This window comes from Pedobacter borealis DSM 19626 (assembly GCF_000708285.2).
Lineage (GTDB): Bacteria > Bacteroidota > Bacteroidia > Sphingobacteriales > Sphingobacteriaceae > Pedobacter > Pedobacter borealis.
The window spans coordinates 1-49488 of sequence record NZ_JAUG01000026.1 but is presented as its reverse complement, the minus strand read 5'-3'; the positions used below and the strand labels follow the sequence as shown (position 1 = coordinate 49488).

At 37.7% G+C, this 49488-nt stretch carries 37 protein-coding genes, 1 tRNA gene, 1 other RNA gene and 1 pseudogene; 28 read left to right on the top strand and 12 right to left on the bottom strand.

What is annotated here, in order from left to right; genetic code table 11:
- Positions 1-265: 265 nt before the first annotated feature.
- From AW17_RS09755 to AW17_RS24130, 25 genes and pseudogenes are all read left to right on the top strand, one after another.
- Entirely contained in the window at positions 266-532 is a 267-nt protein-coding gene (locus tag AW17_RS09755) for a hypothetical protein (RefSeq protein WP_029275948.1), read from the top strand.
- 503 nt (positions 533-1035) lie between these two features.
- Positions 1036-1107: transfer RNA gene (locus tag AW17_RS09750), tRNA-Arg, on the top strand.
- Between the two features lie 464 nt (positions 1108-1571).
- Positions 1572-2081, top strand: a complete 510-nt coding sequence (locus AW17_RS09745) for a hypothetical protein (protein ID WP_157280254.1) — start codon at positions 1572-1574, stop codon at positions 2079-2081.
- Positions 2081-2719: a hypothetical protein gene (locus tag AW17_RS24435; RefSeq protein WP_029275946.1), complete on the top strand. Its 639-nt coding sequence runs from the start codon at positions 2081-2083 to the stop codon at positions 2717-2719. The genes AW17_RS09745 and AW17_RS24435 overlap by 1 nt, the downstream gene beginning before the upstream one ends.
- Positions 2716-3489, top strand: coding sequence for a sensor histidine kinase (locus tag AW17_RS09735; RefSeq protein WP_029275945.1), 774 nt, complete (start codon positions 2716-2718; stop codon positions 3487-3489). The genes AW17_RS24435 and AW17_RS09735 overlap by 4 nt, the downstream gene beginning before the upstream one ends.
- On the top strand, positions 3489-4169 hold the full coding sequence (locus tag AW17_RS09730) for a response regulator transcription factor (protein ID WP_051691739.1): 681 nt from the start codon (positions 3489-3491) through the stop codon (positions 4167-4169). The genes AW17_RS09735 and AW17_RS09730 overlap by 1 nt, the downstream gene beginning before the upstream one ends.
- Positions 4170-4366: 197 nt before the next feature.
- A complete protein-coding gene (locus AW17_RS09725; protein WP_029275943.1) occupies positions 4367-4609 on the top strand; it encodes a hypothetical protein in 243 nt (80 codons plus the stop codon).
- 63 nt (positions 4610-4672) lie between these two features.
- Positions 4673-6070, top strand: coding sequence for a thiol-activated cytolysin family protein (locus tag AW17_RS09720; RefSeq protein ID WP_029275942.1), 1398 nt, complete (start codon positions 4673-4675; stop codon positions 6068-6070).
- Positions 6071-6206: 136 nt separating this feature from the next.
- Complete coding sequence (locus AW17_RS09715; RefSeq protein WP_029275941.1) at positions 6207-6695, top strand: putative adhesin; 489 nt, start codon at positions 6207-6209, stop codon at positions 6693-6695.
- Positions 6696-8282: 1587 nt separating this feature from the next.
- The gene (locus AW17_RS09710) at positions 8283-8873 is read left to right on the top strand and encodes an RNA polymerase sigma factor (RefSeq protein ID WP_029275940.1); all 591 of its coding nucleotides are present in this window, start codon (positions 8283-8285) and stop codon (positions 8871-8873) included.
- A 594-nt stretch (positions 8874-9467) separates the two neighbouring features.
- The gene (locus AW17_RS09705) at positions 9468-10706 is read left to right on the top strand and encodes a FecR family protein (protein WP_083488673.1); all 1239 of its coding nucleotides are present in this window, start codon (positions 9468-9470) and stop codon (positions 10704-10706) included.
- Positions 10707-11042: 336 nt separating this feature from the next.
- A complete protein-coding gene (locus AW17_RS09700) occupies positions 11043-14483 on the top strand; it encodes a TonB-dependent receptor (RefSeq protein WP_167343662.1) in 3441 nt (1146 codons plus the stop codon).
- A 28-nt stretch (positions 14484-14511) separates the two neighbouring features.
- Positions 14512-16188, top strand: coding sequence for a RagB/SusD family nutrient uptake outer membrane protein (locus AW17_RS09695; RefSeq protein WP_051691737.1), 1677 nt, complete (start codon positions 14512-14514; stop codon positions 16186-16188).
- 40 nt (positions 16189-16228) lie between these two features.
- Positions 16229-17515: a TlpA family protein disulfide reductase gene (locus AW17_RS09690; RefSeq protein ID WP_051691736.1), complete on the top strand. Its 1287-nt coding sequence runs from the start codon at positions 16229-16231 to the stop codon at positions 17513-17515.
- 71 nt (positions 17516-17586) lie between these two features.
- Entirely contained in the window at positions 17587-19650 is a 2064-nt protein-coding gene (locus AW17_RS09685) for a carboxy terminal-processing peptidase (RefSeq protein ID WP_029275935.1), read from the top strand.
- A gap of 17 nt (positions 19651-19667) precedes the next feature.
- Positions 19668-20630 (top strand): TraB/GumN family protein, encoded by a 963-nt coding sequence (locus AW17_RS09680; protein ID WP_167343661.1) that lies wholly within the window; start codon positions 19668-19670, stop codon positions 20628-20630.
- A 6-nt stretch (positions 20631-20636) separates the two neighbouring features.
- The gene (locus tag AW17_RS09675; RefSeq protein ID WP_029275933.1) at positions 20637-21791 is read left to right on the top strand and encodes a TlpA disulfide reductase family protein; all 1155 of its coding nucleotides are present in this window, start codon (positions 20637-20639) and stop codon (positions 21789-21791) included.
- A 58-nt stretch (positions 21792-21849) separates the two neighbouring features.
- Complete coding sequence (locus AW17_RS09670) at positions 21850-23007, top strand: TlpA disulfide reductase family protein (protein WP_167343660.1); 1158 nt, start codon at positions 21850-21852, stop codon at positions 23005-23007.
- Between the two features lie 114 nt (positions 23008-23121).
- Positions 23122-24009, top strand: coding sequence for a hypothetical protein (locus tag AW17_RS09665; RefSeq protein ID WP_029275931.1), 888 nt, complete (start codon positions 23122-23124; stop codon positions 24007-24009).
- A 74-nt stretch (positions 24010-24083) separates the two neighbouring features.
- Positions 24084-25955 carry a M61 family metallopeptidase gene (locus AW17_RS09660; protein WP_029275930.1) on the top strand — a complete coding sequence of 624 codons (1872 nt, stop codon included), beginning with the start codon at positions 24084-24086 and terminating at the stop codon, positions 25953-25955.
- Between the two features lie 17 nt (positions 25956-25972).
- On the top strand, positions 25973-28933 hold the full coding sequence (locus tag AW17_RS09655; RefSeq protein WP_029275929.1) for a M16 family metallopeptidase: 2961 nt from the start codon (positions 25973-25975) through the stop codon (positions 28931-28933).
- A gap of 64 nt (positions 28934-28997) precedes the next feature.
- Positions 28998-29396, top strand: coding sequence for a S8 family serine peptidase (locus AW17_RS24615; RefSeq protein ID WP_051691735.1), 399 nt, complete (start codon positions 28998-29000; stop codon positions 29394-29396).
- A gap of 90 nt (positions 29397-29486) precedes the next feature.
- Complete coding sequence (locus AW17_RS09645) at positions 29487-30461, top strand: S8 family serine peptidase (RefSeq protein WP_055726090.1); 975 nt, start codon at positions 29487-29489, stop codon at positions 30459-30461.
- 16 nt (positions 30462-30477) lie between these two features.
- A pseudogene (locus tag AW17_RS09640) lies at positions 30478-30926 on the top strand (protein-disulfide reductase DsbD N-terminal domain-containing protein).
- Positions 30927-30930: 4 nt separating this feature from the next.
- On the top strand, positions 30931-31677 hold the full coding sequence (locus tag AW17_RS24130) for a hypothetical protein (RefSeq protein WP_029275928.1): 747 nt from the start codon (positions 30931-30933) through the stop codon (positions 31675-31677).
- Here the strand turns inward: AW17_RS24130 and ssrA are convergent.
- The 3 genes from ssrA to AW17_RS09625 form a co-directional block, all read right to left on the bottom strand.
- Positions 31638-32003, bottom strand: a transfer-messenger RNA (tmRNA) gene (gene ssrA / locus AW17_RS23585). The genes AW17_RS24130 and ssrA overlap by 40 nt on opposite strands.
- 185 nt (positions 32004-32188) lie before the next feature.
- Positions 32189-33388 (bottom strand): pyridoxal phosphate-dependent aminotransferase, encoded by a 1200-nt coding sequence (locus AW17_RS09630; protein WP_029275927.1) that lies wholly within the window; start codon positions 33386-33388, stop codon positions 32189-32191.
- A 62-nt stretch (positions 33389-33450) separates the two neighbouring features.
- Positions 33451-33843: a DUF1573 domain-containing protein gene (locus tag AW17_RS09625; protein WP_029275926.1), complete on the bottom strand. Its 393-nt coding sequence runs from the start codon at positions 33841-33843 to the stop codon at positions 33451-33453.
- Positions 33844-34012: 169 nt separating this feature from the next.
- On the opposite strand from AW17_RS09625, the gene AW17_RS09620 reads away from it, so the two are divergent.
- Both AW17_RS09620 and AW17_RS09615 read left to right on the top strand, forming a co-directional pair.
- On the top strand, positions 34013-36433 hold the full coding sequence (locus AW17_RS09620; protein WP_029275925.1) for an alpha-ketoacid dehydrogenase subunit alpha/beta: 2421 nt from the start codon (positions 34013-34015) through the stop codon (positions 36431-36433).
- Positions 36434-36709: 276 nt separating this feature from the next.
- Positions 36710-39025 carry a tetratricopeptide repeat-containing sensor histidine kinase gene (locus tag AW17_RS09615; RefSeq protein ID WP_029275924.1) on the top strand — a complete coding sequence of 772 codons (2316 nt, stop codon included), beginning with the start codon at positions 36710-36712 and terminating at the stop codon, positions 39023-39025.
- Between the two features lies 1 nt (position 39026).
- On the opposite strand, the gene AW17_RS09610 is transcribed toward AW17_RS09615, so the two are convergent.
- The 9 genes from AW17_RS09610 to AW17_RS09570 all read right to left on the bottom strand — a co-directional run bounded on the left by AW17_RS09610 (position 39027) and on the right by AW17_RS09570 (position 48089).
- Positions 39027-39782, bottom strand: coding sequence for a LytR/AlgR family response regulator transcription factor (locus AW17_RS09610; RefSeq protein WP_029275923.1), 756 nt, complete (start codon positions 39780-39782; stop codon positions 39027-39029).
- Between the two features lie 124 nt (positions 39783-39906).
- The gene (locus AW17_RS09605) at positions 39907-40515 is read right to left on the bottom strand and encodes a DUF1684 domain-containing protein (RefSeq protein WP_029275922.1); all 609 of its coding nucleotides are present in this window, start codon (positions 40513-40515) and stop codon (positions 39907-39909) included.
- Positions 40516-40524: 9 nt separating this feature from the next.
- Entirely contained in the window at positions 40525-41622 is a 1098-nt protein-coding gene (gene aroC, locus AW17_RS09600; protein ID WP_029275921.1) for a chorismate synthase, read from the bottom strand.
- Positions 41623-41710: 88 nt separating this feature from the next.
- Positions 41711-43000, bottom strand: a complete 1290-nt coding sequence (aroA, locus tag AW17_RS09595; protein WP_029275920.1) for a 3-phosphoshikimate 1-carboxyvinyltransferase — start codon at positions 42998-43000, stop codon at positions 41711-41713.
- Positions 43001-43233: 233 nt separating this feature from the next.
- Positions 43234-44373 (bottom strand): chorismate mutase, encoded by a 1140-nt coding sequence (locus AW17_RS09590; protein ID WP_029275919.1) that lies wholly within the window; start codon positions 44371-44373, stop codon positions 43234-43236.
- A 111-nt stretch (positions 44374-44484) separates the two neighbouring features.
- The gene (locus tag AW17_RS09585) at positions 44485-45318 is read right to left on the bottom strand and encodes a prephenate dehydratase (RefSeq protein ID WP_029275918.1); all 834 of its coding nucleotides are present in this window, start codon (positions 45316-45318) and stop codon (positions 44485-44487) included.
- A gap of 542 nt (positions 45319-45860) precedes the next feature.
- Positions 45861-46823 carry a sterol desaturase family protein gene (locus tag AW17_RS09580; protein ID WP_029275917.1) on the bottom strand — a complete coding sequence of 321 codons (963 nt, stop codon included), beginning with the start codon at positions 46821-46823 and terminating at the stop codon, positions 45861-45863.
- A 1-nt stretch (position 46824) separates the two neighbouring features.
- A complete protein-coding gene (gene aroB / locus AW17_RS09575) occupies positions 46825-47883 on the bottom strand; it encodes a 3-dehydroquinate synthase (protein WP_029275916.1) in 1059 nt (352 codons plus the stop codon).
- Positions 47883-48089, bottom strand: coding sequence for an RNA-binding S4 domain-containing protein (locus AW17_RS09570; protein ID WP_029275915.1), 207 nt, complete (start codon positions 48087-48089; stop codon positions 47883-47885). The genes aroB and AW17_RS09570 overlap by 1 nt, the downstream gene beginning before the upstream one ends.
- A gap of 93 nt (positions 48090-48182) precedes the next feature.
- Between AW17_RS09570 and AW17_RS09565 the strand changes: the two genes are divergently transcribed.
- A complete protein-coding gene (locus tag AW17_RS09565; RefSeq protein ID WP_029275914.1) occupies positions 48183-49367 on the top strand; it encodes a proline dehydrogenase family protein in 1185 nt (394 codons plus the stop codon).
- Positions 49368-49488 lie beyond the last annotated feature (121 nt).

The following is a 49488-nucleotide window of genomic DNA, read 5'->3' as shown; positions in this document are numbered from 1 at the left end:
AGAGCCTGTTTAAATTTGATACAATTATTTTACTTATCTAACATTTTTGTCACACTGAGCGGAGTCGATTGCTTTTAATATATCGAAAAACGGGTCTTCGACTACGCTCTCCACAGGAATCCTTTGGACAGACTGACATACCAATAATTTATAATAAAATTTAAACAGGCTCTAAGAATAATGAACTTGAACAAAAAGTTGCAACCAGTGTTTTGATTCTCTGCTTTTTCTGCTCAGTTCCAGGCAGGTCTGGAATACGGGAGGGATGGGTGCCTATGCGGCAAGCCAGGGCGTTGAAGGGCCTTTGTTGCCGCTTACCACAGGCGATCAGATCGAAAAGCTCAATGATTTGCTCATTGGGCACGAAAACAACATTAAGGATATATTCAGTCTGCATCAGGATCCGGTGGCCATGGGCTTCCTGGAACATGAGCTTGCACACATTACTAATGTGCTGCAGGATTTTGTGGGCTTTTTAAATGATATTGAAATTATTCCGTCTCATCAAGGTATTGACGGCGCGCTCAGCTAAGACACTGCAGGATGTAGCAATATGTCCTGTAGGTTTTTTTGGAGGTAGGGAATGCAGTGGTTTAGGGATGATGGGATAGACTGACAGTTTTTTGTGTTCCTTTTTGGCTGTCCCTTGCATTGAAAGATAATGTTTTGTCTTTGGTTGGCTAATCTTTGGACCTTTTCAATCTAATAAAAGTTATTAGACTACAAATGTCCTCGTTTTAAAATAAAAAGCCTATCCTTTTATATTTTATCAGGTTGCATTGTAGCTACATGTCAACTATGTTAATAGCAATTGCTTAACCGTGTTATTTAAAATTTGATGAATTGAGATCAATCAATGAAGGTGAGATACTAAAAAATCAGTAAGAAATTTGGTTTTAAAACATTTTTAAATTTGCCCGCTTTAGGTAAGAAGTTTTATTATATTTGCGCCATTAAAATAATGTTAGGCACATTTAATGCTGATTATTTTGATAATTAATTGCCAGATTGCCTTATGGCAATCTAAATAATATTGGTCCCGTAGTTCAACGGATAGAATAGAAGTTTCCTAAACTTTAGATATGAGTTCGATTCTCGTCGGGACCACCCCTTTTGCCAGTAGTTACGTATAACTGCTGGCTTTTTTGTTTGATGGGGCTTCCTCGTTTCGAAAATTAGATTGTCGTTTAACTGACTTTTTCTTGCCTTAGTTTGTCGCTAATGGCTCGGGCCAGGGTAAGCTTCAAGTTTAAAATTATCGTTGCGCTTGGACAATAATTTTGCTTTGAACCTTATTTTTCGGGTATCTAAAATAATATTTCAGTTTATTAACAACTGATTTGTAGGATTCTATTCTATAGCAACTAAATTTAGATTGAAGGTGGTTACAGATTCGGAAAAGTATTGGCCTGATTTTGAGACGATTTGAATCCTCAAATGTCAGGACACATCAAACTCTTATTATTGAAATTAAATCAAGCCGATATTGTCCATCAATACATATAGTGCTATTAAATTTAGATTTTAGCTATATTAGCAATACCCTTATAATGCAAAAAAACAACAACCATATGAACAAAGAAAAATACCCTCCCATTCAACTCAAAGAAGCTGAGCAACTCGCAAAAAACTGGAGAGAATATTACGCTAAGCTGTTGAACGCACATTTAAATGAAAACAAACAAAAAACAATTGTTGTGAATGTAGATTCGAACGGTTCAGATATTTTTCGTGGTTTTAAAATCCCGCTAAAAGACTTGAAAAACATTCTTAAGGTGGCAAAAAAATACAATAAGCAAAAGAAAAAAGCAGAAAAAATAAATGCAGTAAGAGCTTATTTAGCCATGGGAGAACCAGAAGGTGGCGAAAACAATGGAATTGTACACGTACTGCTGTTACCTGTGGCAGGCAACAAGGATAAAACTGTTCCTCCTGGTACTCACAGCCCAAAAGGAAGCGATCTTTTTACAAATGAAGAAGGCGACTCTGTAATCTATGATTTTACAACTCCATGCCCTAATATTTGCGATACAGACAGTCCATTATATAAGAAGATAGAACCAGAAGAAGAACATAAATAATGCGTGCGTCAACATTATACATGGGAGTGATTGTACCTGCCGTTATTTTATTGCCTATGTCGGTGGCCATTTATAAACGCAAGCTTTGGAACCTTACCGAAAAAATATTTTTTTACTATTTATTAATTGCCGCCCTATTCAATGCTATAGCTATCGTAACAGGTGCTAATGGAATTAACAATCTCCCTTTTCTGCACCTCTATACGGTAATTGAATTTTGCATACTTTGTGCCGTTTTTAGAAGTTTTTTTTCTGGTCAACCCGTACGTAAATTGTTGGCCGCACTAATGATTCTCTTTCCCTTAATGGCTATAAACTATATCGGATATACCAATTCTCTCTTTTTTTTCAATGTATTGCCTCGTTTCTTAAGCAGTCTTATATTGCTCTTGTTTTGTGTGTATTTTTTGATTTTTAATCTGAGCACAACGGAATCCAGCTCTTCTATATTTAATCTTACCATAGTTATTGCATTGTTACTTTATTTCTCTAGTTCATCTATTTTCTTTGCCTTAATAGAATATGTTCAGAAGAATAAAGAGCTTAATAGGCTGTTATGGATCATACATGCAACACTCGTTTTATTGATGTACCTTATTTTTACAAAAGCTTATCTAACCATAAAAAAATCGAAATGAACATGTATACCTATGTTATTGCAGGTATGGCTGCCTCATTTATTTTAGCTGTAAGCATGCTCTTTTTTTATTTGAGGTATAAAAAAAATCTTCTGCAACAACAGTACCTGTTGAAGGAGGCCGAGGTACAACATCAAACAGCCTTGTTACATACGATTATTTCCTCGCAAGAGAAAGAACGTAGGCGCATTGGCATGGATTTACATGACGAGGTCGGCTCTACTTTGGCATCTTTAAGGCTGACCATCGAAAATTTCACAGAGAACCATGCCCACGTTACAACTATAACTCAATTTAATGTGCAATGCAGGGCCATAATTGACAAGGTCATTACCAATACCCGAGACATTTCCCATAATTTATCGCCTATGCTAAAAGGAGCCCATGGTTTCTACGATATGGTGCATGATTATTGCGATAATTTGAACAGTTCGGGCAAAATACAAATTGACGTAATCTTTCAGGACAACAATGTCTTCGCAGGTTTTAGCAACAATGTAACCTTAGCTATTTATAGGGTAATTACCGAGCTCATTAACAATACCCTTAAACATGCTTCGGCCAAAAACATTTTAATTGTTTTCGCTGTAATCGACAATCTATTTATGATCAACTATAAGGATGATGGTATAGGGATTACAACCGAGGCCAAAAACAAAGGAATGGGCCTGCAGAATATAGAGAGTAGATTAGGAATGATTGGTGCAACTTATGAAATCAATTATGGTAACGACAAAGGCTTTCAAACTTCTATTACCTTAATTGTTTAATGTTTAAAACTGCCATGGATTATATTCGCATTGCACTTGTAGACGACCAACAACTTTTCCGTCAGGGAATAGCCTCTATTGTGCACCAAGATTCTGAGCTTGAATTATGTTTAGAAGCCGACAATGGCCACACCTTCATCCTTGAGCTTGAACAAACAGCAACATTACCCCATATCGCTTTGATAGATATGGAAATGCCTTTGATGGACGGCATGGAACTTAATGCACAGCTGCAACAACACTATCCGCAAATAAAAGTCATTATTTTATCTATTCATGCTAAAGAAAGACTGATTGCCCGCATGATCCAAAATGGGGCAAGTGGCTATTTAATAAAGAATTGCGATAAGGCAGAACTCATCAATGCGATAAAAACAACCTACAAAAGTGGCTTTTATATTAATGCACAAGTATTAAAGGCGATACAAAATGCTTCAGGGCAACCTCAGGAAATTAGAAATGAAATTGGCATTCCCATTGAAATCTCATCACGCGAAAAAGAAGTATTAACACTTATTTGCAAGGAGCACACCAATAATGAAATTGCCGAAAAACTATTTATTAGTCCGCGTACGGTAGACGCGCACCGCAATAACCTCTTGGCCAAAACAGGTTGCCGCAACACCGCTGGCCTTGTGCTGTTTGCTGTTAAGCATCATCTTTTTGAAGTCATCTCTTAAAAACCCTTCTTTGTTTTTCATTAAACATCCTTGCCAATAGGTCTTTTCCCCTATTTGCCAAACTAGGCTTTTCCCCTCTAAAAAGCGACCAAATCCTGCGGTTACTTTGCTTATGTCAAACACAGAAGCTTCAAAGAAACTGACAACGGGAAAGCCGAAAACCGTACAGAGTAGGCCTCATTCTAACAATAGAAATCATGCCAATAGTTACAGTTAGCAGTCAAAATTCGCCTAAAAAACATGATCCATCACCAATTGCCTGCAAAGCGGCATGCGGTGAACTGGACGAACGTCTTCAATTAGCAGGCGGCACCGCAACCTATGCTTATATCAACGACGGATATGCTGCCAGATTTACCATTAATAATCAGCAGGTAGCCGCTGATCAGATGACCACAGTTCTAAGATCCCAATTCCAGAACGCGTACACGGTAATTTGATTAAATGGGGAAGCCGAAAACCGTAAAAAGAGTAGGCGCTTACCAATAATAAACACTAAAACAATGGAAAAGCAACAAATCAATGAATATATCCGCGGTTTAAAATATGATCATCGCGAATTATTAAGCACAGTAGACAGTGCGCACCCAGAAACACTCCCGGGCAGAAGCCAAAGTACTTCGAACAGCGTAATTATTTGTACCAACACACCAAAAAAGTTGACCAAGGAAATTAGCGATATTTCTATCCTTTCTCCTTCTAATGGAGTTATTTATCCAGGCGCCCTTATTCTTGCCAACAGAAATCTCGCCGAAGGCAAGCCACAGGCAATTACCTTACAAAAATCGCCATTAACCTTAAGAGTAGACCTACCCGGGCTCGACAAGAATGGGATTAAAACTATTGAACAGCCAAAAAATGTAACTGTAGAAACCGAAATCAATAATATCGCGAGCTATTGGCAAGAAAACGTGCTCTCCAAAGGACAAGACCACGTAGCCCGTATGACTTATTCTGTGACTAAGGCTTATTCAGACAGCCAACTTTCCATAGATCTTGGCTTTAGTACTAAATGGGCCGATAACGAAATCAAAAACAAATTCCATTTTGAAAAAAAGACCAACAGTTCTACTACTGTTGCCATGTTTAAACAGATCTATTATACAGCGACTATTGATCTTCCTGAAACTCCAGCAACTGTATTTGGTGATAATGTAAGCTTAGAAGACGTTAAAGCGATCATGTCAAGCGAAAATCCACCAGCCTATGTAAAATCAGTAGATTACGGCCGTATTATCATGGTGCGCATGGACACCAATTCAAGCGAAACAAAATCAGATATGGAAAACACTATGAAAATGTTAACCGCTGGAGGAACAAGTATCGAAGCAAGCGCCAAAAACAAGTATGAGGCTATTGCAAGGAACTCCACATTTACAGTACTTGTTTTAGGTGGGGGCGCCAAAATCAGCAGCGATCTTTTTGGAGGCGAAAGCTTTAGTAAAATTCAGAACATCATTAAGGGCGGAATTCAATTAAACAAAGAAAACCCCGCCTACCCTATTTCTTATACGGTTAACTTTTTAAAAGACCATCAATTTGCTGTAATGCCTATGTCTACCGACTATGTAGAAACAGAATGTGTTGAATACCCTTCTGGTTATGTAAGAATAGTTCAAGAAGGCGGTTATGTTGGCAAATGGGAAGTAACCTGGAACGAAAAAGATGGTAATGGAAATAATGTTGGGCATCGATTTGACTCTGGCAACGTAACCTCACCATACCAAAGAACAGTAGATTTACCAGGTGATGCCAACAACGTTAGGATAAAAGCTTGGGCCAAAACAGGACTAGTATGGGATCCGTGGAGAGAAGCCATTAGTGTTGCCGAAAATGGACCTACTAACAAAACCTATAAGATCTGGGGCACCACCCTATCGCCTAAACACGGCATCTCATAGGACAATCATCCATTTGAAAACAATACCCATGATGGGTATACCAACAAAATCAAATAAACAATTACATCAGGGGGTAGTTTGAGCTCAAATTACCCCTACGTAAAAACAATAGATTATTTAACTCAAAAATGAAATTATGAGCATACAAACTACGGATAGAGACTTAGTCCTTCTCGGACATGGAAGCTACTCAGGAGGCGCTGTCAACATAAAACTTCCTGAAAATATTGACCTGTATATTTTACAGCCAATTGGATATACTTTGACGACCAATGTAGCCTCTTCATTAATAAAGCAGGTGAAAATTGATAAACTAACACTACATCATGACAACAATAGTGGGAATTCCACTATTTATCCTCCAACAATAGTATTTAAAGGAGGAGAAAATGCCCCCAACTTAAAATTATATGACCTTGGAAGTTTATCAGATTGGGGTAATCAAACTATTGGACAAAGAATGAATGTTGTTACCGTTAATAAAGAAACTTCACTTTCCGAATTAATTGAAACTAATGTAAGAATCAAAAAGGCAATAGAGCAACTATCCAAAAATGAGAAATTAAATTTATACTGGTCAGCCTGTGCTAGCCAGATTAGTGGAAATAGATGTGACCTTTATTAATAATGGGCAAGGCTGATTAAGTCACACAAAAGGTCTTAGGATTGAACCCAAGACCTTTCTCTATAATTCAATATCAGGCCTATTTGATAAGCACAACGATAAAAGAGAGCCTACTATCGTTCCAGTGCCACAAATGACACATACATAGGTGCGATAAGGTTTCCATTTCTCGGCAAGCTCATTGATCGTTGCTTTTAGCTTTTTGCGATCTGTTTTGTCAAGGTCAAACAAGGAGGCCACGGCATTCTGGAGAGGGAGAACCACTTTTGCTGAAACTTTAAAGGATCCATAAAAGGGAAAGCAGTTTGATTAATAATGCGTTCGTCTGAACACAATTGATTCACTTTAAATATGTTCTAGGGCTGAATTTTTTATCGTCGGGATCACTAAGTAAAAACATAAACCCTTGTTAGCTTGTTGCTTGCAAGGGTTTTGTGTTTGGATGCTTACAGTTTTACTTACACTTTTTTACCGAAATGCCCACACTGTCTTTTACCCTGTTTCTTCTAGCGTCCCAATTTTCAGGTAGGCAACTTGTCAAGACTTCTTTTTGACCTTACGCTCGTGGATATATGGAAGGATAATTAGATGTGACCCATCAGAATATTTCTTATGGGTATAATAGATTAGCTTTAAGCTGATTTGCATGGTGTAAATAGTAAATAACTCTGGTGTAAAAATGGTGTAAACAAAACGCCATAGAAAATAGAATTTTTACACAGAAAACTGTCCCAAAAAGTATTTTAAATAATTTAAACGATTGATAATGTGTTTGTTGCGATTAAGGATTGAAAGAAGGTTCAAATCCTTTATTTAAAATTAAAGCGTTTATTATCAGCGCTTTAATTGTTAAGTGGAGCCGAAGGGGGTTACAGTCGCACAACTATTGCCAATTTTAACCTACTTTGAAAGCTTGAAAGTTAATATTTAAATCATTTGTGTTGAGTCGTTTATGTTTTTTTGTCTTACTTCTGTATAAATATGGGTTACTTAATTCTGTCTTTTCACTTTAACGAATTCTGTGTCAGAATTTCATTGTTAAGCGAAATAAGGCTAAATTCCTAATGTTTTGAAGGTCACTTGTCGAACACTCAAATGTTAGAGAGTGAGATAAATTTTAAATAACATTAACTTTTAGAAATTTCTTAATTTCCAATACGTAGGAAAGATGGATTGCAATAGTATTAAGTTTAAGAAAATAGGATAATTTAGCACGGTGTCTACCATCTGAGGAACATATTTCATTGTTATGATTCGTATCTGTACCGTAAAGTAGATATTTGATATTTTAATAAGATACTCTTTGTCACCGCACTCCTTTCTTTTAAGAATGGATGATACTTTATTACATCATCATATGACACTTAAAGGGATTATAGACGTATCGTCGGCCTCTTCGATTTTGACGAAGTTCAAAGAATGTATGTGTTTTTTTTAATTGTGCGCTATGTATTAAAATATAATTTCGCTAGACTTGCATTATCACAACTAATCTCATCCTTTTTTTTGTTTTATGGGTAAGTTATTCGGGGTATTAACTATCTTTCCTATAATTTAAAGCGTTTGGCAGGGTGAAAAAATAACGTAATGAAGAAAGATACTGAAGATAGTATAATTTGGGATAATATTATTGGCGGCGATCAAAAGTCTTATCAAAAGATTTACAATAAATTTTTTGATATGCTGTATGAATATGGAATGCGTATCAACTATGATGAAGAATTGGTCAAAGAATGTATTCAAAATCTGTTTATAAAGCTTTGGGTAAACAGGCATACCATTCATTCAATCAGTAATTTTAAACCTTATCTGCTGGTATCATTACGGAGTGCAATTTACAACAGTATCCGCGATCAAAAAAGAGACCGAATAATTTCGTTAACAGGCGAATATACTTTCCAGCTGGAGTTTTCTGCCGAATCCGCCTATATAAAAAAAGAGATCGACAAAGAACAGGCTGCCAAGATTTTAAATGCGCTTAATAAGTTAAGCACCCGTCAAAAAGAGATCATCTTTCTTCGTTATTTTGAGGAACTGGATTATAAGGAAATCTCACAAATAATGAATATCTCCATAAAAGGGGGATATAAGCTTACTGCCCGGGCTTTGGATGCACTCAGAGATATCCTTCATGTTTCACTGCCAACTTTGATTTACTACCTGAAGTTAATGTCCTAAATTCATTACGGCAATCTAACAATTTAGCCATTTAGTTTAGTGTTTTTGGGAAGCTTATACTGTATTAAACATTCTTAACAGTACAATTGGACATGGTAAATAGCGTGAGTTCGGGATAAGAAACCTCATAACCTGAACCGAGGCTTTGGCGAGTTCATGAAAATAATTAAAAACATAACACTTTTGAATAAAAACCTGCGTCCGTGCCTGATGCACCTGACGTTTGTGTTGTGGCTAATTATTGCATCCCGCATCAGTCAGGCCGACTTAAGCAGAACGGGGAGGTATTACCCTGGCTTGAGATGGCCTAAATAGTATGGTGTTTATCCCGAGCTCATTAGATTTTATATCTGATTTTCCCTATGTTTTAAAATAATATAAAAATATTTATCCTTTTTGGGGTGTTTTTATTTTTTGTTGTGTCCTGTGTTAAAATAAAGTTAAGGACTTGAGCCATTTAATAGGCTTACATAGTTTGTAAATTAGATGGAGTTAAATGTAATTAATGGGTTTTAATATTTTTTAATCTTTGATAGCTTATACAGTAAGCCCGGAGATTACGCAAGTTCAATTGACAATTAAAAAATAATTCAAATGAGTTCAAAGCATAACCAATACACAAAGGAGGATTTCATGTCCGACAAATTCTTTTTGGAATACGTTAAGTACGCAAGTCCTGAGTCAGTGGCGTATTGGGAAAGCTGGGTGGCATCAGCTCCTGAGAATTTGGCAGAGATGCAGGCAGCTAAGATGGAGGTAAGATTTTTATTGTCAGCAAAAAGGATAGAAATTCCATCTGCCATTCGTGAAGAAGTTTGGGCTGCAATTAAAAACAAATGCGATGAAGCGCACAACTCGGTTCCGGATGTTGCTAATCAACCAAAAATAAGAACACTTTGGCAATCAATTGGCCGCATAGCTGTCGCTGCAGCCATCCTGGTTGGCATCGGGAGTAGTATTTATCTTTATCAACATCATACAGAATCAATAGCCAACAATAATCAAGTGGCTGCAGATGTTGCTCCTGGCGGTAACAAGGCAATGTTAACTTTGGCTGATGGCAAAAAGGTAATACTTGATCATGCTAAAAATGGCCTCTTGGCAGAACAAGGTAGTATTATGGTTAATAAAACTGCTGATGGACAATTAACCTATCAAGGTGACAATGGTAAAAATGGTGCAAAGGTGATGATGAATAAACTCGAAGTGCCAAGAGCAGGGCAATATGAGTTAACCTTGCCTGATGGTACTAAGGTGTGGTTAAATGCCGCGTCCACATTAATCTATCCGGCTGTATTCACAGGTAATGAACGTAAAGTAACGTTGATTGGAGAGGCATACTTTGAAGTTGCAAAAAATAAGGCCCTGCCTTTCCGCGTAATCAGCCATAACCAAGTGGTAGAGGTATTGGGTACACATTTCAACATTAAAGCCTATACTGATGACGCAGTTACTAAAACAACGCTGTTAGAAGGTGCTGTTAAAGTTTCGCAGCTTAGAACGCATAATTCAAAACTTTTACAACCCGGACAGCAATCACTTCTTCAATCATCAACCTATTCGCTTAGCGTTCAGCAAGCTGACGTAGAACAAGCCATGGGCTGGAAAAACGGTGATTTTATTTTCAAGAAAGAGTCGTTAACCGAAATTATGAAAGCATTAAACAGGTGGTATGATATTGAAGTTGAATATCAGAGCAATGTTAAAACCGACCAAACTTATAGCGGTTCAATATCACGATCAATGAATTTATCGGCCGTTTTAGAGAGGCTTGAGTCAACCGGTCAGATTAAATTTAAGATTACCGGTAAAAAAATCACCGTATTGGAGTAAAATCTGATATATATAAATTACAATAACTAAATATCATTAACTAACCGAATAAACTAACCAAATGCAAGAAAAATACTCACAAGATCCCTGAATACGGGTGGTTAGGCTAAAAAATAGCCGGAAATGTTGCAACATTCCCGGCCGTAAGTTTTGGTCTATTCATTAATCCCGAGGTTAATCGGGTTGCTTTTACACATTATTAATGAACCCTTGTAAAGTGTTGCCGAACCATTAAATCAGGCTCACTTGACGAACTTAAACTCAACCAAAAGTATGAAATTTTACATTAAAAATGTATGCAGGCCACCGTTATGCATGATTAAAATTATAAATGTTATGAAACTGATAATTGTGTTGTTAACAACAACTATTCTCCAGGTGAATGCTAGTGTTTACGGGCAGCAGATTTCTATCAAACAAAATGATGCTACCCTTGTACAGGTATTTAAGGAAATTAGGAAGCAAACAGGATATGATTTCTTTTATAGCGATCAGTTAATTGAGCAGGCTCATAAGGTAAATCTTAACCTTAAAAATGTTACCATCGAGGAGGCACTCAAAGCCTGTTTTATTAACCAACCATTAACCTATTCGATTAAAAATAAGATCGTAACCATTAAAGCAAAGGAAAAACTTTTTTCAGGTATAATTGGTGCTGATATACTGGTTAGCGGTAGTGTAAAAGATGAAAAAGGTAATCCGCTTGAAGGAGTAACAATTGCCTTAAAGGGTACGACTAAAGGTGTAATTAGTGATAAACAGGGGAGCTATTCTTTTAAAGTGCCAGAAAAAGGTATCCTTATCTTTTCTTTAGTTGGTTACGTTTCTAAGGAAATTGCAATAAACGGACAAGTCTTGTTGAACGTTCAACTGTATCAGGATATAAAAGCAATGGATGAGCTGGTGGTAACGGGTTATACCGCACAGAAAAGAAAATCAATTACAGGTTCGGTGTCAACGATTACAGAAGAAGACCTGAAAAATGTGCCGGTTACTAGCATATATGAAGCACTTCAAGGAATGATACCTGGGCTTGCTATTCAAAATTCTAATTATCAACCGGGCAAGAACAATTTCAATGTGGAAATACGGGGCAAAACTACAGGACTAGAGATGGGCTCAAGCCCCATGGGATTAACCTCGCAACCTTCTATGAATAATTTTAGCCTTGGTAATAGCAGCCCTTTAGTAATAATCGATGGTATAGAAGGTAATATGGATTTGATCAACACAAATGACGTGGAATCTATTACCGTATTAAAAGATGCATCGGCTGCCATCTACGGCATTAAGGCTGCCAATGGCGTCATATTGGTTACCACTAAAAAGGGAACAACCAATGGATTAAATATAAGTTACAGTAATTTTTTTGGAGTAAAAGAAATGAAAAGGCAGATTAAATTTTTACCCTCTTGGCAGCAAGCCGTGCTTATTAATGAAGCATTGAAGAATGAACCCGGCAGTAGTGGAAGCGGTGGAGTAGGCGGTGGCGCTATTGGTAATGGCGGCGTTGGAATTGGCTTTGGCGACCAACTTGCGCCTATTTCTCAAGATTCTATTGATAAATACAAAGCAGGCGCTAAAGGTTTTTATAATACCAATTGGGAAGACCTGCTTTATTTACCTGTAGCATACCGACAAAAACATGCACTGGGCATTTCTGGTGGCGATGCCAAGACGACCTTTAGAGTATCGTTAGGGTATGCGCAAGACAATGGTAATGTAAAAAAAGTATCCAGTAAAGAATATACGGCAATGTTAAATTTTAAAAGCCGGTTTAGCAATAAGTTTTATGTATCCGGAGGGGTAGACTTCGCATATAACCCTGTAATGGAACCAAGTGGCAGTAGCATGTCAGGCGTGGGCCAATTATTGGGTGACATATCCTTCTTATCTCCTATGATACCGTTTGTATTTGAAAACGGGGCACCAGGCCATAACCAGGGTGCCATTAATCCTCTTGCTTGGTTAAATTCTCCTTCATTTATGCAAACGACTATACGTAACGGCAAGGGAAATTTAAATCTAAATTGGACGCCCATAAAAGGGTTAACGCTTAATGGGACAGTTGCGATTGGCTACAGCAACACGAGTAGGGAAACATTCAGAAGCGAATTATATGCTTATACCGGCGGGCCAGAGGGTACGCCACTTAATGTTATACCGTATCTTTCTTCGTATATAAATAAATTAGATAAATTAGAAAGTCAGGGGACGAGTTTGCAAAACTCGGTAACAGCCACTTACAATAAATATTTTGGCAACCATCAAATTACGCTTTTGGCTGGATACCAAGCCAATAGTACAAGCCAAAATAGCATGGGGGGCTTTAAGCAAGGCTTGCTTAACGATAAGATATTGAATTTTAGTCTCGCTCCTAACGAGGGCCAGCAATTATTTGGCAGTAGATTAGAAACGGGGCAAAAATCGATATTCGGTAAATTATCTTATAATTACAACGATATTTTTTTTACAGACTATACATTGCGCAGCGATGCCACATCGGCCTTTTCGCCAGAGCATTATTGGGGCTTGTTTCCATCTGTTGGTGCTGCTTTGGTAGTTTCCAATCTTTCTTGGTGGGCCGAAAACCAGAAATTAAAAGATGCCATAAATTACTTGAAATTACGAGGTACATGGGGTTCTTTGGGTAATGCATCTGTTGGTTATTTTTCATATTTAAGAACGTTTCAGCAATATAATTATTCATTTAACCAGCAAAATGTTCCTGCGGTTTACCCCACTAATGGCTATGACCCGAATATTACATGGGAAAAAACGAAAATAACCAATATTGGGCTTGATATAGGCTTTCTGAAAGATAAAATGAATTTTTCTTTCGAATGGTATCATAAAAACACGGTTGATATTTTAATGGGCCTGGGCGCCCCCCTTAGTTATGGCCTTGGCTCAGTGCCCTTTGAAAACGTGGGATCAATGGTAAATAAAGGGCTTGAAATGCAATTGGGTACAAGGGGGCGTAAAGGTAATTTTTCTTGGGCACTAACCGGCTTTTTTACATACAACCAAAATAAGATTACAAAATATAAGATTATAAATCGAACCACGTCATTAAGCTCAGGGTCGGAAATGGTAGTGGGCAATGAGTCTAACGCTATTTACGGGTTAGTGGCGGATGGGATTATGCAAACCCAAGAAGAAGTAGACGCGGCACCTAAAATAGCGGGCATAAACCCGGCGAATTATGGCCCGGGCGATATTAAGTATATAGATCAAAACGGGGATGGTGTTATTGATTATAAAGACCGAGTGAAATTGGGTGTTAACGTCGCTCCTGCTAGATATGGGTTGACGATGCAGGGCTCTTGGAAGAGGCTTAGCGTTTCGCTAGTATTTCAAGGCTCAACAGGCAATAAAGCCTATATTGGTGATGCTTTGGGTGCCATTGGAAACGATAAACTGAAAGCATCGGTTTATTTTTGGGATAGGTGGACACCCGAAAATAAAACAAACACCATGCCTAGGGCATATAACACGTATTGGCAAAACAACCCCAACCAAGTGTTTTCTTCTTTTTGGCTAAGAGACGTTTCTTATGTGCGTTTAAGAACATTAACGGTTACCTACGATTTACCCTTAAACATATGTGAAAAAATAAGCGCAAAACACTTGAAGGTTTTTTATAGCGGCGAAAATTTGGCTACTATCAGTAATTTTTATAAAGGCCTTGATCCAGAAACTTCGACACCATATGTATCCAGACTTAGTTTCTCTGCACCGGTAGTACATTCACTTGGGATAAACGTACAATTTTAAATAGAATTAAAGGCAAAAAGTTAAACACATGAAAAAACTACGTTATAGTATAAACATAAGTATAGCCATAATGTTATTAACAATTGGCTGCAAGAAAAACATATTGGATGTGGCTCCGCAAGATGCTTATTCCGATAAAACCTTTTGGACTACCAAAAAAGATGTAATAGCCGCCATAAACGGTTGTTATGCCAATTGGGAAAGTGCAAATAATCTATTACGGAACGACTGTTTTACAGATAATGAGTATTACAATGGATACAGTGGGTTGTATGAATTGTTTGCTTCGGGCAGAGTTACGGCTGCGATAAGTTTTAGCCCTGTTTTTTATGAATATGGTACTATTTATACCTGCAATTGGTTTTTGGAAAATGTAGATAAGGTAAATAGCTCTATTGTGGATGGCAGTTTAAGGGAAAGAGTAAAAGCCGAAGCCCGTTTTATACGAGCCTACCGTTACTTTATTTTAACCCAGTATTACCGGGATGTACCTTTAATAACGGCCACACAAACGGTGGCAGAGGCAAGGGTCAATAAACAAACATCTAAAGTGGCAATTACCGATTTTATGTTAAATGAACTGGCGGCTATTGCCCCTAACTTGCCTGTAGAATATACTGATTTGACCGATGTCGGCCGTATAACAAGAGGAGCAGCGCTGGCATTAAAAGCAAGGATAGAATTATTTAACAAAAAATATACCGATTGTATTGCCACCTGCACACAATTAATGACCGCCCCATTCAATTACAGTATATATACTTCATCCAATCCTAACGCTAACGCGTACGAAGAACTATTCAGACCAGCGAATGTAAATGCAATGTTGAATAAGGAGGATATTTTAGATATACAATATAAAATAAACCAAAATGAAAAAACTGTTTTAGCTGAGATTGGTATTTTTCCTGTTGGAACTAGCGCATTAGGTATAACACAAAGTTTGGTGGATGAATACGAAACAATTAATGGTTTAACTATTGCCAACGACATTAGCTATGATCCTTCACAACCTTATAAGAACCGCGACAAACGATTGGATGCTAGTATTATTAGGCCTGGATTATGGTATAATGGCATTTATTTTGATCCTATTACTCCTTCCGATCCCTCTGCAATGCCGGTGCCTAATTCTTATCTTTTTTTAAGTAACGATAAAGCGGGTTTCTCTAATTCACCTACAGGATATAACCTCAAAAAATACCTAAGTATTATAAAAGATTATTATGGTACCGCTTATGGAACCGCCGGGCTGAGTAATACCGGAGGCAATGTAATGGTAATACGCTACGCCGAAGTATTACTTACCTATGCCGAGGCGAAAATAGAAGCAGGACAGATAGATGCAAGTGTATATGATGCCATTAATCAATTACGAAGTAGAGCCGGTTTGCCAAACGTTGCACAGTCTAACCAAACAGCCATGCGAGACTTGGTGCGCCGAGAACGTAGAGTGGAGCTTGCTGGCGAGGGTTTGCGCTGGTTCGATATTGTTCGCTGGAATATAGGATCTACAGTAATCGCCCCTGTAATGGCTTGCCCCGAAGGTACCGTAGACAGAACAAACGGAGATCTTACTCTACAAGTTGGCTCTAATGCAGTAGTTGCGCCACGTTCATATACACCTAAGTATAATATATTTCCCATTCCTGCAATGGAACTCCAACAAAATTCTAATATTCTGCAAAATTTAGAATATAGATAATTTTTAAATTAAAATTTTTTAATCACTATAAAAAAAAGCAATGAAACAAGCAAAATTAGTAATAGCAATAGTTATTTTATTGTGGGTTAGCAGTATGGTTACTGTTCATGCTCAAGGATCTAAAAAACCAGAAGACAATATACCTGCGTTAAAAGGGTTGGTGCCGCTTGATCCGTTTAAAATAACGCAAGAGCAAGGCAATAGTTTTAACCCCACCTTAGGTAAAGACGTTTATTTTGAAGATGGGACATCCCTAACAAGCGATCAGTTTATGAAAAAAGTGATAGATCCAAATTATCTACCAATACCCTATGTAAAAAAGGAGGCTCCCAATACCGTATTGGCCATGTTGGTACGTAGGGCGTCTGCCGAAGAAAAAGAAGCGAGAGAAGCCATTATGAAAAAATCAGGCATGGAAGTACAAAACTTGGGCGATGGGGAGGATATTAACAATCCAGAACTGATGAAACCCATTGAATTTGATCCGAATACCAAGTACGAAGAATTTACAAAAGGCTTAACTAAAATCGTAAAAAAGCCGAGTGAACCACAAAAAATGGGAGCTACGTTCGTAAATCCTACTCGAGTAGCTTATTTTGATCCTGAAGGGAAATTTATTCCTACAACTACTACAAACGATAGTGATATGGATAAAAACAGAGGGTTGAGTAAAGAATTATGTAAATATTTATTCAATGTTAAAGATTATGTAAATGGAGAAACATTTGTTGATGATAAAAATACCGTAAAAGCAATTAAGTTTAGAAAAGCCACAATGGAGGAAAGAAAAAATGCGCCAAGTATGGCTACAACATCGGTTAATGCGGAGGATGCCGGCTCAACTATGGAAAGCAGTTCTTCTAAATTAAGTACTGAATATGAAAATGATGATTTGAGAAATAAGTTAGTGGGTACAAAAGCTCCCGTTATCAATGCGGTAGATATAAACGGCAACAAATTTAATATGGCCGAAGCCAAAGGGAAGGTAGTCGTGTTAAATTTTTGGTATATAGAATGTATGCCTTGTAGAGAAGAAATGCCTTTATTGAATAAGTTGGTTGATACGTACAAAGGACAGCAGGACGTAGAATTTATAAGTGTCGCTACGAACAGTAAGGAGTCTTTAATTAAATTTTTAAAAACAAAAGAATTTAAATATCGCGTTATTCCGAGTGGACTTCCGATAGCCAACATCTTGGGTGTGGCCGGTTTTCCGACCAATATCGTAATTGATAAAAAAGGAAAGATAACCTTTTTAGAATCTGGTTATGTTCAGGATATAGATGCTAAAATAAAAGCGAAAATTGAAGAAGCCTTAAAAAAATAAAGGGATAAAAATGCCTGATAGGAAGAATCTGTCAGGCATTTTATTTCCAAACAATCTGTAAAAATAAAAATATGATACAACGTTTTTTTTTGTTCGTAAACCTCTTTTTGCTGGTTGTTACGTCCAATTACCTTTATGCACAACAGATAGGCAATGATAATGGCAATCAAATTTTTCGTAGTGTAAGCCAAACGCTCAAAAAGAACTCATTTATTGGCAAATCTCTGTTTAATGATGACTTTTCGAGTAAATTGTTTCATTTGTACCTTACCTCGCTAGATGAAGAACATCTTATTCTATTGCAAACCGATATTGATTATTTAAAGAAATACGCCCTTACTCTGGATGACGAATTAAACGGAGGTTCGCCCGTGTTTTATGCAGAGGTACTGAAACGCTATAAAATAAGGGTTGATGAATTTGAAAAAAATTGCCAGGATATTTTAAAGCAACCTTTTAATCTGAATAATGAAGCGATTGATTTGCAAACGATATCCAAAACCTATCCCGCTAGCAGTTCGGCACAAAAAAGTAAACTAAAAAAATATTTGATGTACGAGGTGCTTAAAGCGATGGGGGTATTGCGAAAAAGCAATGTTAATGCAGATATAGCTAATATACAAAAACAAGCGATCGCCTTAGTAAACATGAAGTTTATAAATAAGTGTGCTAAAATTAAAATGGGCTCTTCAACTAGTGATTTCTTAGGTGGTTATTTAAAACAAGTGTGTCTCACCGTTGACCCCCATACCACTTATAATACCCCTAAAGAAGCGAGTGTAATGAATAATTCTTTAAAAACTGGAAGTATATGTGGTGTAGGCATGCAATTGGATGAGAAAAATGGCTATTTCAGTGTATTATCGCTAATTAAGGGCGGGCCAGCATTACTATCAGGCAAAATAAAGACCGGTGATTTATTGTTAGCCATTCAGGAGCAGGGTGCAGCGGTTCAAAATATTGCAGGCTGGAATCTTTCGGAAGTTATCGAATGTATAATAGGTGAAGAAGACAGTGAGGTGACTTTGTTTTTCCTTAATGCGAATGCTGAAAAATTTTCTGTAACACTAAAAAGAGAACAAATGGCAAATGCTGGTGCCAAAGTACGGGGTTTTATTATTAAAAAAGAGAATCAGAAAATCGGCTATATTGTTATACCTGTATTTAATAATAATGTAGCCCTTGATTTGGAAGGGCAATTAATAGCGCTAGTGAAGGAAAGGGTAGATGGTATTGTCATCGATCTACGGTCAAATCCTGGTGGTTCGCATGATATGGTAGTAACCTGTGCCGGCTATTTTATTCCTAAGGGACCAATTGTACAAGAACGTTCCAGTAAAGAGGGAAAAGTCCATGTAACAGAGGATCGAGACCCCAAAATGCTTTACAAAGGCCCCTTGGCCATTTTGGTAAGCGACCGTAGCGCCTCAGCCTCTGAATTGTTTTCTTCCTGCCTGCAGGATTATAACCGGGCTATTATTATTGGCCTCCCTACGTTGGGCAAAGGATCAATGTTTATGAATTTCCCGCTAGCTATCGAGGGCGAATCGGCTGAGGATATACGTAATAATAAATATGGGCAGTTAAATATTACAACGGGCAAGTATTATAGAATTAAAGGACCTTCGGTACAGTTAACGGGTGTAATACCCGATGTAATTGTACCCGACTATATGGAGATGCCTCAGATAAGAGAGCGGAAACGCCCATGTGCTCTCCAAACAGATACTGTACCTCTTGCCAATTATACCTATTATAATTTTGGATATGACATCCCCAAGGCAAAACGCATACTTAATGAGCAGGTAAAAAAAGATCCACAATTTGCCGCCATACAGAAAGCAAAAACGTGGCTGCAAAAGCAGCAAACGAAACCCATACCTTTAAATTGGGAAAATTTTGCGGCTCATGAAAAAGCAACCGCCAATGGATTGGGCGAAGCCGTACGTGTTTCTCTTTTAAAAGAGAAACTAATAGTGGAGCTACCTACTTTAAAGCAACAGGAATTTATTATAAACGGCCAAGTGGAAGATGAGGAAGACAAAGCAAAACTCAACAAAAAATGGCAAGAATATTTATCTGGAGATGTACAGTTAAATCTAGCGGTTAAGGCGATAAAATTAATGCAAAAATAATTTATTAAATGAATTGTATGATACAGATTATGTTAGGTTTAATAAAGGATAAAAGAGATTCAACAAACTCTGGAAAAGCATTAATTCGAACAATAACCTTCCTTATTATAATTATAGGGCTTGTTGTTTCAACAAGGCTACCGGCGCAAAGCAATGCCCCTGTTGTAAATACTTTACTTTGGAAAATCTCTGGCAATGGATTAACCCAACCATCATATTTGTTTGGCAGTAACCATCTCATTTGTAAAAAAGATGCGGAAGGCTTAATAAGCGATTTAGTAAAGCAGGCGATTAAAAGTGTAGATGAAGTTTGTTTTGAGGTTTACATGAGCAATTCGGCACAAATGATTATTGCGCAAAAATATAACGATATGGTTAATGATGTAAAGCTTAATCAATTACTAACTTCAAAGGAAATGGATACGGTAAACAATTATTATCAAAACCACCCAGAGATTGGGATTCCGAAAGAAGCGATAAACACGCTGAAGCCTTCGCTTTTTAGTTCAATGATTAGCGTGGCTTTATTACCCTGCCACAAAGAGATAAGCAATATGGAAGATGTTATTTCAACATTGGGTAAAGAAAATGATAAAAAAATAAGCGGCATTTCTACTTACAAAGAGCAATTGGGGTTTATAGATAGCATACCTTATCAGCAGCAGGCAAAAGACTTGATGGCAAAAATCAGGTTACTGAACAATCTGACCGAAGAAAATAATAGTTACTTAAAAACCTTAAAATTATATATAGCGCAAGATGCAGTAAAATTAGATAGCGTAATTAAGGGCGGATCTACGGATAGGTTTGCTAAAATTATAGGCGAAGAGCGTAATAAACGATGGATGCCTCGTTTTAAGCAAAAGTTGCAAACCCAAACCCTATTTATTGCTGTTGGGTTTGCACATTTATTTGGTCCAGAAGGGTTAATTAATTTATTTATAAAAAACGGATACACCGTTGAGGGCATAAAAAATTAAGTAATTATGAAAAATAGAGGTTTAATAATAGTGGTGGCCATAATCACTGTTTTTTTTGCAGTGCCAATTTATGCCCAGCAATCGGGTTTGTTTCAAATAAATGGCACATTTAGTAATATTTCCAATGTAGAAAAAGTAATTCTTGAATATAGTGGGCCCGCAGGCCAAGTAAAAGATACGTTGCTGGTAAGCGATGGGCATTATGCTTTTACAGGCCGGATTTATGAGCCTCAGGCGGCTATTTTAAAAGTAGAATATTTTGCAGATAAAGAATCGAAGCGGCGTCCGGAAAGAACATCGAAAGATTTTGCTTATGTATACATCAATCCTGGTGTAATTATGGTAAGCTCGGAAAATGAATTTAGAAATATTACGCTAGAAGGTTGCAAGTGGCAAAAAGATTATGTAGAATTAATGAGGGGGCAAAAAAAATGGGAGGATTCCGCAAAGCGGGCACTCAAGACTTTTTATGACTATCAATCAAGAAGAGATTCTGTAAATATGCGCCGAACAGATGGTGATTACATAGGTGCTTTTGAACAAATGAATAAGCAGGTAATGCTGCCTTATATCAAAGCAAAGCCCCAATCGCCATTGGCATTATATGCTTTAAAAACATATGCAGGCCCTTATATTAAAGATTATCAGGAAATAGAACAATTATTTCAATCGCTTTCGCCGGAAATAAAACAAATGCCCTCTGGCCAAAAATATGCGGCCTATTTAAAAAAAATTGCACAAGCTACAACAGGCGCTAGGGCTCCAGATTTTACATTATTAGATACCGCAGGTAAAAAAGTGAAATTATCTTCTTTTAAAGGTAAGTACGTATTTCTTGATTTTTGGGCAAGTTGGTGCGGGCCTTGTATGGCCGAAATGCCCAATGTACTAAAAGTATATAATAAGTATAAAAATAAAAATTTTACGGTGGTAGGCATATCTTCTGATACGCCCAATAATTCGAAAAAATGGATGAAAGCCATTCGTACCAATAAGTTGTTTTGGACACAACTTATTCAGGATATGGAGAACGTATCTAAGCTTTATAACGTAACCAGCATCCCCAGAAGTTTTTTAATCAATCCCGAAGGCGAAATTATTGCCAACGATTTAATGGGTAAAAAATTAGAAGAAAAATTAAAAGATATATTCGGAAAGTAACCCCTTATTACAAATTTAAATAATGATGCTGCCAAATTGCAGCGTAAAATCCAAGCACATGAAAAAAATAGTTATTTTAATTGTTATTTTATTTTCTTCTTTATTGGAAGTAAAAGCTCAATACCCAGCTTTACTACAATTAAATGGCAGACTGACAAATATCCCCTCGGCAAAAAAAATTATTTTCTACTATGTAAACGCACAAGGGAAATCTGTTGTCGATTCAGCAAATGTTGAAAATAACGAATATACTTTTGTTGTGCAAATATTGCAACCTCACGATGCTACATTAAAAGTAATGCGTCAATATCCCAAAGGGGAAAAGCCCACTGTAAACCCTTTGTATTCTCCTGAAAATATTGCCAAAATTTTTATTAATGCAGGCACTATTTCTGTCAATTCTACCGATTCTTTTTCAAACATTGCAGTAACCGGGGCTATCTGGCAAAAAGATTTTGAGTATCTGAAAAAAGCCGAAGAAAAGCTTAGGGCAACTGCCGGGGAAGGACAGAAAGAATGGTATGCATATAAAGAAAAAGGCGATACGGTAGCCATGGGCAAAGTAATAGAAATAGGAAAACAAAACGCGGCAGCAAGCATTAAAAAATTATATTATCCCTATGCTAAAGCGCATCCCGAATCTCCTCTGTCTGTTTTTGCATTACGGGTGTGCTGTAACGAAGGCAATTCCATTGGTAACAAAGCAATTATGCAGGCGTTTAATGCGCTAACGCCCAACATAAAATCATTGCCTGCCGCAAAAGATTTGGAGCGCTATATAAAGTTTACTGCGACTACGGAAATTGGAAAACCGGCGCCGCAGTTTAGTTTACAAGATGTAGCTGGAAAATTAGTTGCACTCTCTTCATTTAAAGGCAAATATGTGCTGGTAGATTTTTGGGCGAGTTGGTGTACACCTTGTCGTGCTCAAAATCCATATATACAAGCCGCATTAGCGCAATACGGTAATAAAAAATTTACTGTTTTAAGTATTACATCGCCAAGAGAAGCAAGTAGGGAAGCATGGTTAAAAGCTATTGAGGACGATAAAATGACTTGGATAAATGTGTGGGATAAAGCAGGAACTGTATGTAAAATGTATAATGTAGACGTCATCCCTCGTAACTTTTTAATTGACGACAATGGGATTATTATCGGTAAAGATCTGTTTGGCAGAGAGCTGGATGAAAAACTGAAAGAAATATTAGACAAATAACATTAAATAGGTTGCCTATATAGAAACTTCGTTTTACCAAGTGTTGAGAAAAATACATAAAGCCTATTTTTTTTTTGACAATCCATTTATTCTTTATTAATTATTTATAAAAAAATGAAAAATAGCAAAGTAATCATAATCATGCTTTTTGTATTCATTGCTTTTTCGAGCAAGGCGCAAAAGGGTTTACAATTGAAACTACAGGTTGGTAGTAAGTGGTATTGTGAACTAAACAGTAACAGTATCCGGAAAATGAAAAAGGGGGGCGATAGCATAGTTATCGTTAGCGAAAATACTTTAGGCAGTACATTCGAAGTATTACGTGAAGACAAAGGACTTTATGATATTAAACTCACATTTAGCGATATAAAGTCTCGTAAAAATTCCCCAATGACAGAAAACGATGTTTTATTTGATTCGAAAAAGGAAGAAGATATGACTGGAGAGATGGGTGAAAACGTGAAAAATATTCTTGGTAAAAGCTATGTGTTTACCATTACAACCGACACTCGAAAAGTTACAGGCATCAAAGAAAAGCCAGATCTAGAGAATCTGTCGCGGCCTAAGGATTTGGAACCGGATGTAAGTTTATTTCCCCAAACGGATGACGAATTGTATAGGTTCGTTAAAAAAATATTTGGAGGGGGTATTCCCGATGCTCAATTGGTAACAGGTTTAAAGTGGGACGCCAACTTATCTGTGAATACAGATGGTGTTAATCAGATAGTGAATACTATTTATACGATTAACCGCATTGAGGGGCGCATAATTTTTATCGATATGGCATCGAAGCGATCGGCCGATGGGACACCGAACGGTGCTGACTTCAATTTTTCGGGCAATTTTACCGCAAAAGGAACGGCATCGGTAGATCAAACAACGGGGCTTTTAATAAACAGTAAAAGCGAGGAAAATGGTAATGAGGTTATGAAGTCAGATAAGGGCGAAGACAAATGGATTATAACTAAGTTGAATTTGTTTACAATTAAAAAGCTGCAATAAATATTCTATTCCTTTTTTGTGTTCGATAAAACCAGTAAATAAAGCAATTAAATTAAAAAACATATCCAGATTAAATGAAACATTTTTTGTTTTCTATTTTGTTTGCAGGCTTTGTGGCCGCAAACCCTCTAAGCCTTTTTGCCCAAGCTAAATACCAATATAAAATTGACCTTACAAAGGCAACTGATTATACTTTACAGGTGGAATTACTGACCCCAAAAATCAATCGTCCGAGTATTGAATATTTCTTTCCCGCTATTGTTCCCGGTACCTATTCCATCAGTGATTATGGCCGTTTTGTACACAATTTGAAAGCGTTTGATAAAACAGGAAAAGAATTAACAGTTGAGCATAAAAATGTAAATAGCTGGAAGATTGACCATGCGCAAGAGCTGTATAAAATCACTTATGCAGTGGAAGATACTTGGCATACTAAAATTAGTGAAAATGCCATTTATCCCATGGGGGGCACCAATATAGAGCTAAACAAACAGTACGTTATCAATACACCCGGGTTCTTTGGTTATTTCGATAAACTGGAAAAATTACCCTTTGATGTAGAGTTTCAGAAACCTGTTGACTTTTATGGATCAACAGCGCTTACTCCATCCATCAGTACAAAAACGACCGATCTGTTTCAATTAAAAAATGTGCACGAGTTATACGATTCGCCCATTATGTATTGCAAGCCCGATACTGTTAGTGTAAATCTGGGTAGCACGCAGGTGCTTGTTTCTGTTTTTTCTCCAGATAATCAAGTAAAAGCTGCAGTTTTGGCCAAAAAAATGGCGAATTTGCTTACAGCTACACAGACTTATCTTGGCGGAAAGTTGCCTGTAAAAAAATACGCTTTTCTATATAGTTTTAATGATGAGGTAAACCCCAAAGCGGTAATGGGCGCATTGGAACATAGCTGTTCTTCATTTTATGCATTTCCACAAATTAACGAGGCTAAAGTAAAATCAATAGTAGTTGATATGTCGGCGCATGAGTTTTTTCATATTATTACGCCATTGGCCATCGGCTCAAAAGAAATCCGTGAGTTTAATTATCAGCAACCTATTTTATCAAAACATTTGTGGTTGTACGAAGGATCAACAGAATACGATGCACATCATGTGCAGGTTAAGGCTGGCATAACAACAGCGCCCCAATTTTTCAGTGCGCTCACATCAAAAATCATTGCATCTAAAAAGAAATTTAAAGATACCCTTGCGTTTACTGTAATGAGTAAAGAAGTAGCGACTACTTATGCCGATCAATACCCGAATGTGTACCTAAAAGGAGCATTGATTAACGCCTGTCTTGATATATACTTACTGCATCTTTCTAAAGGGCGTTATGGATTAATGGAGCTGAAACACGATTTGGGAATAAAATTTGGGGGAGGTAAATATTTTGAAGATGATCAGTTATTTGATGAAATAGCCGCACTCAGCTTTCCGGAAATAAAAGACTTCCTCAATAAATACGTAGCGGGCAAAACACCGATACCTTACACCGAATTTTTTGCATTGGCCGGTGTATCGTATCACGATTACTTCAAAAGAGAGGTGGCTTCTATAGGTAACATCAGTATAACATCTCTTGGTGGGGGCAAGGTTAGTATTGTGAATGCAAGCAATGTGGATGCTTTTGGAAAGGCTATGCAATACAAACTCATGGATGAGATCGTGCAGATTAACGACGTGACTGTTAACTCCGATAATTATGCTGAAGTGATCGGGACGGTAAAACGAAAAATAAAGCAAGGCGATATGCTGACTGTAGTTGTAAGGCGTAAAAATGACGCAGGCGAAATGAAGGAACTGAAACTGTCAGCACCTGTTTCATCGTTGAGGGAAAAAGAAGAGGAACGATATAAAATGCTGTTGATGGAGGAAAGTGAGCTTAGCCCTTCCCAGCGCCTGGTAAGAAATGCCTGGTTAAGAAATAACTGTTATTAAAGAAGATTATATATTTTATGAAACATAAACTTGTTCAGCTGTTTATTGCATTTTGTTATTTCTTGTTATGTGTTTTACCGGGCGATGCTGCTGCCCAAAATAAATACAATTGGAAAGAAGCAGGCACCGGTAAATATAAATACCGATATGTAACAAATGATCCAGAGAAAGTCAGGTTCTATACTTTGGAAAATGGTTTGCAGGTAATACTGCATCTAAATAAAAAAGAACCCCGTGTAACGTACAAAATGATAGTGAGGACCGGAAGCAATAATGACCCAGCCGACCATACCGGTCTTGCACATTACCTGGAACATTTATTGTTTAAGGGAACCGATAAATTCGGAACGCTCAACTGGGAAAAGGAAAAACCATATCTGGGTCAGATAGAAGAATTGTACGAAGCCTATAATCATACTTCTAATGAAGGCGAACGAAAAACCATTTACCGGAAAATAGATTCAATTTCGGGCATTGCATCTAAATATGCCATTGCCAATGAGTATACCAATATCATGAAGGAAATGGGCTCGCAGGGTACCAATGCGCATACGGAGTTTGATGCTACGGTATATGATGAAAATATACCTGCTGCTGCATTGGATAAATTGCTAAAAGTACAGGCCGAACGTTTCCGTAATCCCATCTTTCGCCTCTTTCATACTGAGCTGGAAGCGGTGTATGAAGAAAAGAACAAAGGTTTGGATGGCGATGAGTTCAGAATGTTCGAAACTGTAAATTCAATCCTGTATCCCCACAGTAATTATGGACAACAAACCACGATTGGTACCATTGAACATTTGAAAAATCCTTCTTTAAGGGCTATTAAAAAGTATTACGACACCTATTATGTGCCGAACAATATGGGGCTTATTTTATCGGGCGATTTTAATCCTGATGAAGTTATTCAAAAGATAGATCAGAATTTTTCCTACATGCGGCGGGGTAAGATCATTGAGTTTCAACAAGCCGCGGAACCCGATTTCGCTGCTCCGGTTGTAAAGGAAATTGTTAGCCCTACACCGGAGATGGCCGTACTCGCTTTTCGGGTGCCCTTTAAAGGCACTAACAGTAAAGATGAGCTGTTGGCCAACCTGCTTTCTCAGCTATGTTCTAATGGAAAAGCAGGGCTGTTTGATATCAATCTCACAATGCCGCAAAAAATGCAAATGGCATCGATTGAGCTTTTGGCAACCTATCAAAAATATAATACAGTGTTGGGCGTAGCGATGCCTAAAGCTGGACAAACTGCAGACCAGGCATTGGAATTACTATGGCAGGAAATTAAAAAGGTGCAGCATGGCGATTTTGACGAGAAGCTTTTAACGGCTATTAAAAATAATATGGAACTGGGAGTAACGATGGCCAAAAGAAATAACATGGCCACTGTTATGACCTTAGAAAGAGATTTTATTGCCGACAGATGTCAAACCTGGGACAACGAACCAGCTTTTTTAGAGATTATGAATACAGTTTCTAAGCAAGACATCGTAGATTATGCCAACCGGGTATTTTCAGGTAATTATGCTTGCATCTATAAACGTAAAGGAAAACAGACTTCCGCTACAAAAATGAAGAAGCCTAAAATTACGCCCATTACGATTAATAAAACCAAGCGATCTGCATTTGCGAAAAATCTGGATGCTGTTCCTGTTCCTGCCACAAAACCAGTATGGATAAATTTTGAGAAAGTGATTTCGAAGAGCAACATAAATAATGCAAGGTTCCTGTATGTAACCAACAAGGAGAATGGTTTTTTTGAACTGCAATACCGTTTCAATATGGGAAGCTGGAATTCGAATTTATTACCTGTTGCAGTGGATTACCTGAGTTTATTGGGTACAGATAAGTATTCTGCCGAAGAGATCAGTAGAGAATTTTACCAGATGGCCTGTGAATATTCAATACGTGTTAGTGATAAAGGCACATCCATTGTTGTTTCCGGTATTCAGAAAAATTTTGATAAAGCGGTTGCTTTATTGGAGCACTTGCTGGCTAATTGCAAACCCTCTGCAGAAAGTCTTGATAAGCTGAAAGAAAAACTGAAGAAGGAACGCACCGATACGAAAACGTCGAAAGAAGCACTGATGCAGGCCCTAGTTAGCTATGCCACTTATGGTGCCAACAATCCATTTAATCAGAGGGGCCGTTTGCAGCCCGATCAACTCGATGCTTCAACATTAGCTAATCTGTTGCATGGGCTTACCGGGTACAAGCATTTAATTACCTATTACGGCCCGGAATCGCTTCAGGCCATTTCGCAAAAAATAAAAAATAGTCATCCTATGCCGTCTGCTTTTTTGCCTGTTCCGGCTCCGGCCATAAAGTTCCAGCCCTGCATCCAGGAAAAAAATGAAGTGTATACCGCCGATTTTGATATGTTGCAAACACAAATACAATGGATCAGGAATATACCGGGCTACCAGCCTTCGTTGCAACCTAGTATAAACCTGTTTAATAGTTATTTTGGCGGTGGAATGGGATCTGTTGTTTTTCAGCAGTTGCGGGAATCAAAAGCACTTGCTTATTCAACCTCTGCAACATTTCAAACGCCTGCCTATAAAAACGACCCTTACCAAATGAACGCTTTTATTGGTTGCCAGGCCGATAAAATGGATGATGCCATTAATGGAATGGATTCTCTACTGAATGATATGCCCCGGTCTGACGATGGCATAAAAAATGCCAAAATGAGCCTCCGGAAATCACTCGAAACACAGCGGTTTACGGATGAAAAGGTGGTTGATTTTTATTTAGTGCTGGAGAACAAAGGGATAACAACCGATTTCCGTCAGCAGATTTATGAAAGATTGGGAACGTTAAACTACAATGATCTTAAAGCCTTTACAGATAAATACATTGCCCATAAAAAATATGCCTATTGCATAATGGGGTCAAAAGAGGTAGTTGAAGGAGCGAATTTGAAGAAGTATGGGGACGTGAAAAAGCTAACACTTGAGGAGTTGTTTGGGTATTAAAAAACTGTTTTTTGCAATAATACCACTAGTCGGATATATTAATAACATAAGAATTTATTTGGATATGAGAAGGACAATACGCTACTTTTTAACGGCAGTACTGAGTGTTTTTGTAACATTCTGTACGTTGGCTCAAAACAATAATGGCTCCAGTGTATCGCTGAAAGGGTGGCATTTGCTTGACTGGAAACAGGATCATGTGTATGGCATCAGTTTGCAACAGGCTTATGATTTTCTCAAGGCTCGTCATTTAAAACCAAATTCCACAATTTTGGGGGTGATTGATTCCGGTGTAGACACTACACATGAAGACCTGAAAAATGTTTTATGGACAAATCGTAGTGAAATTGCGGGCAATGGAAAAGATGATGACGGGAACGGGTATGTGGATGATGTTCATGGCTGGAATTTTTTAGGCAATAAAGACGGAAAGAATGTAGGCAAAGAATCCCTTGAGGAGTAAAGGGTGTACCAGGCATATAAATCGAAATGGGAAAATATAGACAGCGCCGGGATTTCAAGGTTATCCAGGGATGAACTCTATGATTATAATATGTGGCAAAGAGCTGCTAAAATGGCCAGGCGTTTTGCCAGCAAAAGTCAGGCTACCACAAAGGATTCCGAGATGTACAATTCTAAACCTAAAAATCACCGGGACGAAGTGGTACGGGATAATTACAACGATATTAATGACAGCAATTATGGTAATGGCGATGTAACGGCCACTGATCCTATGCATGGCACTCATGTATCTGGGATCATTGGTGCGCAACAAAATAATAATCTTGGGGTAAATGGCGTAGCAGATAATGTGCAAATTATGGTATTGAGAGCCGTTCCCGATGGCGATGAATACGATAAAGATATTGCCTTAGCTATCCGCTATGCTGTTGATAACGGGACCAGAGTTATTAACATGAGTTTCGGCAAATTTTATTCACCAGGAAAAAAATGGGTAGATGACGCGGTGAAATATGCACAAAAAAAGGATGTCCTTTTGGTGCATGCAGCCGGTAACGATTCAAAAAATATTGATAAGGAATTTAATTATCCTTCGCCGGTATCGAAAGACAGTTTGTTTACTGCCTCTAACTGGATAACTGTAGGAGCCAGCGGCATGTCAGGCAGCGGGATAGCTGCCCCTTTTTCAAATTATGGAAAGCAAAGTGTCGATGTTTTTGCACCGGGTGTAAGAATCTACTCAACTCTTCCGAAAGCTAACAAATATGGGTTTTTGGACGGCACCAGTATGGCAGCGCCGGTAGTGGCTGGTTTGGCCGCATTAATAAGGGAATATTTTCCCGCTCTTTCAGCAACGCAGGTAAAATATGTGATTGAACAATCCGTTTTAAAGCCGGAAGAACTGGTGAACATTCCCGGAAGGAATGAGAAAGTTCCTTTAAGTAATTTGTGCAGAACAGGAGGCATCGTTAATGCCCTCGGGGCAGTAGAACTTGCTTTTTCCTTGAAAGGCGAACTGAAAAAAAGAGCTGTAAAAAAAAAAATATTAAAAAAAGCCAGAAGCTAAGATTATTATTTATCAAATGAAAAATCTATTTTTATTGACCCTTGGGCTTTTTTTAAGCCGCTCGGTCAGCAGTCAAATCTTAAAGCCGGTAAAATGGAGCTATGCCGCAAAAAAGACTTCCAAAACGGAAGCAACTTTGTATCTCAAAGCTACCGTAGATGATGGCTGGCATTTATACTCCCAGTTTATACCTGATGGGGGGCTGTAAAAACCACATTTGCCTTTAGCCCTTCCAAGGCTTATAAAGCAAATGGTAAGACCATCGAACCAAAACCTATTATAAAGTTTGAAAAGTCATTTGACATGAATGTGAGTTATTACGAAAAGTCAGTGATCTTCCAGCAAAAGGTAAAATTAACCGGTGCAAATGCAATTGTGAAAGGGACAGTCGAGTTTATGGTTTGTAACGATACGCAATGCCTTCCACCTGAAACTGTGGAATTTTCCATTCCTGTAAAATATTAAGCTGATGAAGTTAAGGAATTATAATACAAGCATAAAAATGCTTGCTATGGGGTTGTTGCTTGTTTTTAGCATACTTAGCCCCGCATTTGCCCAGAAAGCAGATAGGACATTAGATCAACTCGATTTTACAGAGATTGGCACGGATAGCGTTGCCGTCGGTACGAACGACAAGGCTCAGCTGAATGCTGCTAATGTAAGCGTGGGTAAGACTGAAATTGATGCAGTTAAAACAGGGCCTAAAAGCGGACAGACCGAGCAGGAGAAAACACTTTCGCAAACTTTTATTGCCGGACTTTTGGGAGGGTTTATTGCCTTCCTGATGCCCTGTATCTTTCCTATGGTGCCCCTTACAGTAAGTTATTTTACCAAGCGGGCCGGAAGCAAGCAAAAGGGGATTGGCCAGGCAATGATCTATGGTCTGGCTATTATTGCCGCCATTCAGCGTATGGGAACAGATATTAATAAGGCATTTAAAATTTTGGCGAGACATATTGACCTTCTAACTGATATGAAACATGTTTATACTGCATCTGATTTGCTCGGAAAGAGAGAATTCGTAAAATTGGTGTTCGACAGCAATTTATACTATTTTGAGGGTATCTATCGAACACCTACGATGTTACAGATGTTTGATCATAATGCGTTGAAAATGAAGGAGAAAGGCTTGTTGATTTATGAAAAAAAAAGGGGAATCTTAAGTGATTCCCCTTTGGGTGGAGCCGAAGGGAGTCGAACCCTTGTCCAGTTGTGAGATAAATTATACCTTCTACATGCTTATTTTTCAATTGATTTTCGGGAAATAAACGGGCTGAAAACCGACCTTATTTAAATCCTTAGATACTTTATCTCACTTTAAGTCGTATCTCCTTAAAGCCAGCTTTGTTGTTTCGATGCCCCAGATTCTAACCCAACAATGCAGCAGTTAGAGGGACAAAAGCTAGTTAGTTCTAAACTAAGCAGCTAAGGCGTAAGTATTTTCGCCAACTAAAATGTGAACGTTCACTTTAAGTGCTCTCCGTACAACGCACTGCATGCTAACATAACCTTCGCCACCCTGTCAAATCCAAGAACGGCCCCTTTTCAGTTTACAATTATCAATTATCAATTGCAAAACTGGATTACAAATATAAGAAAAAATTATTGGTTAACTGGTTAATTGTTTAAACCGGCTAACTGATGCGATAACCTCAGCAATTAAACAATTAACCAGTTTTAACAATTAAGCAAATTTATGCAGTTAACCGATTAACCATTTCCAACAATTAACCCACTCTGCCCGGATATTGTTGCAAGGCTACTTCTAAACAGTCCATAGCTGCATTTAAATCGGAAATATTTAATACATATGCCATACGCACTTCGTTTTTACCAGAACCTGGGGTAGAATAGAAGCCCGTTGCAGGTGCCATCATTACCGTTTGGTTATTATGGGCAAAATCTTCTAAAATCCACTGACAGAATTTATCAGCATCATCAATCGGAAATTTTGCTACCACATAAAATGCACCGCCCGGATTAGGGCAAAAAACGCCTTCTATATTATTTAACCGATTAACCAAAGTATCACGGCGCAAAGTATATTCGGTATTTACTTTTTCAAAATAGCTATCCGGCGTATCTACAGCCGCTGCGCCAGCAATTTGTTCAACCATACCCGGACTTAATCTTGCTTGTGCAAATTTTAATCCTGATGCAATAACTTCTTTGTTTTTGGTGATTAAACAGCCTAAGCGCGCACCACAAGCGCTGTAACGTTTAGAAACCGTATCCATAATCACCACATTTTCATCTAAACCATCTAAATGCATTGGAGAAATAAATTCTCTTCCATCATAACAGAATTCGCGATAAGCTTCGTCAGAGAATAAAAATAGATCATATTTAACACAAAGTGTTTTTAACGCCTCTAATTCTGCTCTTGAATATAAATAACCAGTTGGGTTATTAGGGTTACAAATGATGATCGCCTTCGTTTTTTCCGTAATCAGTTTTTCGAATTCGGCAATCGGAGGCAAAGCAAAACCATTTTCAATGTAAGAAAGGATGGGTTTTACCACTACGTTGCTCATGCAGGCAAAGCCATTGTAATTGGCATAAAAAGGCTCTGGAATGATAATTTCATCGCCCTCGTTTACGCAGGTTTGCATGGCAATGGTGATGGCCTCAGAACCACCAACTGTTACCAATATATTTTCAGGTGTAATATTGTAACCCAGTTTATTGTAGTATTCGGTAAGTTTTAAGCGGTATGTAAGTGTACCTTCTGATGGAGTATAGGCCCAAACATTAAAATCAATGTTTTTGATGGCATTTAACATTCCTTCAGGTGTTTCGATATCTGGTTGACCAATATTTAAATGGAAAACTTTTTTACCATCTTTTTTAGCTTGATCTGCAAATGGAGTTAACTTTCTGATTGGCGATGCAGGCATCTGCACACCTTTTTGTGAAATTTTTGGCATGGCACAAAAATAAAAAAGTCCCGATGAAAATCGGGACTTTTTAAATATTATCGTTTAAATAATTATTTCGAGGCTGCGGCAACCGTTTCACCTTTAATGTAAAGCACTTTAATTGGTGTTTTAGCATTTGAAGTAATGGTTACGGCTTTTGAAAAAGTTGATGGACCAGCAGCAGCGTTAAACGTTACCGAAATTACACCCGTTTCACCTTTTTTCAATGGGGCAGAAGTGTATTTAGGTACTGTACATCCACAACTTGCCTCAGCTTTGGTAATAATTAATGGCTCTTCGCCAATATTGGTGTATTTGAAATCGTAAGTTACTGGTTTGTTTAAAACGATTTTACCGAAATCGTGAGTTTCCGATTCAAATTTAAACTCTGCAGGTTTAGTTTGTGCATTTACAGCAATACCTAAACCTAAAACAAAAGCGAATAATACTAAGATCTTTTTCATGTTATGTGGTTGTAATTTATTTTTTTTTTCTAAAACAAATTTAATGTTTTCATTTTAAAACAAAAACTATTCCAAATATATTTTACAAATCCATATATAATTTTACAATCTAGGATAAAGGCAAACTTTTAATTTTGTATATATTTGCCGCAACCAATCTTTGATTACTATGCCGAATGAAAAATTGATGACCAACACTATTGATGCTTCCGAACTCAGTTTTAACGATTTTAAATCTATCGTTATAAACGACTATAAAATAGCCTTTGAAAGTAGGCAGGCCAGTATTTTAGGCCGTAGAGAAGTATTAACAGGGAAGGCTAAATTTGGTATTTTTGGCGATGGTAAAGAAGTACCGCAGGTGGCTATGGCGAAAGCTTTTAAAAACGGCGATTGGCGCTCAGGCTATTACCGCGATCAGACTTTTGCTTTTGCAACGGGGATTTCTACCATTAAAGAATTTTTTGCACAACTTTACGCCAATCCAACCGACGGAGCTGATCCGTTTTCAGGTGGAAGGCAAATGAACTGCCATTTTGCAACAAAATCAGTTAATGAAGATGGAAGCTGGAACGATTTAACGCAGATTAAAAACTGTTCGTCAGATATTTCTCCTACCGGTGGCCAAATGGCCCGTTTGGTTGGTTTAGCCTATGCTTCTAAATTATTTAGGCAAAATAAGGAACTGGATTACTTAAAACACTTTTCGGTTAACGGAAATGAAGTTGCTTTTGGCACCATTGGTAATGCCTCGACTTCTGAAGGCGTGTTTTTTGAAGCCATTAATGCCGCAGGTGTATTGCAGATACCCATGGCCATCTCAATTTGGGATGATGCTTATGGCATTTCAGTTCCGGCAAAATATCAAACCACAAAAGAAGATATTTCTGAAGTTTTAAAAGGCTTTCAGCGTGAGCCTGATCAACCAGGATATGAAATTTATAAAGTAAAAGGCTGGGACTATCCAGCTTTATGCGAGGTGTATGAAAAAGCAATAAATGTGTGCAGAGATGAACATGTACCTGTTTTAATTCATGTTACCGAACTTACTCAGCCTCAGGGGCATTCTACCTCTGGCTCGCACGAAAGGTATAAATCAAAAGACCGTTTAGCTTGGGAAACCGAACACGATTGCATCTTGAAAATGCGTGCCTGGATGCTCGATTCGGCAGTAGCAACCGAAGAGGAAATTGTAGCGGTTGAAAAAGAAGCAAAGGTTTTTGTACGTAATGCACAAAAAGAAGCTTGGAATGAGTTTTTGGATAGCATTAAACCCGAACAAAAACAAGTGGTTGATTTAATTGGTGGTGTAGCTAAACATCAACCGGAACTGGCTAGAATCGCTGCAAATCTAGCCTCAACTGCCGATGCACAACGCAGGGAGGTTTTTACTGCTGTGCGAAAAGCCATCCGTTTATCGGCTAATTTTAATTCCCCCGAACGCGATGAACTGTTAGCCTGGTATAAACAGCAGGCTAAGGTTAATCACGACCGTTATAACTCTAAACTGCATACTGACGGTAAAGAAAGTCCGGATATGATTGCAGTAGTGAACGCGGCATACGATGAACAATCAAAAATGGTCGACGGTAGGGAAGTGCTTAATGCCTGCTTTAACGAAAACTTTGCCCGCGATCCGCGTTTAGTGGCTTTCGGAGAGGATTTAGGGAATATTGGTGACGTAAATCAAGGCTTTGCGGGTTTACAGGCCAAATATGGTGAGTTGAGGATTACCGATACTGGAATTAGAGAAATGACCATTATGGGACAGGGTATTGGTTTGGCCATGAGGGGCTTAAAACCGATTGCCGAAATACAGTATCTAGATTATTTAATTTTTGCACTAAATGTACTCAGCGACGATTTAGCATCGCTATCATACCGAACCAAAGGGATTCAAAAAGCACCTGTTATTGTGCGTACCCGTGGCCATCGATTAGAAGGAATCTGGCATTCAGGTTCACCAATCAGCATGATTTTAGGTGCTTTAAGGGGGATGCATTTATGCGTACCAAGAAATATGACTCAAGCTGCCGGCATGTACAATACCCTTTTTAGGGCTGATGAGCCTGCCGTAGTAATTGAGTGTTTAAATGGTTACCGACTTAAAGAAAAACTACCAAGTAACGTTGGCGATTTTACGGTTCCATTAGGTAAAGCAGAGGTTTTAGAAGAAGGAACGGATATAACCGTAGTATCTTACGGGTCTTCGTTAAGAATTGTTCAGGAAGCCGCAGAAGAATTGAGCTTATTGGGCATTTCTGTAGAAATTATTGATCCACAAACATTATTACCTTTCGATACCACTCAGGTTTGTGTAAACTCCCTTGCCAAAACCAATAAATTACTGGTTGTAGATGAAGATGTTCCTGGAGGTGCATCTGCATATATCCTGCAAAAGGTACTCGAAGAACAAAAAGGTTATTTCCATTTAGATGGTCAGCCGAAAACATTATCGGCAAAAGCACACCGTCCGCCATTTGGATCTGATGGTGATTATTTCAGTAAACCATCGGTTGATGATGTCATTGAAACCATTTACCAGATGATGCACGATGCAAATCCAACTAAATACCCCGCATTTTTTTAATAAAGCAATCGCGAGGCATAAGATTTAACCATCTGGATAATTTAAAGGGTATACAATCGGTTTCTTAATTTTGTTTATGCTTAAATGATTAAGGATTCTTGACGAAAAGTTAAAAAACTGGTTATTTATTGATCAGTTTTTTAACTACTTTTATAAGCCAAACTCTATTTTGTTATTTCAGTATGTTTTATCTCAACCCAGACATGAAACGCTGTAATTTTCAAGATTTTTTATGCTCATTATATAGAAGAAACAAATCATTGGTTTGATCTGAAAATGAAGCGCTATCTTGTAAATGCTCAGTTCGTTAGTAAAGCGTGTTTTTCTAAAAAAGGCATGCTGTTTCTCTTTTTGTCATTTTTGTGCATAACTGGTTTTAGCCAGGTGAGTGCGCCGCAGAAAAAACTGGATAGCCTTTTAAGTTTAAATCAAAAGAATTTAAAAACAGATTCCACCAAAATCAAAATATTGACGGAAGTTTACCGCCAATACATGAGGATGAAAAATGTAGATAAAGCGGAAGAGTATGTGGATAAAACCATTCAGCTTTCGTATGAGAAAAATCTAAAAAAATTCTCTGCAATGGCTTATTACCGTAGGGGTTTAATGTATCACGGTAGGTCTAATTACCAAAAGGCAGAAGAAAATTATAATCATGCAGCTGCTGAGTTTTCTTCAGTGGGTAATTTAGATATGGTTGCCGGAACTTACCTCAATTTAGGTGCTTTATATGGCAGCATTCCTGATTATGTAAAATCGTTAGAAGTTAACCAAAAGGCCATCGCTATCTACGAAAAAATGGGCAACGAAACCGATATGGCAAGTTGTTATACCAATATTTCTACTATTTACCAAAGTTTGGGTAATCAGAGTCAGGCCTTGGTTTATATGAACATGGCGCTGAAAGTATTTGCTAAAGGAGGCGAAAATACAAGAGGCGTAGCCGTTGTTTACGGCCTGATTGGTACCAATTATTTTGAGGCTTCAGATCGTGAATTAAAGGAGATGAATGTATTGCCTAACCAGAAAATTAAACTGGCCTTAGCGTATTATAACAAATCGTTGCGGGTATCGGAAACCATTGGAGACATAGGTTTAATAGCCACTGTTAAACGATATCTTGCTGATTTATACAGTTCAATAGGACAAAAGGATGCGGCGTTAAAATCCTATCAAAAATCAGTTGAGTTAAATAAGTCGGGAGAAGATAAAGAAGCCTATGCCTCAAGTTTATATGCCTTGGGGAACTTTTACCAAAAAGAAAACGATTTTGAAAACGCCATCCTATTACTCAATAATAGTTTAAAAATTGCAGAAGAAAACAGATTATTAGATATAGAAAAACAATCTAGTTTAGGGTTGAGTACGGTATATGAAAAACTAAAAGACTATAACAAATCGTTAGCCTATTACAGGCAATATATTGCCGTTAGAGATAAGATTTTCGATCAGGAAAAGGAAAAGGAAATTACCAGAACGCAGATGCAGCTCGATTTTGGTATTAAAGAACGCGATTATTTATTGAAGCAAAAATTTACAGAAGGTGAGTTAAAAAGACAACAACAAGAACTTGAGCTAAAAAGGCAACAGTTAGTGCTGAGTGATAAAGAAAAAGCATTGGATCTCCTAACTTTTCAAAAGGCAAAAGCAGATCTTGATATTCAGCGTTTGGCCCAGGATAGTAAATTTGCTAATGCTAAATTTGAGGCAAAGTTAGCCGCCGGGATAAAGGATAAGCAGATTAGTAAACAGGTACAACAGATTAAATTTGATGAACGTGTGAAATTATTCCTCACCATAGCCACCACACTGATTCTGATTATTGCCGTGGTTATATTTTTTAATCAGCGGAAAACAACCAGGTTAAATAAGATTATCAATAGTCAGAAACGGGAGTTGGAGCAGTTAAGTAAGGTTAAAGACCGTATTTTTAGTGTCGTGAGTCACGATATGCGTACACCTGTAAATTCATTAATTTCCTTTATGCAGCTGTTAGAAGGGACGAATATTGAGCAAGAGAAATTAAACAGATACGCTGCGGCACTAAAAAATAACCTCACCTATACCTCTACAATGATGGAGAATCTCCTTAATTGGGCGGCTAGCCAGATGCAGGGGTTTAACCCGTATTTAGAATCGTTGGATATTCATGAGCTGATTAATGAAGTTATTCTTTCTTTGCAGGATAATGCTAACGAAAAAAACTTAGCTATTCAGAATCTAGTGCCAGCCAAAACATTTTGTAAAGCAGATTCTAATATGTTTATGCTGGTTATTCGAAATATCATCAGTAACGCCATTAAATTTACGCCGAATGGTGGTACAATCACTACTAGTGCCATTCATAACGGAAATGTGCTGGAGATTAAAATTTCAGATACAGGCATAGGTTTAACAGCTGTACAGGTCGAGCATTTTAATAAGCCAGGTTATTTAGGTGCGGGTGTAAGCACATTGGGTACCAATAAAGAAAAAGGTACAGGTTTAGGTTTATTGCTCTGCAGAACCTTTATTAGCTTAATGGATGGTAAAATTAGTGCTGATATTAATCCTACAGGCGGAAGTTATTTTAAAATAATCTTGAAGAAATAAATTATTTTAAAAATCTCGACAGAATTTTCTTGTCAATTGATTTTTCCAATAATTCCTGCCTGTTAGAAGCACTTATCGGAACCAGAAAGTTATGATCTAAATGAACCTCATGATTGGTTAAGGTTACAATGTGGTTTATATTAATGATGTACTGTTTGTGTACCCTTGAGAAAATTTTTGAAGGCAGTTGTTTTTCTAGATTTTTTAGGCTAACTAAAATAACATGTTTATCTATACTGGTAAACAGCTTTGAAAAATCGCCCATGCTTTCAATATAAATTACATCATTATATTTCAGCTTGGTTATGCCTTTGGTCTCTCTAAAAAAGAAATAATCATCGTCTTTTTTATCGTCGTTGTTTAGGTTTTCGACAGGAAGTTTATTTACCTGTTTCCTTAATTCAATATACTCGATTGCTTTATTTGTGGCTTTTAATATGCGTTCGAATGTTGCGGGCTTAACAATAAAATCCAATGCATCCAGATTAAAACTCTCTGCCGCGTACTCACTAAATGAAGTGATAAAGATAAATAGCGGTTGTTTTTTTAGGCTTTTTAATAAATCCATACCAGAAAGCTCTGGCATATCAATATCAGAATAAACAATATCTACAGAAGTAGTTGATAAAATTTGCGAAGCTTCTATACCGTTATTACAGACAGCGATAATATTTAATGATGGGATTTTCTTTAGATGCATTTCTATGGCATCTCTCTCAATTTCATTATCATCAACAATTAAACAGCTGTACGTCATTTAGGAATGGGTTATGTAATTTAGTTAGAGAACACGTATTTTTACTTAATGTTTGTAATTTACGTTAAAATGTGGATTATAATACAATCAGGTATCATTTTGTGGGTAAACGTAACATTAACTTTTATCTCTGGTGTTTCTTTTCACCAGTGTATAGTTTCTCGCCAGCTTTTACAGCCAATTGAAGGTCGTTTTCTTCTGGAGGAACTGGGCAACGGTACCCGTCACTGTAGGCACAGTAGGGATTGTAGGCTTTATTGAAATCGATTTCGATGTGATTATCTACAATTTCTTTTGCATCCAGATCAATGTACCTGCCACCGCCATAAGTTTCCTTATTGTTGGTTTCATCAGTAAAGGGCAGAAAGAGGTGATTTTTATAAACCGGGTTGGTTGATAAAGAAACACTTTTATATAAAGTCATTTGGATTTTTTTGCCGTTAAGAACGAAGTTTACGTGTGCATATTTATAGTAATTACTGCTAGAGCCATTAAAAGTAGGCATTTTGAAAACTTTTTCATTCTTCAGTATTTCTACATCGGCCGAGATTTTATAAGCACTGTCTGCCTCATAAAAATGAAGGTTTTGCAGGTCGTTTTTCTTGAGTGGTGAGCGTTCATCTTTAATGAAATCCTGTTTATAGGTTTCACGGTGTTTTGCGATCTCATCAGCATAACTTTGTGCAAAGCTATTCATGTTGATCAATAGAAATAAGAAGGTGATGATTCTCATTAACAAAAATTATATAATACTTGCTTTGTTTCTTAGAAACTGATCAGCTAAAACCAATGCAGCCATGGCCTCAACAATTACTACTGCTCTGGGTACCACACAAGGATCATGTCGGCCCTTGCCTTTAATCTCCGAAGCTTCACCAGCAGCATTGATGGTTTGTTGGTTATGCATAATGGTTGCAACAGGCTTAAAAGCTACTTTGAAGGTAATATCCATCCCGTTAGAAATGCCACCCAAAATACCACCGGCATAATTGGTTGTGGTTTTAAAAACTTTCGAATCGGCAGCTTTAGGCTGTGGAATATCATTATGTTGCGATCCTCTTAATTCGCTTCCGGCAAAACCAGAACCATATTCGAAACCATGAACAGCATTAATACTGAGCATAGCTTTACCTAAATCGGCATGTAATTTGTCAAAAACAGGCTCACCTAAACCCGCAGGACAGCCTTTAACTACACAGCCTATTTTTCCGCCAACGGTATCGCCATCTTTACGAACCGCATCGATAAACTCAATCATTTCGTGTGCAGTTGCTGGATCAGCACAACGCACAATATTTTCTTCTCTAATTTGCAATAAAGCGGATAAATCATTGCTTTCCAAATTAGGGGCTTCTATTGTACCTACTGAAGTTACATGTGCGAAAATTTCAATGCCCTGTTGCTTTAAAAATAGCTTTGCAATAGCACCGGCCGCTACACGGGCAGCAGTTTCGCGGGCAGAAGAGCGCCCTCCGCCACGGTGATCGCGGATGCCATATTTCGCATCATAAACATAATCGGCATGGCTGGGACGGTAAACGTCCACATTGTGGCCGTAATCTTTTGATCGTTGATCCTCGTTCGGAATTAAAAGTGCAATTGGCGTACCTGTACTTTTTCCTTCAAATACACCCGATAAAATCTGAACGGTATCGCTTTCTTTTCTTTGCGTAGTAATTTTGGATTGACCAGGTTTACGTTTGTCAAGTTCTGATTGGATAAAATCCATATCGATATCCAATTGCGCCGGACAGCCATCAATAATTACCCCAATAGCTACGCCATGAGATTCGCCAAAGGTTGTGATGCGAAATAGTTGTCCGAATGAGTTGCCTGCCATTATTTTTGATTGAATTATAGATTGATTAAATTATTGAATGGATTTTAACATCCAATCTTTATACTTGGTTCTTGATACTTCCTTCTCGTTACTTGATACTAACATCAAATCCCGCTTTTTTCAAATCCTCCCAATAATATGGATAAGATTTTTCTACTACCTGCATTTCTTCAATTTCAACTTCGTTGATCAACAGTGCAAGAGGAGCAAAAGCCATCGCCATACGGTGGTCCTCGTAGGTTGCGAAGGTAACTTTATCCGGAAAATGAAGGTTGTCTGTATTTAAAGTATAAACCAGATTATCTTCTGTAAAAGTAACGCCTATTTTAGCCAATTCGGTCTGAAGTGCTGCAATACGGTCTGTTTCTTTAATTTTTAAGGTTTCTAAGCCAGTAAAAGACATATTTTTACCTAATGCAGCTGCAATAACTACAATGGTTTGTGCTAAATCCGGACAGGTTTTTAAATCTAAAACTTCTTTTGTCTCTAAAGAAAGGCCTAAGTTGCTAATAGCAATTCCATCATTGGTTTTGCTGGTAGCAATACCAAAAATCTTCATGATATTTTTGATCTGACTATCGCCCTGCAAACTTTTTTCTTTTAAAGCAGGTAAGCTAATTTCTGCTTCATCAGCTAAAGCTGCAATACTATACCAATACGATGCTGCGCTCCAGTCGGGCTCAACAACCAAAGTACCAGGTTTAAATACCTGTGGTTTGATGGAAATTGAATTTCCGTTCCAAGAATGTGAAATGCCAACTTCAGCCAACATATCTAAAGTCATATCTACATATGGTTTAGAAGTAAGCTCGCCCTCAATTTCTAAAGTTAAACCCTGAGGTAGGATAGGGGCAATCATTAGCAAGGCCGAAATATATTGACTGCTGATATCGCCTTTAATTTTAACTTCAGCAGTTTTTTGATTTAAAGGACCAATAATATTTAATGGCGGGAAACCTTTAGCTTCTGCATAAGAAATATCAGCACCGATGGTTTTTAAAGCTTCTGCCAAGATACCAATGGGGCGCTGTTTCATCCGTTCGGTTCCGGTAAGTAAGAAATTGCCGTTTTTAGCCGAAAGATAAGCCGATAAAAAACGCATGGCGGTCCCTGCAGGACCAACGTCAACCAGTTCGGAGTTTGTAGTTTTTAGTTTGGAGTCTGCTCCCAACTCACCATTCTCAACTCCCAACTTGTTTAGGATACCATTTAAGGTTACCGTATCGGCAGCATTGGAAAGGTTTTCAACTATAACCAGTTTCTTGCTTAAAGCGCTAATAATTAAAGCCCTGTTGCATTCGCTTTTCGAGCCCGTTAATTGGATTTCCGTATTAATATTCTTGGTTCCTTTAAAAGAAACTAAGGCGTTTTTCGACATTTTATTCTGTTTTTATTCTTAAATGTAAGTGTCAGATGGAAACATCTGACACCACATTATATTTGTTTTTTAATATCATATTGAGTTAGTCGAAAACTATCGTAAGTCCTTCGACAGGCTCAGGATGACATCACTGTTAAACTTAGCTTTAAGCTTTAGTCTTTTCAGCGCTAAGTTTGATTAAGCGTTTCGGTTTTACCCTCCACCTTAAACCTTTAAACCCTCTACCTCAATTACGCTTTAACCTCAGTATGTTGCTCAGCAGCAATACCTTGTTCAGCTTTGCCGGCGTTCATGATTTCAGTTTGTTTACGGATTGATTCACCATGCACCAATTCTAAGAATTTCTCAGTAAAGTTTAAGTCTAATTTTAAAGCTTTTGCAAAAGCATGACCTTTTTGGATGATGGCATCCCAACGGTTAACCTGTAAAATAGTTACCTGGTTATCGCGTTTGAACTCACCGATTTTTGCTACGATAGACATACGTTCGCCTAATTTCTGCAATAGGATATCGTCAATTTTATCGATTGATTTACGTAATTCAGCTAATTTATCAGCAGAAGCTTCGTTAGCAACCTCTGGTTCACGAACAGTTAAACGGTCAACCAATTCAGCTAAAGCAGCAGGAGTAACTTGTTGTTTAGCATCTGTCCAGGCAACTGAAGGATCTACGTGCGATTCGATCATTAAACCTTGCATATCTAAATCTAATGCTTTTTGAGAGATGTAAGGGAGTAACTCACGGTTACCGCAAATATGGCTTGGATCGTTGATGATCGGTAACTCAGGGCAGAGTGTTTTTAATTGAATAGCAAGTTCCCACATTGGTTCGTTACGGAAAGAACTTTTCTCGAATGATGAGAAACCGCGGTGAATAGCACCGATTTTAGTAATTCCTGCGCCATTGATTCGCTCAATTGCACCGATCCATAACTGTAAATCCGGGTTAACTGGATTTTTGATCAATACCGGAACATCATGGCCTTTTAAAGCATCAGCAATTTCCTGAACAGTGAAAGGGTTTACAGTAGAACGTGCACCAATCCAAAGGATGTCTACACCAGCTGCTAAAGCCTCTTCAACGTGTTTTGCATTTGCAACCTCTACAGCCGTTGGCAAACCAGTTTCTGCTTTAGCACGTTTTAACCACTCTAAACCGATACTTCCGATACCTTCAAATTCTCCCGGACGGGTACGTGGCTTCCAGATACCAGCTCTCAATACCGATACTTTACCGGTAGCAGCCAATAAATGTGCTGTAGTTAATAATTGTTCTTCAGTTTCGGCGCTACAAGGACCAGAAATGATTAATGGTTCGTTGTTTACGTTTAACCAGGTGTTTAATGGTTGGATGTTTAAATTAAGTTTCATGATGATGGGTTTGTAATATTTTTTTTTAAAATTCTATTATTTGATTGGGTTAATCGGTTAATCGTTTGTTTTGGCGATTAACCAGTTCTGCAGTTTAAACAGTTAACCAATTTATACTTTATCGTTCTTCTGGTACTCTCCCAGGATATTAAAATTCGATGTATATTTTAATGCCTTTCTAATGGCCTTATCATATTTTTCGGTACTTGGCCATTCTAAGTCGACGTAAAAGTAATACTCGTTTCTTTTACCTAAAACCGGCATAGATTGTATTTTTGTTAAGCTTACATCCTGTTCGGCAAAAATATTTAACACAGTTGCCAGTGAGCCTGCTTTGTGTCCAACCTGAAAACAGATTGATGCTTTGTTTATTTTCTTTCCTTCGTCTGTTTTATCCTTTTTAAGGATCAGAAAACGGGTGTAGTTTTTCTTGTTCGATTCTACACGACGTTCTAAAATGTTTAAGCTGTAAAGTTCTGCAGCTAAACTGTTTGCAATGGCCATGGTATCGGTTAATTGCTCTTCCTGGATCCGTTTTGCGCAGGCAGCAGTATCGTTGCTTTCTACAATTTTAATGTGTGGATAATCGTAAAAGAAATCGATACACTGGCGGATGGCGATAGGATGTGAAGTAACCACTTTAATATCTTCAAACTTTACGCCCGGCAGCGCCATCAAATGCAATTGGATAGGTAAGTAAACCTCGCCTACAACCGAAAAACCAAAATCACGGATCAGTGTATAGTTTGGTAATAAACTGCCAGCGATAGAGTTTTCGATAGCCATTACTACGAAATCGGCATCGTTTTTTTCTAGCTTGTCGCAGGTTTCTTTAAAAGAATTACACTCAACAGTTTCAATGTCTTTACCAAAGAATTTGTAGGCGGCCTCCTCGTGGAAAGATGCTTTAATACCCTGAATTGCTACTCGTTTTGTCGTTTCCATTTTTGCGTTAAAACAAAAAAGTCCCGGCTGTTTGCCGGGACTTTTTTATACATTTTAATATTGTTATATATCTTTTTGCATATTAGCCCCGGCTCTCACTAAAATAGTAAAAGTAACCAAAGTAATATGTGTTAAAATTTTTCATCCTTTTTTTTGTTGAGCCAAATGTAGCAACAAAATTTAATTTGTCAATAGGAAATTGAAAATATTTTTAATAAAATTTAATTTTGTTAAAAACGGTCTGTTTTCTGAATTGGTCTTTTAGTTTTCTGAAACAACTTAAAAACAGATTTTTATATGGTTGGGGTATTATCAACCACAGATGAAAAGGATAAACACAGATAAATTGTCATGCTGAGGTACGAAGCATCTGCAGGCGAAGAAATACCTGTTTACTGCTGTCAGGGATTCTTCGCTGCGCTCAGAATGACAGCATTTTTCGAATAGTAAATTTCATCAGTGTGCATCTGTGGTTAAAAAAGTAAATGAAACGTTAACAAAAATGGTCTGTGGAGACACAGACCATTAGCTTATATTGTTTTTTATCCCGTAGAACTTAATTCTCCCCGGTCATTAAGTCCTTTTACTTTATCTTGTTGTAATGCTTCATATCTTTTCTCTTCCTCTTCGCGCAATTCCTGTTGCATAATTTTAGCAATTTTAGTGCTTCCATCATGGCTCCATCCCGGCGGGTTAAAAATGTATTTCACTTTATCTATAAAAGTTGGTGCTTTTTTAACATCAGCACTCAATGCAATAAACTCATGAAAAATAATGTTAACCGCACCAGTATCTTCAGGTTGAGTAGTTAAACCGTATTTAATCACATCTTCTGGTAATTCCTCTTGAAAAGTGCCGAACCATCTATCCCAAAGAATTAAAACCATACCCATATTTTTGTCTAGGTAACGTACATTGCTGGCATGGTGCACGCGATGGTGTGATGGCGTTACGAAAATATACCCATACCATTTTGGAAGCTTAATGTCGTATTGAGTGTGCACCAGGTTGCCGTAAATTTGGGTTACCAGGTAAGCAAAAATAATATCAACAGCGGTGAAACCCATAAATGCTAAGGGCAGATAAAAGAAAACACGATACAGTGGCTCGAAAACGGTTGAACGGAAACCAGTAGTTAAGTTAAAATGTTCAGACGAGTGATGTGTAACGTGCATCGCCCAGAAAAAGCGTACGTAATGACCAACTGTATGCAAAAACCAATACAGAAAATCTTGCGCTAAAATCAAAACAAACCAATAAAGCCAAATATTGGGGATTTGGAACAAACGGAATTGATAACAGTACTGCAGTAGAAAAAAAGTGCCTGTTTTTGTTGCTAAATTAATCACAATAGCAGCCGTCATCAAGTAGATATTGGTCCACGTATCGCGTTTGGTATATAATTTTCTGTCGTGGGCATAGCTGAAATACATTTCAACCAAGGTTAAAACGATTACGAAACCAAATAGGCCTACTACAGAAATATCACTTCCGGTAAAATTCATTTTATAAACTATTGTAATAATTTAAACTGTTCAAAATATCGGCGGTACTTACACGGCAGTTAAATGTGCATTTGCCTGTTGTTTCTAAAAGTGAAAAGAGAATGTTTCCATCTTCATTCTTTTTATCACTTTGCATCAGCTCTAAAAGTGTATCGAAACTTTCTTTTTTAATGTGGTATTTAGGGTATAAGGATAAAATATATCCACTGATATCCTTCAATTCCTCCGGAGTTAACGTACTGTTTTTGATTGATAATGCAGCCTCACAAACAAAACCGATGGCAATAGCTTCACCATGTGTTAACGGATTTTCGTCATTTGCCAAAGAATAACCCTCTACAGCATGTCCAATGGTGTGCCCGAAGTTTAAAATCTTACGCAGATTTTTTTCATGCGGATCGATGGTAACCACCTCGTTTTTAATTTCTACTGATCGGTAAATATCTTGTGCCGAAGGGCTTAAGTAATTGCTTCCTTTTAATTTTTCGTAATATGGCTTATCATAAATCAGGCCATGTTTAATCATTTCTGCAAAGCCCGATAAAAGCTCGCGCTGTGGTAATGTTTTTAAGAATGCAGTTTCGATAAAAACCATTTGTGGTAAGGTAAAAGTGCCTACCATGTTTTTTACATTGTCGATATCGATCCCTGTTTTGCCACCTACCGAAGCATCAACCTGCGATAGAAGGGTAGTAGGTACATTGATGAAATCGATTCCCCTTTTATAGGTAGAGGCAATAAATCCGCCCATATCGGTAATTACACCACCACCTAAATTGATCATTAAACTTTTGCGGTCTGCTTCAAAATCCAAAAGCGTCTTCCAGATTCCGATACAAAAGTCGATGTTTTTGTTTTCTTCACCTGCCGAAGTTTCGATTAGGTCAAATTCAGCATAATCATCTAAAAGTGATTGAAATAGGGGCAAGCAGATTTCGCTGGTATGTTCATCTGCAAGTACAAAAATTTTACTGTATTTGTTACTTTCCAAAAGTGTTTTTAGCGCTGCTAAATTACTTTCGAAATATAGGGTGTGACCTGCACTGGTTAGTGGTTCCATTAAATAACTTCTATTTTGTTTTCTCCAAAAGTAATAATATCGCCAACCCTAACCTTATAACGTTTACGAAATTCGACCTCACCGTTAGTTTTTACTAAACCATCCTCAACAACGGTTTGGGCATCACCGCCACTCCCAACTAATCCGCTTGCTTTTAACAGCTGAATTAATGGAATAAATTCGCCCTCTAATTTGAATTGTATCATTTTCTGCAAAAATACGATTATTTAGAGGTTTTTAGTTTTAACAGTCAATGCTTTTTATAATTTTGCACCAATCTGACTTATTAATAGATAAAAATGGATTTATCCCCCAACAAACAACCAAATTTCGACAATACGGAAATTGCTTTCCGTCAAAAATCTAACAACGAACTAAAAAAAGCATATTGGCTTTTTAAAATGATTGGCAGTAATTTCCTTACCAAAGTTGGTCCTGCCATTACCAATTTCTTTTTAAATATCGGTTTACCAATCCAAGGGGCAATAAAAGCCACTATATTTCAGCAGTTTTGTGGTGGCGAAACCATTGCAGAGTGCGATAAAGCCATTGCACAATTGGATAAAGGCGGAGTGGGTACCATTTTAGATTATTCGGTTGAAGGGGAAGAGGAAGAGCAGGTTTTTGATGAAACCTGTGCAGAGATTATCCGTACGATTGTTCGCGCGGATGGTGATGTCAAAATTCCGATCACAGTTTTCAAAATTACCGGAATTGGTCGTTTTGCCTTATTGCAGAAGCTGGATGCTAAAGAAACCTTAAATGATGCAGAAAAGGCAGAATACGAAAAAGTAAAGCTGCGTTGCGAAATGATCTGTAAAACTGCTTTCGATAAAGGAGTGCCGATTATGATCGATGCAGAAGAAACCTGGATCCAGAATACCATTGATGAACTGGCTTTGGATATGATGCGTAAATTTAACCGCGAGCGCATTATTGTTTACAATACCTACCAAATGTACCGTCATGATAAACTGGCCGATATGAAAGCCGACCATTTAATTGCCAAAGCTGATGGTTTTATTTTGGGTGTGAAAATGGTTCGTGGTGCCTATATGGAAAAAGAACGTAAACGTGCAGCAGAAATGGGTTATCCTTCTCCAATTCAACCAGATAAAGCAGCATCTGACCGTGATTATAACGAATCTTTACGGTATTGTGTAGATCATATTGAAGAAATTGCCATTGTTGCCGGAACGCACAATGAAGATAGCAGCCGTTTATTGACTTACCTTTTGGAGGAAAAGAATATTACGCACAATCACCCTCATGTATATTTTGCCCAGTTGCTAGGGATGAGTGATAACTTGAGCTTTAACCTTGCCGATTCGAATTATAATGTAGCAAAGTATGTGCCTTACGGGCCTATTAAAGCAGTAATGCCTTATCTGTTCAGAAGAGCACAAGAAAATACTTCAGTTGCCGGGCAAACAGGTCGTGAGCTGGGTTTGATTGAAAGAGAATTAAAAAGAAGGAAACTGTAGTTCAGGTTTTAGTTAACAGTTGGTGGTTTTCAGTTTTGGGCGGTAATAAATACTGTTAACTGAAAATTTGCCAACTGTTTTTGTTTTCGTATCGTCATGCTGAATTTATTTCAGCATCTTT

Coding starts and splice junctions, on each gene's coding strand:
- AW17_RS09565 (WP_029275914.1), top strand. CDS start 48,183: ATGGATTTATCCCCCAACAAACAACCAAATTTCGACAATACGGAAATT.
- AW17_RS24435 (WP_029275946.1), top strand. CDS start 2,081: ATGCGTGCGTCAACATTATACATGGGAGTGATTGTACCTGCCGTTATT.
- aroC (WP_029275921.1), bottom strand. CDS start 41,622: ATGGCAGGCAACTCATTCGGACAACTATTTCGCATCACAACCTTTGGC.
- AW17_RS09755 (WP_029275948.1), top strand. CDS start 266: ATGGGTGCCTATGCGGCAAGCCAGGGCGTTGAAGGGCCTTTGTTGCCG.
- AW17_RS09690 (WP_051691736.1), top strand. CDS start 16,229: ATGAAACAAGCAAAATTAGTAATAGCAATAGTTATTTTATTGTGGGTT.
- AW17_RS09700 (WP_167343662.1), top strand. CDS start 11,043: ATGAAACTGATAATTGTGTTGTTAACAACAACTATTCTCCAGGTGAAT.
- AW17_RS09615 (WP_029275924.1), top strand. CDS start 36,710: ATGAAGCGCTATCTTGTAAATGCTCAGTTCGTTAGTAAAGCGTGTTTT.
- AW17_RS24615 (WP_051691735.1), top strand. CDS start 28,998: ATGAGAAGGACAATACGCTACTTTTTAACGGCAGTACTGAGTGTTTTT.
- AW17_RS09710 (WP_029275940.1), top strand. CDS start 8,283: ATGAAGAAAGATACTGAAGATAGTATAATTTGGGATAATATTATTGGC.
- AW17_RS09655 (WP_029275929.1), top strand. CDS start 25,973: ATGAAACATAAACTTGTTCAGCTGTTTATTGCATTTTGTTATTTCTTG.
- AW17_RS09695 (WP_051691737.1), top strand. CDS start 14,512: ATGAAAAAACTACGTTATAGTATAAACATAAGTATAGCCATAATGTTA.
- AW17_RS09665 (WP_029275931.1), top strand. CDS start 23,122: ATGAAAAATAGCAAAGTAATCATAATCATGCTTTTTGTATTCATTGCT.
- AW17_RS09625 (WP_029275926.1), bottom strand. CDS start 33,843: ATGAAAAAGATCTTAGTATTATTCGCTTTTGTTTTAGGTTTAGGTATT.
- aroB (WP_029275916.1), bottom strand. CDS start 47,883: ATGGAACCACTAACCAGTGCAGGTCACACCCTATATTTCGAAAGTAAT.
- AW17_RS09680 (WP_167343661.1), top strand. CDS start 19,668: ATGATACAGATTATGTTAGGTTTAATAAAGGATAAAAGAGATTCAACA.
- AW17_RS09605 (WP_029275922.1), bottom strand. CDS start 40,515: ATGAGAATCATCACCTTCTTATTTCTATTGATCAACATGAATAGCTTT.
- AW17_RS09610 (WP_029275923.1), bottom strand. CDS start 39,782: ATGACGTACAGCTGTTTAATTGTTGATGATAATGAAATTGAGAGAGAT.
- AW17_RS24130 (WP_029275928.1), top strand. CDS start 30,931: ATGAAGTTAAGGAATTATAATACAAGCATAAAAATGCTTGCTATGGGG.
- AW17_RS09570 (WP_029275915.1), bottom strand. CDS start 48,089: ATGATACAATTCAAATTAGAGGGCGAATTTATTCCATTAATTCAGCTG.
- AW17_RS09715 (WP_029275941.1), top strand. CDS start 6,207: ATGAGCATACAAACTACGGATAGAGACTTAGTCCTTCTCGGACATGGA.
- AW17_RS09585 (WP_029275918.1), bottom strand. CDS start 45,318: ATGGAAACGACAAAACGAGTAGCAATTCAGGGTATTAAAGCATCTTTC.
- AW17_RS09735 (WP_029275945.1), top strand. CDS start 2,716: ATGAACATGTATACCTATGTTATTGCAGGTATGGCTGCCTCATTTATT.
- AW17_RS09745 (WP_157280254.1), top strand. CDS start 1,572: ATGAACAAAGAAAAATACCCTCCCATTCAACTCAAAGAAGCTGAGCAA.
- aroA (WP_029275920.1), bottom strand. CDS start 43,000: ATGTCGAAAAACGCCTTAGTTTCTTTTAAAGGAACCAAGAATATTAAT.
- AW17_RS09670 (WP_167343660.1), top strand. CDS start 21,850: ATGAAAAAAATAGTTATTTTAATTGTTATTTTATTTTCTTCTTTATTG.
- AW17_RS09580 (WP_029275917.1), bottom strand. CDS start 46,823: ATGAATTTTACCGGAAGTGATATTTCTGTAGTAGGCCTATTTGGTTTC.
- AW17_RS09725 (WP_029275943.1), top strand. CDS start 4,367: ATGCCAATAGTTACAGTTAGCAGTCAAAATTCGCCTAAAAAACATGAT.
- AW17_RS09675 (WP_029275933.1), top strand. CDS start 20,637: ATGAAAAATAGAGGTTTAATAATAGTGGTGGCCATAATCACTGTTTTT.
- AW17_RS09630 (WP_029275927.1), bottom strand. CDS start 33,388: ATGCCAAAAATTTCACAAAAAGGTGTGCAGATGCCTGCATCGCCAATC.
- AW17_RS09590 (WP_029275919.1), bottom strand. CDS start 44,373: ATGAAACTTAATTTAAACATCCAACCATTAAACACCTGGTTAAACGTA.
- AW17_RS09620 (WP_029275925.1), top strand. CDS start 34,013: ATGCCGAATGAAAAATTGATGACCAACACTATTGATGCTTCCGAACTC.
- AW17_RS09720 (WP_029275942.1), top strand. CDS start 4,673: ATGGAAAAGCAACAAATCAATGAATATATCCGCGGTTTAAAATATGAT.
- AW17_RS09660 (WP_029275930.1), top strand. CDS start 24,084: ATGAAACATTTTTTGTTTTCTATTTTGTTTGCAGGCTTTGTGGCCGCA.
- AW17_RS09730 (WP_051691739.1), top strand. CDS start 3,489: ATGTTTAAAACTGCCATGGATTATATTCGCATTGCACTTGTAGACGAC.
- AW17_RS09685 (WP_029275935.1), top strand. CDS start 17,587: ATGATACAACGTTTTTTTTTGTTCGTAAACCTCTTTTTGCTGGTTGTT.
- AW17_RS09705 (WP_083488673.1), top strand. CDS start 9,468: ATGAGTTCAAAGCATAACCAATACACAAAGGAGGATTTCATGTCCGAC.
- AW17_RS09645 (WP_055726090.1), top strand. CDS start 29,487: ATGTGGCAAAGAGCTGCTAAAATGGCCAGGCGTTTTGCCAGCAAAAGT.